Here is a 57,030-nt window from a genome sequence, read left to right as displayed (position 1 = left end):
TTGCCCCCGGAGACAAGCTGAACATCGAGAAGCTCGATGCCGAGGTCGGCGCGAAGGTCGAACTCGAGGCCATCTGCATCGTCGACGGCGAGAAGGTCGAGGCCGATCCGGCCAAGGCCGCTGCCACGAAGGTCACGGCCATCGTGCTCGAGCAGTTCAAGGGCGAGAAGCAGCTCGTGTTCAAGTTCAAGAAGCGCAAGAACTACAAGAAGCTGCGCGGCCATCGTCAGCAGCTGACGCGCGTCGAGATCGAATCCGTCGGCTCGGCCAAGGCCGAGAAGAAGGCTGCCAAGAAGGCCGCCCCGAAGAAGGCCGAGAAGGCCGAAGAGCCCGCGTCCGTCGACGCCGAATAAAGCAAGGGAGGGAATACCATGGCACACAAGAAGGGTCTCGGTTCCAGCCGCAACGGCCGCGATTCCCACGCGCAGCGTCTCGGCGTGAAGTTGTTCGGCGGCCAGGAGGTGCACACGGGCAACGTCATCGTTCGCCAGCGCGGCACGCACATCCATCCGGGCGAGAACGTCGGCCGCGGCAAGGACGACACGCTGTTCGCCCTGTGCGACGGCAAGATCGAGTTCACGAAGGGTGCGAAGCACAAGGTGCACGTCCGCCCCGAGGCGTAGGGCGAGCCACCTGCTCCACGACTGCGTAACGTTATCTGTTTTCGCGTGCCCCCTGCTCGTCAGGGGGCACTTTTCATATACAATCCGAGTTGCGAGATCAGGGAATTCGTCCCCCTGTTCCCCTCGATGCGGAACCGGAACGGAGATAGAGGTGCCCAGGTGTTCATAGACAAAGTGCGCGTACACGTGAAGGGCGGCGACGGCGGCGCGGGCTGCATGTCGTTCCGCCGCGAGGCCCACGTCCCGAAGGGCGGGCCCGACGGCGGCGACGGCGGCCACGGCGGCAACGTGGTGGTGGAGGCCGATGCCGGCCTGTCCTCGCTCATCGAGTACCGCTTCAAGCACCACTTCAAGGCCGAGCGCGGCACGCACGGCAAGGGCAGCCGCATGCACGGCGCCACCGGCGAGGACCTCGTGCTCAAGGTGCCCGTGGGCACGGTGGTGCGCGAGTACTTCGAGGAGTCCAAGGAGACGGGCGAGCTCATAGCCGACCTCACGCACGACGGCGAGCGCGTCACCGTGGCCGAGGGCGGCATGGGCGGCCGCGGCAACATCCACTTCGTGACGCCGACCCGGCGCGCGCCCGCGTTCGCCGAGCTGGGCGAGCCGTCCCAGGAGGGCTGGATCGAGCTGGAGATGAAGCTCATGGCCGACGCGGCCCTCGTGGGCATGCCGAGCGCCGGCAAGTCGTCGCTCATCGCGAAGATGAGCGCGGCGCGCCCGAAGATCGCCGACTACCCGTTCACCACGCTCGTGCCGAACCTGGGCGTGGCTCGCTCGGGCGACTACAGCTTCGTCGTGGCCGACATCCCCGGCCTCATCGAGGGCGCGCACGAGGGGCGCGGCCTGGGACATGAGTTCCTGCGCCACATCGAGCGCACGGCGCTCATCGTGCATGTGGTGGACCTGACGGGCGACTACGAGGGACGCGACCCGCTGGAAGACTACGACATCATCAACCGCGAGCTCGCGCTCTACGCCGACGAGCTGGCAGCGCGCCCGCGCATCGTGGTGGCGAACAAGATAGACGTGCCCGGCACCGAGGAGGCGGCCGAGCGGCTGGCGGCGCGCGTGCGCGAGGACTCCATCGCGGCCGCGGGCGGCGACGAGTTCGCCCCGAGCCCCGTCGACCCGAAGCTCTACCGCATCAGCGCGCTCACTGGCGAGGGGGTCGACGGCCTCAAGGCCGCCATCGCCACGAAGGTGCACGAGCTGCGCGAGGCCGCGCGGGCCGACCTGGGCGCCGACGTGCAGTACGACCACGTGTGGGAGCACAAGCGCGAGATGCGCGACAAGCGCTTCGAGGTGTTGAACCTGGGCGGCGGCGTGTTCCGCGTCACAGGCCCGCAGGTTGAGCGCATGGTGGTGCAGACCGACTGGGAGAACGAGGAGGCCATCGCCTTCCTGCAGCACCGCTTGAAGCGCCTCGGCGTGGAGACGGCGCTCGAGCGCGCCGGCGCGGTGGACGGCGACGAGATTCGCATCGTCGGGCGCGCGTTCGGCTTCGAGTCGGCGCGCACGGCGGAGGATATGTTCAAGGAGCTCGACCTGTGATGAGGGCTGAAGAGGGCGGGCGCGGAAAGCGCCTGGTCATCAAGATAGGCTCGTCGACGCTCACCACGTCGGAGAGCAAGATCGACTACGGCTACCTGGCCGCGGTGGCCGCGCAGATAGCCGAGGCCAAGGAGGCGGGATGGCATCCGGTCGTGGTCACGTCGGCGGCCATCGCCTGCGGCCTCGAGCGCCTCGGCATAGAGAAGCGGCCGCATGACATGCCGAGCCTGCAGGCGGCCGCGTCGGTGGGGCAGAGCGCGCTCTCGACGGCCTACGCCGAGGCGTTCGCCGCCCACGGCATCGTGACCTCCACGGTGCTGCTCACGCGCCGCGACACGGCCGATCGCCAGGCGTACCTGCATGCGCGCGACACGTTCGACCGGCTGCTCGATTTGGGCGTCGTGCCCATTGTGAACGAGAACGACACCGTGTCGGTGGAGCAGATCCGCTTCGGCGACAACGACACGCTCGCGGCGCTCGTCGCGTGCCTGGTGGAGGCCGACCTCATGGTCATCCTCTCGGACATCGAAGGGCTTTTCGACGCGAACCCGCACTTCGATCCCGAGGCGAAGCTGATCGGTCGCGTGGAGGCCATCGGCCCGGAGATCATGGCCGTGGCGGGCGGGGCGGGCACCACCGTGGGCTCGGGCGGCATGATAACGAAGATCAAGGCCGCGCGCGTGCTCATGGTGGCGGGCATCCCCATGGTCGTGTGCAATGGGCGCCGCGCAGGTGCTATCGTGGCCGCCGCGCGCGGCGAGGACGTGGGCACCCGCTTCGTCGCCGCGAAGAAGCCCCACGAGATCACGCCGAAGAAGCTCTGGATCGCCCTCGGCGACGCGGCACGTGGCGCGCTCGTGGTCGATGACGGCGCGAAGGCGGCGCTCGTCGGCCGGGGGAGCTCGCTTCTGTCGGTGGGCGTGAGCGCGGTGGAAGGACGTTTCGGGGCGGGCGATGTCGTGGACATCAAGGACGCCTCGGGGCACCTGTTCGCCCGCGGCAAGGCGGCGTTCTCGTGCGACGAGGCCGCGCTCGCCATCGGCCGCACGCGCGCCGAGCTGCAGGGCAACCGGCTGCTCTCAAGCCTGGCCGACAAGCCGCTCGTCCACCGCGACGAGCTGATCGTGTTCGAGTGATGGTTCCGCCAGCCTGATGGCCGGCGGAACGTGCCGACGCTGCGGAACGTTCCGGCACCCGATCTTGGCGTGAATGCGAAGGCTCGCGTACTGAAGTACGCTTCGCCTCCGCCTTCCCGTGAATCTCGGGTACCGGAACGTCCCTCGCTGACGTTGGCGGACCGGCAAGGTGTTTTTCGCGCTGCGCGTGAAGCGCGGGAGCGCAAGGGAAAGGAGATCGCATGGGTGACGAAACCATGCGCGAGGAGGTGCGGCGCATCGCCGAGTCGGCGAGGGCCGCGAGCGGGGCGCTGGCGCAGACGAGCGCCGGGGAGCGCAACGCGGCGCTGGCGGCCATGGCGGCGGCCTTGCGCGCGCATGCGGCGGAGATCGTCGCGGCGAACGCGGAGGATGTGGCGGCCGCGCGCGCGGCGGGCACGAAGGAGAGCCTGGTGGACCGCCTTATGCTCGACGAGGGACGCATCGAGGGCATGGCGGCCGCGCTCGAGGACCTGGCCGTGCTGCCCGACCCGCTCGGCCGGGTGCAGGACGCGCGCACGCTCGAGAGCGGCATCGGGCTCGAGCGCGTGAGCGTGCCGCTCGGCGTGGTGGCCGTGGTGTACGAGGCGCGCCCCAACGTGACGGCCGACGCGGCGGGCATCTGCCTGAAGTCCGGCAATGCGGCGGTGCTGCGCGGCGGGAGCATGGCGGCCCGCTCGAACGAGGCGGTGGCCCGCGTGCTCGCCGACGCCGCCGAGGGAGCCGGCATGCCGCAGGGGTGCATCGGCCTCGTTGCCTCCACCGACCGCGCGGCGGCCGACGAGCTCATGGGGCTGCATGGGACGGTGGACGTGCTCATCCCGCGCGGCGGCGCGGGGCTCATCCGCCACTGCGTGGAGACGTCGAAGGTGCCGGTCATCGAAACGGGCACGGGCAACTGCCACGTGTACCTGCACGGGAGCGCCGACCTCGAGCGGGCCCGCGCCATCGTGGTGAACGCGAAGTGCCGCCGCTACGGGGTGTGCAACGCGGCCGAGACGCTGCTCGTGGACGAGGCGGCGGCCGAGGCGCTCCTGCCCGCCGTGCTGGCCGACCTGCGCGAGCAGGGCGTGGTCCTGCACGCCGACGAGCGCGCCCGCGCCGTGGCGGCGGCGCACGGCATCGAGGCCGAGCCGGCGACCGAGGACGACTGGGAGACCGAGTACCTGGCGCCCGAGCTGGCCGTGAGGTGCGTTTCCGGCGTGGACGAGGCCGTGGACCATGTGAACCGCTACGGCACGAAGCATTCCGAGGCCATCGTGGCCGACCCGGCCGACCCGGCGGGCGCCGCGGCCATCGAGGCGTTCCTCGCGCGTGTCGATGCGGCCGCCGTGTACGCGAACGCCTCCACGGCGTTCACCGACGGCGGCCAGTTCGGCCTGGGTGCCGAGATCGGCATCTCCACGCAGAAGCTCCACGCCCGCGGGCCGTTTGCGCTCGAGGCGCTCACGTCGTACAAGTACGTGCTGCGCGGCGACGGGCAGGTGCGCGCGTAGTGGCAGTTGTCTGCGAGCGGTTCGACGACCTGGGGGAGGACGGCGCTCCGGCCCGCCTCGGCATCATGGGTGGCACGTTCGACCCCATCCATATCGGGCATTTGGCCACGGCCGAGCAGGCGCGCGAGGCCTTCGGGCTGGACGCCGTCGTGTTCGTGCCGGCCGGCAACCCCGTGTTCAAGAAGGACCGCGCCGTCACGCCGGCGGCCGACCGCCTGGCCATGTGCCGCCTCGCCGTGGCGAGCAACCCGGCGTTCTGCGTGAGCGCGATGGAGATCGAGCGCGGCGGCGACACGTACACGGTGGACACGCTGCGCGAGCTGCGCGGCCACTACCCGGGAAACGTGGAGCTGTTCTTCATCACGGGGGCCGATGCCGTGGCGCACATCGTGCAGTGGCGGGAGAGCGCCGCCATCGCCGACTTGGCGCGCCTCATCGCCGTCACGCGGCCGGGCTACGCGCTCACGGCCGAGCGGAAGCGCGAGATCGAGGAGCACGGCCGCTTCGACGTGACGTACCTCGAGGTAACGGCGCTGGCCGTGTCGTCGAGCGACCTGCGCGCGCGGGTACGTGCAGGTCGCTCGATCCGCTACCTCGTGATGCAGCGCGTATTGGACTACATCGCCGCGCACGGCCTGTACGCCCCGGAGGCCGGGGAGGGGGTGTGCCGATGAGCGGGGAGGACGAGGCAGCCTGCTGCGCCGATGCGCTGTCGGACGCGTTCCTCGAGGCGCGCGAGCGCGACCTGCGCGAGCGCTTGGGGCGCCGCCGGTTCGAGCACACGCTCGGCGTGGCGGGCACGGCCGCGCGCCTGGCACGCACCTACGGCGTGGACGAGCGCAAGGCGCGGCTGGCGGGGCTTTTGCACGACTGGGACAAGGCTTACGACGATGCCGGCATCCGCGTCCGCGTGGAGGAGCTGGGCCTGGCGGTGGATCCCTACGTGTTCGAGGAGATGCCCTGGCTGCTGCACGGCCCCACGGCCGCGGCGGCGCTCGCCCGCGCATTCCCATGCCTTCCGCGCGATGTGGTGCAGGCCATCGCGCGGCACACGGCCGGCGCGGTGGGGATGACCGGCCTCGACATGGTGGTCTACGTGGCCGATGCCCTCGAGCCGGGGCGCGACTACGCGGGGCTCGACGATATCCGCGCGCTTGTAGGTCGGGTGCCGCTCGAGGAGTTGTACCTGGCAACGTTCAGGCACGTGTTCCTGAGCCTGGTGGAGCGGCGCAAGCGGATCCATCCGCAGAGCATCGAGATATGGAACTACTACCTCGCCCGCTCGCACGACGCGGCGGACGAACGAAAAGGGAGGAAAGGAACAGCGTGAGCGAACCGAAGAAGATGGAAGAGAAGACCTCGCGGGAGCGCGCCCTCATCGCGGCGCGCGCGGCCGACGAGAAGAAGGCCACCGACATCATGGTGCAGGAGGTGCGCGACCTCATCGGCGTGACGGACTACTTCGTCATCGCCACGGCGGCGAACAACCGCCAGGTGGAGGCCATCGTCGACGAGATCGAGGAGGCCGAGCGCGTGCAGGGCGGCTGCAAGCCGCTGCACCGCGAGGGCACGCAGGACGGCACGTGGTCGCTTCTGGACTACGGCGACATCGTGGTGCACGTGTTCCAGCCGGAGACCCGCGAGTACTACCGTCTGGAGGCCCTGTGGAACGACGCCCCGGTCATCGACCTGGCCGAGGAGGCGGGGCTCACCGAGCTCGAATACTCCGACCGCATCGCCAAGCTCCTGGGCAGGGAGTAGCGGGGCTGGTACCTTAAGCCCCGGACCGAGCCTCGCCGAGGGGCGGGGCCTTCCCCCTCTTGGAAGGAAGGCCCCGCAGCCTCTTAGGCGCTGCGGCGGGATGCTTCCTCGTCGAGGCGCTCGGCGATCCATGTCTTTATGACGGCCTGGCGGCCGATGCCGATGCGCCGCGCCTCGCGGTCGAGCGCCTCCACCACCCAGGCGGGGAAGTCCACGTTCACGCGCCGGGTCTCGGTTCCAGCTATCCGGGGATGCTCGGTATCGAAATACTGGAGGATGTCCTCCTTCCCCTCGTCGAACAGACGGTCGAGCTCTTCAGCGTCGATTCGCTTCGTCATAGCACGCAGCCTCCTTCTTCCTTGAGCGGCGGACCGAGATGATGCGCACCGCAGCCGACCGGTACGTCACGATCGCGGTCCAATGTTTGTCGCCGATCATTCCGATCACCAAGTAGCGGTCTTCCGAGCTGAACGGCGAGGCCAGCTCGATGCAGCGTTCGTCATCCCACAACCTCTGCGCCTCGCCGAAGCCTATTCCGTGCTTCGCGAGATTCCGCGCGCTTTTCTGCGGGTCATATTCGAATTCCATTATAACCCCTTATCGATATAATTTCTATACCATGAAAGCACCTTTCAATCCTTGTAACCATCCTGTTGTACAAGGGCGGTGCCGCGCGCGCATCAGTCCAGCGGCTCCTCCGTCTCGATGATGCTGCGGTAGAGCTCCATGGTGGCCAGCGACGGGTCGATACCCAACTCGGTGGTCAGGAAGCGGCGGCACTCGAAGTACGTCTCGAGGGCGGCCGTGCGCTGCCCGGCCGCGATCTGGGCGCGCATGAGGGCCGTGTACGCGTCCTCGCGAGTACGGTCGCGGCGCAGCGCGGCGCGGGCGAACCACAGCCCCTCCTGCGCGTCGTCCGCCGCGACGAGGCGCTCGGCGGCTGCCACCAGCGCGTCCACGAGCTGCATGCGGCGGTCCTTGCGCGCCTGCATGACGAACTCGTTGTCCTGCTCGCTCGGCATGAGGTCGTCGGCGAACGCCTCGTCGATCTCCGCATAGAGCTGGGCCCATCCGTCGGCTCCGGGCTGGCCGAACAGCAGCATGCGGCATACGGCGTCGAACCGCGCGACATCCGTGACGATCAGGCGCTCGTCCAACCGGCAGCCGTTCTGCTGGCGCACGAGGTAGGGGCAAGCGCCCGACGGTCCCGAGAGCGCGCGGCGCAGATGCGACCATACCGAGTAGAAGTTCTTGCGAGCCGAGTCCACCTCGCTCTCGGGCCACATGATGCCCACGAGGCGGTCGCGCGGGAACTCGCGGCCCCGGTTCAGCACGAGCAGCGCCAGCAGCGTCTTCACCTTCTGGCGGCGAAAGCGGCCCGGATCGACCGGGGTGTCGCCGATGCGCACGTCCAACCCGCCGAACAGGTTGACGGTGAGCAGGGGCACCAAGGTGGGCGCGCGGCCCTCCTCGGGCAGGTAGCGCCCGTCGAGGTACGCATCGGGATGCGTGGCCGCACGCTCCGCCCGGCGCTCGGCGCTCTCGCGGGCAGAGCGCTCGAAGGCGCGGCGCTGGGAGAACAGCTCCATCTCGGCGCGGTGCAGCGCGAGGGCCTCGGCGGCGCGCAGCGGAGGGGAGGAGGGGAGAAGGCCCCTCTCGCGGACGCGTTCGAGAGCGAGGCCGGCCGCAGCGGCGAAGAGGTCGCCCCCGGGCTCTTCCAGTTCGGCGAGGCGCATGCGGACGTACCGGTCGATGCGGCCCAAGGCCGCGGCACCCTGCTCGGCCCCCTCGGCGCCCACGCCCTCGCGGCCCTCGGCCACCTCCGCAAGCGCCCAGGCCGCCGCGATGGCGAGGGCGTCCCCGTCAGCCTCGAGAGCCCCGCTCCCGTCGACCGCGGCGGCACCGTGCACGAGCCAGGCGGGGTCGTCGAGCAGGGCAAGTTGCGCCTGCGCGAGCGGGCGCCAGAAAGCGGGGTCGGGCCGCGCCGCGCCGCCTCCGCCCGCCGCCACGACGTCGGGCGCATCGCCGGGACCGGCGAGCCGCGCGAGCTCCTCTCGGGCCCGCTTGCTCACGGGTCCCTTTCCCTCCCGCACGACCACGAGCGCCGCAAGGGCGCGGACGCCGGCGGGCGCCCCCAGGTCGAAGGCGATGCGCCGCGCAGGGGCAAGGGCTGCGGCACGGTCTCCGAGCACGACGAGCCGCAGGACCTCCCCCAGCTCGAGCAGGGAGTTCCCGGAGGGGGTCGACGGGCCGAGCGAAGCGTACAGCCGATGGGCCGGCAGCATGCACACCTGCCGCGCGAGCGCGCGCGATCGTTCCGCGAGCCACGCCGCCCGCGCACCGCGCGAGCACAGCGCCCCCACAAGGCCGCAGGCACGCTCTCCCTGGGCGCGGGACAGCAGCACGTCGGCCCAGCGCCCGGCGAGCGCATCGCGGTTGGCAAGGTGCGAGCGCGCGGCCAGGACGTCCAACCTGCTCCCGACCGCCCCCGCCACGGCCTCCACGGGGAAGCAAGGCGTCTCGAAACGGTCGCATCGCCGATCGATGCCCAGGTAGGGGTAGCCCGTCGCCATAAGCGCCGCCAGGTCCTCGCCGCACGGGCCGAACGCCTCGACGTCGGACAGGGAGCCCCGGCCCAGCACGAGCATGGTGGCCATGGCCAGCAGCATGTCGGCCGGCAGCTCCTCGCGCAAGGCGCCCTCCAGGAAGGAGCCCTCCCCGCCGAGAGGCCCCCACACCAAACCGGGCACGCGCTCGGCCGGCGGGACGGCTGCCGCCGGGCGGGAAGCCCGATCGTCGGCGGGGCGGGCGGCGTCCAGCTCGGCGTCGGAGAGCAGCAGGTCGGCGGCGGAGAGCTTCAAGCGGTCGTGCTGCAACGGCCCGTAGGCGTCGCATGAGGGCGCGCACGTGGCCAGCACCTCGCATCCGCGCCCCAGCAGCTCGTCGAACACGCCGGAGAGCGCGGCGGCCCGGGTCGCATCGAGGGGCGGCACGTCCTCCACCACCGCGAGGAACGATGAGGCGTCCGCCGCCGTCAGCGAGGACGAGATAATGCCCCGGTCGAGGTCGCGTAGGAAGCAGGGGCTCTTCCCGTTGATCCAGAACACGTGGTCGAACGAGAACACCACGTCGGCGTACTCCATGGCGAGCCCCGTCTTGCCGAAGCCCTCGGGCGCCACCAGGAAGCGCGCCACATGGCGCTCGCGCAGCAGGCGAGCGATGAGGTCGGGGCGCGGGTAATGGCGGCGCGATGCCAGATGGTTGGGCCGATGGCCCTTGCAGGACGATTGCTTCAGGAATCCGGTCATAGGGAAACGCTCCTCTCGCGGAGGCAGCGCATCGGCCCGGTTGGATTCGATCATCATAGCGGCGAGGTCAGCATTTAGCAAGACCGGACATTCGTTCGCCGCGTTACGCAAACGGCCTTTCGGGATGCGAACAACGCCCGACCGACCGTCCGCCGGGCGCGGCGGGCGGTGTACAATGGCTACAGCCTGCCCCTGCCGCCCGATCCGAGCAAGGAGAGAACCATGTTCCGAACCGCCTCCCTCGCCGACCTGCCCGCCTTCCTCTGCGGGCACGCCCAAAACCCCGAAGCCGCCACCGGATGCACGGTGGTCGTGGCGCCCGAGGGGGCGGTATGCGGCGTGGACGTGCGCGGCGGCGGCCCTGCCACCCGCGAGACCGACCTGTTGCGCCCCGAGAACATGATCGAGGCCGTGCACGCCGTGGTGCTCGCCGGCGGCAGCGCCTTCGGGCTGGCCGCCTCCACCGGCGTCATGGACGAGCTCGCGGCGCGCGGCATCGGCTTTCCCGTCGAGGGCGCGCGCGTGCCCATCGTGGTGGGGGCCTGCCTCTTCGACCTGCTAGTGGGGGAGAGCGCCCACCCGGATGCCGCCATGGGCGCCGAGGCCTGCGCCGCGGCGTTCGCGCGCACGGCGGAAGAGCCGCTGGCCGAGGGAAACGTGGGCGCCGGCTGCGGCGCCACGGTGGGGAAGCTCCTGGGTGGCGAGCGCGCCATGAAGTCGGGCCTGGGGACCTGCGGGCTCGCCCTCGGCGAGCTGGCGGTGGTGGCCATCGTGGCCGTGAACGCGCTCGGCAACGTGCGCGACGGGGACGGCGCGTGGATCGCCGGCTGCCGCGACGACGAGGGACGCGTCATGGACCCGCTCGCCGCGTTCGGGGCGATGGCGGCGGCCGGCGACGGGACGGCTCCCGCCGCCGGCGGGCCCTGCGCCAACACCACCATCGGCGTCGTGCTCACGAACGCGCGGCTCACGAAGGCCCAGGCGAGCAAGACCGCCTCGACCGTGCACGACGCCTACGCCCGCGCCATCAAGCCCGTGCACACCCTGAACGACGGCGATACCGTGTTCGCGTTCGCGTCCGGCGAGGTGGAGGCGCTGCCCGACGCGGTATCGGTGCTGGCCTGCGAGGCCATGCAGGGCGCCATCGTGAACGCCGTGCGCCAAGCCGAGGGCGCATGCGGCCTGCCGGCGGCCCGCGACCTGATCGCCGGCCGGTAGGGGGCGCGCATGAGGCTCGCCAAGCTCGCGAACCGCACGTTGTTCGTCCTCTCGGTCGTGGTGACCGGATCCGTGGCCGGCGCGTTCGTCTGGGCGCTCCTGTTCGTCATGAACCTGGGCATCTCGTTTGTCTGGGACAGCGTGGGGGCCCGCTTCGGCATCTACTTCCCCTTGGCCGCCTGCCTCGTAGGCGGCCTTGTCGTCGGCCTCTTCGCCAAGCGCTTCGGGCCCTACCCCGAGGACCTGGACACTGTCATGGCGAAGGTGAAGCGCGACGGACGCTACGACTACGACAAGCTGGGGGTCATGTCCATCGCCGCGCTGCTGCCGTTGTTCTTCGGCGGCTCCATCGGCCCCGAGGCGGGTCTCACCGGCGCCGTAGCGGGCATCTGCACCTGGGTGGGCGACCGCATGAAGCGCTTCGGCGCCGACTTCCAGCAGCTCACGTCCGTGGGCACCATGGCGGCGCTCTCGGCCATCTTCACCGCCCCCCTGTTCGGGTTCGCGGCGCCGCTCTACGGCGACGGGAAGGACGGCGGCGAGAACGGGGACGGTCCCAAGGGGGCGGCCACCATCACGCTGCCGAAGAACTCGAAGATCGTCGTGTACTTCTGCGCCATCGCGGGCGCGCTCGCCGCGTTCATGGGGCTGGGAGCGCTGTTCGGCGGCGGCATGTCGCTGCCGCGCTTCACCGACATCCACGTCGGCACGGCGGAGCTCGCCTGGCTTTTGCCGCTCGCGTTCGTGGGCGCGGCGGCGGGATGGCTCTTCTGCGTGTTCGACGGCCTGTTCGAGCGCGCGGCGGGAAAGATGGGCGACCGTCCCGTGGCGAAGGCGCTCATCGCCGGGCTCGTGCTGGCCGTGCTCGGCATCCTGCTGCCGTTCACCATGTTCGCCGGCGAGGTGCAGGCCGAGCAGCTGGGCGAGGTATGGGCCTCCATGGGCGCGCTCGCGCTTCTGGCCACCGGCTTCGCGAAGGTCATGGTAACGCCGCTGTGCATCCGCTTCGGCTGGCGCGGCGGGCATTTCTTCCCCGTCATCTTCGCGGGCGTGTCGATAGGCTACGGCATGGCCGCCCTCACCGGCACCGACCCGGTGTTCTGCCTCTGCGCCTGCACGGCCGCCCTCGTGGGCGCCGTCATGCGCCAGCCCCTCATGGCCGTGCTGCTGCTGTTCCTGTGCTTCCCCGTCAAGGGCGTCGTGGTCATGTTCCTGGCCGCCGCCCTGGGCGCCGCCATCCCGCTCCCGAGGTCCCTGCGGAAGGACAAGGGCGGAAACGGCGGCGGCCAGGCGGAAGGCGCCATGCCCGATGCCGGGCAGGGGACCGAGGGCTAGGGAGCGCCGATCACCGCTGAGCTTGCGGGGTCCGTGCCGCTTCTCTTCGAGGCGGCAGGCCGCACGGGGGGCGTCGCCCGTGCGGCCGCCGCTTAGGCGGTCGACCGCCGGCAGCGCCTTGCGGCCACTGTGGATTTCCTTTGAGGCCAGGCGCGTTATGCTAGAGTAGCAGGTACTGTTCAAAGCCAAGAAAAGGACGGCGCATCACATGGCAGGATTCCTATCCAGGCTGCTGACGCTCGGCGAGGGCAAGCAGTTGAAGAACTACGAGGCGCTCGCGCAGAAGGTCAACGCCCTCGAAGGCGGGATGCAGGCGAAGTCCGACGCCGAGCTTGCCGCCCTCACCGCCGCCTTCCGCGAGCGCGCCGACAACGGCGAGGACCTGAAGAGCCTGCTGCCCGAGGCGTTCGCCGCCGTGCGCGAGGCGTCCGTGCGCACGCTCGGCCTGCGCCACTTCGACGTGCAGCTCATCGGCGGCATGGCGCTCAACGACGGGCAGATCGCCGAGATGAAGACCGGCGAGGGCAAGACGCTCGTGTCCACGCTGGCCGGCTACCTGAACGCGCTCAACGGCACCAACGTGCACATCGTCACCGTGAACGACTACCTGGCCCGCCGCGACAGCGAGTGGATGGGCCAGATCTACCGCTTCCTGGGCATGGACGTGGGCCTCATCCAGAACGGCATGCGCCCCGACAAGAAGATCCCCGCCTACCGGGCCGAGGTCACCTACGGCACCAACTCCGAGTTCGGCTTCGACTACCTGCGCGACAACATGGTCACGCGCGCGGAGGCCCGCGTGCAGCGCGGCCACCACTTCGCCATCGTCGACGAGGTGGACTCCATCCTCATCGACGAGGCCCGCACCCCGCTCATCATCTCGGGCGCCGGCACGCAGGCGGCCGAGACGTACAACAAGTTCGCGCGCGTCATGCCCGGCCTCGTCCCCGAGGTGGACTTCGACATGGACGAGGCGAAGAAGACCATCAACGCCACCGAGGGCGGCCTGGAGAAGATCGAGGCCATGCTCGGCATCGACGACATCTACGCCGACCCGTCGGGCCAGCTGGCGAACCACCTGCAGCAGGCGCTCAAGGCGCAGTTCCTGTTCCACCGCGACGTGGACTACGTGGTGGTGGACGGCGAGGTGAAGATCGTCGACGAGTTCACCGGCCGCATCATGGAGGGCCGCCGCTGGTCGGAGGGCCTGCACCAGGCCGTGGAGGCCAAGGAGCGCGTGCTCGTGCGCGAGGAGAACCAGACGCTGGCCACCATCACGCTGCAGAACTACTTCCGCCTCTACGAGAAGCTCTCCGGCATGACCGGCACGGCCATGACCGAGGACGCCGAGTTCCGCGAGATCTACAAGCTGCCGGTCGTGGCCATCCCGCCGAACCGCCCCGTCGCGCGAAAGGACGAGGACGACCTCATCTACCGCACGGTGGAGGCGAAGTTCAACGCCGTGGCCGACGACGTGGCCGCGCGCAACGCCAAGGGCCAGCCCTGCCTCATCGGCACGGTGTCCATCGAGAGCTCCGAGAAGCTCTCGCGCCTCTTGGACAAGCGCGGCATCAAGCACGAGACGCTCAACGCGAAGAACCACGAGCGCGAGGCGCACATCATCGCGCAGGCCGGCCGCGTGGGCGCCGTGACCATCGCCACGAACATGGCCGGCCGCGGCACCGACATCCTGCTCGGCGGCAACCCCGACGTCATGGCCGAGGACGCCCTGCGCGCGCAGGGGCTCGACCCCGACCGCAGCCCGGAGGACGTGGCGGCCGAGGGCGACGAGGCTGCGGCCCCCGCGCCCACCGAGGAGCAGCGCGCCGCGGCGCTCGCCGAGGCGAAGCGCGTGTGCGCCGCCGAGCACGACCAGGTCATAGCCGCCGGCGGCCTCACCGTCATCGGCACCGAGCGCCACGAGTCGCGCCGTATCGACAACCAGCTGCGCGGCCGCGCCGGACGCCAGGGAGACCCGGGCACCACGCAGTTCTACCTGTCGCTCGAGGACGACCTCATGCGCCTGTTCGGCGGCAACCGCATGGACTCCATCGGGCGCATGATGGAGAAGACCGACATGCCCGACGACATGCCCATCCAGGCCGGCATGGTGTCGAAGGCCATCGAGAGCGCGCAGCGCCAGGTGGAGAGCATGCACTTCTCAGCCCGCAAGAACGTGCTCGAGTACGACGACGTCATGAACCTGCAGCGCGCCGCCATCTACGGCGAGCGCAACGCCATCTTGGACGGCAAGGACCTCTCCGAGCGCATCCCCGAGATCGTGCGCGACGCGGCCGAGGCCGTGGTCGCGGAGAACTGCCCCGACAAGGCGCCTTCCGACGACTGGGATGTGAGGCCCGTGGAGACGTGGGCCGCCAACATGACGGGCCGCGACGACTTCAAGGTGGCCGACGTCGACCACGAGGACGATCCCGGCCTTCTGGCCGACGCGCTCGTGGAGTACCTGGACGGCGTGTACGCCGAGAAGGCCGAGCAGCTGGGCGAGCCGGTCATGAAGATGCTTGAGAGCCAGGTCATGCTCCGCATCATCGACACGCGCTGGATGGCCCACCTCCAGGAGATGGACTACCTCAAGTCCGGCATCGGGCTGCGCGCGTTCGGCCAGCGCGACCCGCTCGTCGAGTACAAGAACGAGGCCTACAACGCCTTCCAGAACCTCACGTCGTCCATGTACGAGGACTACCTGCGCACGCTGCTGCGCCTGCAGGTTGCCGTGCAGCAGGCCCCGCAGCTCGCCGAGGAGAAGAGCCCGCTCGACGGCAAGGTGAGCTACTCGTCGCCCGAGCAGGCGCTCGAGCAGACGGGCGTGGCCGCCGCACGCCGCCAGGCGCCCGCCGCCGCGCCTGGCGGCCAGTCCGCGCCGCCACCGAAGCCGGCGGCCGCGAAGCCGCAGACGTTCGAGAAGGACAAGGACGACCCCTTCGCGAACGTGGGCCGCAACGACCCGTGCCCCTGCGGCTCGGGCAAGAAGTTCAAGAAGTGCCACGGCGCGAACCAGTAGGACGAACATGGCAGACAGCGAACACGATATCGAGCAGATGGCGGCGCGCGTGGCCGACGCGCGCGGCTTCCTGCACATCGACGACAAGACGGCCGAGCTGGCAAGGCTCGACGAGGAGATAGCCGCGCCCGGGTTCTGGGACGATGCGGCGCATGCGCAGGGCGTCTCGAAGCAGGCCTCGAACCTGCGCGAGACCATCCGCGAGTACGACGAGGCCGCGGCGCTGCTGGACGACGCCCGCGCGGCGCTCGAGCTGGCGGGGGAGGACGAGGCCTTCGCCGCGGAGGCCGACGACGCCCTCGCGCGCCTGTCCGGCCTGCTCGACGCGCTGGAGATCACCTCGTGGTTCTCGGAGCGCTTCGACGGCGGCGACGCCATCCTCACGGTGAACCCCGGATCCGGCGGCCTCGAGGCGCAGGACTGGACCGACATGCTCTACCGCATGTACGTGCGCTATGCCGAGAAGAAGGACTGGAAGGTCACTATCCTCGACGTGGTGCCCGGCGAGGGCATAGGCCTCGACAAGGCCACCATCCAGATCGAGGGCCGCAACGCGTTCGGCATGCTGAAGAGCGAGAACGGCGTGCACCGCCTCGTGCGCATCAGCCCCACCGACGACAAGAAGCGCCGCCACACCACGTTCGCGGGAGTGGAGGTGCTGCCGGTGCTGCCCGACGACATCGAGGTGGACCTCAACCCCGCCGACGTGCGCGTGGACGTGTACCGCTCGAGCGGCCCCGGCGGCCAGTGCGTGAACACCACCGACTCGGCCGTGCGCCTCACGCACCTCCCCACGAACATCGTGGTGACGTGCCAGAACGAGAAGTCCCAGCTCCAGAACAAGGAGGCGGCGTTCCGCGTGCTCAAGGCGAAGCTCTACGAGCGCGAGGAGCAGAAGCGCCAGGAGGAGCTGGCCGAGCTGCGCGGCGACCGCATGGACAACACGTTCGGCAGCCAGATCCGCAACTACGTGCTCTATCCCTACCAGATGGTGAAGGACGTGCGCAGCGGCGTGGAGACCGGCAACGTGGATGCCGTCCTCGACGGCGACCTGGAGGAGTTCGTGATAGGCTACCATAAATGGAGGGTGTCCCAATAATGGAAGGAACCGGTATGACCGAGCTTGAACGGCGTGCTAACGACATGCGCGCCGACATCGTGCGCATGATCGCGGAGGCGGGGAGCGGGCATCCCGGCGGGTCGTTATCATGCGCCGACATACTCGCGGCGCTGTACTTCGGCGGCGTGCTGGAGCACGACCCGCTCAACCCGCAGTGGGAGGGGCGCGACCGCTTCATCCTGGCCAAGGGGCACGCGGCACCGGCGCTTTACGCCGTGCTCGCCCAGGCGGGCTACTTCCCGCGCGAGGAGCTGGCCACGCTGCGCAAGCTGGGCAGCCGGCTGCAAGGACATCCGGACTCGAACCAGGTGCCCGGCGTGGAGGTGTCCACGGGCTCGCTCGGACAGGGGCTGTCCGTCGCGGCGGGGGCCGCGGCCGGCCTGAAGCTGGACGGCGCCCCCCAGACGGTGTTCGCGCTGCTGGGCGACGGCGAGTGCCAGGAGGGCCAGGTGTGGGAGGCCGCCATGTTCGCGGCGCACCGGCAGCTGGACAACCTCGTGGCCGTCGTCGACCGCAACGGCCTGCAGATCGACGGGCGCACCTGCGACGTGTGCGACCCCGGCGACCTGGGCGCGAAGTTCGCGGCGTTCGGCTGGGACGTGGCGGAGGTCGACGGCCACGACCTGGACGCCCTCGTAGCGGTGCTCGGGGCTGCGAAGGCCGGTCGCGACGGCAGGCCGCATGCGGTCATCGCCCGCACCGTCAAGGGCAAGGGCGTGCCGTTCATGGAAAACGAGGCGGGTTGGCACGGGAAGGCCCCGAATGCCGAACAGGCCGCCGAGGCGCTCGCCGCGCTCGAGGGCGGCGTGGGGAAGGAGTCGATCCGTGGTTAAGCTTGCAGACGGGGCCCAGGCCCAGCAGAAGAAGGCCACGCGCGCGGCCTACGGGGCGACGCTCGCCGAGCTCGCGTCCGAGGGCGTGCCCGTCGTGGCGGTGGATGCCGACCTCACGGGGTCCACGACCACGAAGAAGCTGGCCGACGCCGGTTTCGCCGACCGCCTGTTCAACTGCGGCATCGCCGAGCAGAACATGGTGGACGTGGCGGCGGGCCTGGCCATCACGGGGCACGTGGCCTTCACCGGCTCCTTCGCCGTGTTCGGCACGGGGCGCGCCTACGACCAGATCCGCAACACGGTGTGCTACAGCAACCTGGACGTGAAGATCGCCCCCACGCACGCCGGCATCTCGGTGGGCCCCGACGGCGGCAGCCACCAGATGCTCGAGGACGTGTCGCTCATGCGGGGCCTGCCGAACATGCGCGTGCTCGTGCCGGCCGACTACGCCGCCGCCCGCGCCGCGCTGCGCCTGGCCGCCGCCACGCCCGGCCCGGTGTACGTGCGCATGGGCCGCGCGAGCGTGCCGTGCGTCTACGCCGACGACGTGGAGCTGGAGCTCGGCCGCGCCTACGTGCTGCGCGAGGGCGCCGACGCCACGATCGTCGCCTGCGGCGTGGAGGTGGAGCAGGCGCTCAAGGCGGCCGAGCTGCTGGCCGCGGAGGGTATCGAAGCCGAAGTCATCGACGCGTTCTCCGTGAAGCCGCTCGACGAGGAGACGATCCTCGCCTCCGTGGGCAAGACGGGCTGCGCCGTGGTTGCCGAGGAGCACAGCGTGATGGGGGGCCTCGGCTCGGCCGTGGCCGAGACGCTGGCGCGCACCCGTCCGGCACCGGCGGAGTTCGTGGGCATGCGCGACGCCTTCGGCAAATCGGGCGAGTTCGACGAGCTGATGGCGTACTTCAACCTGGACGCGAGGGCGATTGTCGAAGCTGTGAAGAAGGTTATGGCCCGAAAGCAAGTCTGATAGAATCGAGCCGTCTCAGTACATCACTATTCGAACGGAGCATTCTGTGACGAACGATACCAGCCAAGGGGTTCCTGCGCGCCAAGCCCGGCGCGGCGGCGCCCATGCGGCGCCGGCGCCTGCGCGCCAGACGGCATCGCAGCTCTCGGCGTCGCTGCCCGTCTTGGAGGTCGACGACATTCCCCAGCAGACGGGCACGCCGGTCATCACCTTCGACCACGTGACGAAAGTCTACCCCGCGCAGCCCAACAAGCCGGCGCTCAACGACATATCCCTGCAGATCTACGCGGGCGAGTTCATCTTCCTCGTGGGCCATTCCGGCTCCGGCAAGTCCACGTTCATCCGCATGCTCATCCGCGAGGTGAAGCCGACGCAGGGCCATATCTACGTGGCCGACGAGGACCTGACCACCATGCGCAACTGGCGCGTGCCGTATTTGCGCCGCAACATCGGGTGCGTGTTCCAGGACTTCAAGCTCCTGCCGAACAAGACCGTGTTCGAGAACGTGGCGTTCGCGCTCGAGGTCATCGGCAAGAGCCGCCACGTCATCAAGACGCAGGTGCCCGAGGTGCTGCGCCTGGTGGGTTTGCAGGACAAGCTCAACAAGCGCCCCGACCAGCTCTCCGGCGGCGAGCAGCAGCGCGTGTCCATCGCGCGCGCCATCGTGAACCGCCCGCCGCTGCTCGTGTGCGACGAGCCCACCGGCAACCTCGACCCGCAGACGTCGCGCGGCATCATGGACCTGCTCGAGCGCATCAACCGCACGGGCACCACGGTGCTCGTGGCCACGCACGACCGCGAGATGGTGGACAACATGCGCCGGCGCGTCATCGCGCTCGACCGCGGGCACCTCACCCGCGACCAGGACCGGGGGGTGTACGGCTTCGATGTCTAGTTTCGCTTACTTCATACGCGAGTCGCTCAAGGGCTTCACGCGCAACCTCTCGACGACGCTCGGCTCTATCGTCACCATCTTCCTGTCGCTTATGATCATCGGCGTGTTCCTCGTGGGCGGCCTCGTCATAGAGAACGTGGTGTCGGGCGTGGAGAACGAGGTGTCCATCGCGGCGTACGTTGCCGACGACGCCTCGCAGGCCGATATCGACAAGGTGGAGGACTACGTCCGCGGCCTCGAGGGCGTGGCGTCGGTGACCTTCACGGACAAGGAACAGGCGCTCGAGAACTTCCGCTCCTCGAACACCACCGACATCATCGACGCGCTCGACGGCCAGAACCCGCTGCCCGCGTCCATCGACGTGGAGCTGTCCGACCCGCAGCTGGTCGAGCAGGTGGCCGGCTCGATCTGGGACAACCCCACCTACCAGCAGATCCGGGACGGCGAGACGAAGTCCGAGTCGCTCAAGTACGGCCAGCAGACGGTGGAGAAGCTGTTCACGCTCACCAACTACGTGCGCTACATCGGCATCGCGCTCATCGCCCTGCTCATCTTCATCGCCATGGTGTTCATCAACAACACCATCCGCCTGGCCATCCTGGCGCGACGCAAGGAGATCGCCATCATGCGGCTCGTGGGCGCGTCGAACGGGTTCATCCGCGGGCCCTTCCTCATGGAGGGCGCGCTGCATGCGCTCATCGGCTCGCTTCTGGCAGTGGGCGTGCTGGAGCTCTTGCGCAACACGGCGCTGCCGAAGCTGCAGGGCGCGCTGCCGTTCCTGTCGTTCGACGTGAGCCTTAACATGTTCCTGCTCATCTATGCCGCGCTCGTCGTCGCGGGCCTGCTCATAGGCCTGCTGGGCTCGGCTCTGGCCATGCGCCGCTACCTGAAGGTGTAGCGGGCGCTCGGGGCGGCCCCTTATGGCCAAGCATGGCGACAACAAGCAGGTTGCGGCGTCCGCGCGCAAGGCGCGGCTCCGCAACCTGCGCCTCATGCGGGCGTTCGCGTTCGTCGTGATACTGTGCACGGCCTTCGTGGCCGGCTTCGCCGTGCGCAGCAACGACGCGCTGCTCGAGTCGCTCGGCTTCACGGCGCTGCTCGAGAGCGGCGACTCCACGGCCGGCACGGCGGCCTCGAAGGACAAGAACACCTACAATGCGCTGTCGGCGCGCGTTGCCGAGGTGGAGGACGCGCTCGCCAACGACTCGTTGGACTCCTACGACTTGGACGCGGCCACCATGAGCGTGCTCGATGCGTTCGCCGACACGACCGAGGACGCCTACCTGCGCTACTACGATCCGGCGCGCTACTCCTCGCTCATGCACGACAGCTCGGGCAGCTATGCGGGCGTGGGCGTGCTGTTCTCGGAGTACAACGGGCTGGCGTACGTCGTGGACGTGTTCGACGGCTCCGTGGCCCAGGCGGCAGGCGTGCGCCAGGGCGACTTCGTGGTGGCCATCGACGGCGACCGCGGCCAAGAGTGGTCGATGAACGAGGTCACGGCCTCGCTCGACCGTGCCGAGGGCGACACCGTCGTGGTCACGTGGCGGCGTCCGGCCACGCTCGAGGCCGAGGGCGGGGAGGAGTTCACCACGACGCTGGCCTGCTCGAAGTACGATGTGAAGAACGTCACGACGAGCCTCGAGGGCACCGTGGGCTACCTCAAGGTGCGGCAGCTGACGCAGACGTCGGCCGACCTCGTGAAGCAGGCGCTCGCGGACCTGGGCTCCCAAGGGGCGCTCTCGTTCGTGCTCGACATCCGCGACAACCCGGGCGGCTACCTCACGCAGGCCGTGGACCTGGCCAGCCTGTTCGTGAAGAGCGGCTCCATCGTGCAAATCGAGACGAAGGACGGCAAGAGCGTGAAGTCCGCCACGGGCAACGTGGCGACGGACAAGCCGCTCGTGGTGCTGGTGAACGAGAACACGGCTGCCGCGGCCGAGGTGCTGGCGGCGGCGCTGCAGGAGAACCAGCGCGCCACGCTCGTGGGCGCTTCCACGCTGGGCAAAGGCTCCGTGCAGGTGGTGCGCGACCTGAGCTTCGGCGGCGCGCTGCGCTACACGGCGGCCTACTACCTCACCCCCCAGGGGCGGACCATCAACGACGTGGGCGTGACGCCCGACGTGTCGGTGGGCCTCGGCGGCGAGGCCGGCAGCGACAACCAGAGAAGCCTGGCCCTGGAAACCGCCCAGTCGCTCGCGCGGGAGTAGCGCCATGGCGCGCAAGCGGTCGCATACGCGACGCAGCCCCCGCAGCAACCCGCGCGGCGTGCTGACCGTCCACGGCGGCGGCTTCGGCTTCGTGCAGACGGCCGAGGGCGCCTACTTCATTCCCGCGTCGAAGATGGCCGGCGCCTTCGACGGCGACCTGGTGGAGGTGGCGCCGCTGCCGCCCACGGGCGGCAAGGGCGTCGCGCGCCAGCCGCATCAGGGTGCTGCCCGCCCTGGCGACCAGCCGGCCGCGCGGGTGCTGCGCGTCGTCGACCGCGCGCACGACACGCTTGTGGGCCGCTACGAGGTGGCCGAGCCCTTCGGCGTGGTGGTGCCCGAGGATGCGCGCATACCCTACGACATCTTCACCATGCGCTCCGACCATCCGGACGTGCCGGACGGCTCGCTCGTGCGCGTTCGCATCACCGCGTTCCCCACGCGCCACACCGCAGCAACCGGCGTGGTGGAGGAGGTCATCGGGCGGACGGGCGACGAGGGGGTGGGCGTGGACCTCATCGTGGCGCGCCACAAGCTGGAGACGGCGTTCTCGGACGGCGCGCTCGCCGAGGCGCGTGCCGCCGTGCTGGACGAGGCGGGCGCGCTCGCCGAGGGCTACCGCGACCTGCGGGAGCGCTTCACGCTCACCATCGACCCCGCCGACGCCCGCGACTTCGATGACGCCTTGTCGTTGCATCCCGTCGTTCTGGCGAACGACGGGATGCCCCGCAGCGTGCGGGCAGTGGATGGGCGCGCGCTAGCGGCGGCGCGCTGGCGGCTGGGGGTTCATATCGCGGACGTGTCGCATTACGTGCCGTGGAACTCGTCGATCGACTTGGATGCGCGACGGCGGGCGACGAGCGTGTACTTGGCCGACCGCGTGATACCCATGCTGCCCGAAGAGCTGTCGGGCGATCTGTGCTCGCTCAAGCCCGGCGAGGTGCGCCGCACGATGACGGCCGACCTGTACCTGGACAACGACGCGCGACTCGTGGGCTACGAGCTGTATCCGGCGCTCATCCGCTCGGATGCACGGTTGACCTACGACGAGGCGCAGGCCTTGCTGGAGGAGGCGGCGGGCCGCGACGTCGACGCGTCGGGGGACGATGCCCTCACAAGCCGGCTCGCGAGGCTCTCGTGCTTGGCGAGGAGGCGCGCGGCGGCTCGCGAGGCGGCCGGCGGGTTGGACTTCGCCACGGTGGAGGCGAAGGTGCGCTTGGATGCGGAAGGGCATCCTGTGGGCATCGACCTGCGCCGCAAGACGGATGCGACGTCGCTTGTGGAGGAGGCCATGATCCTGGCGAACGAGACGGTGGCGCGCCACCTGCGCGATGCCCGGTTCCCCGGCATCTTCCGCGTGCACGACAAGCCCTCTCCCGACAGCCTGGCCGCGCTTGTGCCGGTGTTCCAGGAGTTCGCCTGGTTCGGCGGCATCGACCAGAACCGGCTCGTGGCCGGCGACCCGCATGTGCTCGGCCAGGTGCTCGAGGCGAGCGCGGGGCGCCCCGAGGGCGAGCTCGTGTCAACGCTCGTGCTGCGCTCCATGAAGCGCGCCGTGTACCGCCCCGCCTGCGAGCCGCACTACGGGCTGGCCAGCGGGGCGTACACGCACTTCACGAGCCCCATCAGGCGCTATCCCGACCTCGTGGTGCATCGCATGCTCAAGGCGCAGCTGACGCGCCGCCCCGAGCGCTTCGACCAGGAGGTGGCGGCGCTGCCGTGGATAGCCGAGCACTCCTCGAACATGGAGCGCGTGGCCGAGAAGGCGGCGCGCGAGTCGCAGGAGCTCAAGATCGTGGAGTATATGGAACGTTCGGTGGGCCAGGCGTTCCCGGCCGTCGTGTCGGGCGTGACGAGCTACGGCGTGTACGTGCGGCTGGAGAACACGGCGGAGGGCCTTGTGCCGATGAAGAGCCTGGGCCGCGAGTACTTCGCGTTCGACCCGGTGCTGCACCGCCTGACGGGGGAGGACACGGGCACGGTCTACCGGCTGGGGCAGCGCCTGCCCGTCATCCTTGCGGCGGCCGACCCGCGCGCCGGCCGGCTCGACTTCCGCCCGGCGCGCGAAGGCGGGCGCTGAGCGCGGCGCCAGGGGGGCAAAGGAGGAAGATGGGGCGGGTACGCGAGAAGGCGCAGGCCATGGGGCGCGTCATGCGCCGCAGCAAGAAGGCGCTCGCGCTCTTCGTCGTGCTGCGCCTCATCGTGCTGGCCTGCGCAGTGGGCGCGCTCGTGTTCGGCAACTACGAGGCGTTCTTCCTGTGCCTGCTCACGCTCGTGTTGTTCCTGGTGCCCCCGTTCATCGAGGCGAGCTTCAGCATCACCATCCCCGAGACGCTCGAGGTGGTCATCGCGCTGTTCATCTTCGCGGCCGAGATACTGGGCGAGCTGTTCCACTTCTACACCCTCTTCCCCTTTTGGGACACGCTGCTGCACACGTTCAACGGATTTCTGGCGGCGGCCATCGGGCTGGCGCTCGTGTCCATCTTGAACCGCTCCGACCGCATCGCGTTCTCGTTGTCGCCGTTCTTCTGCGCCGTGGTGGCGTTCTGCTTCTCCATGACCATCGGCGTGCTGTGGGAGTTTTTCGAGTTCGGCATGGACTGGGTGTTCGGGCTGGACATGCAGAAGGACACCGTGCTGGACGGGATCGCGAGCGTGCTGCTGGACCCCGAGGGGCTGCAGCGGCCGTTTAGCATCGACGGTATCCAGACCGTGGTGGTGAACGGGCAGGACCTGGGCTTGGGCGGGTACCTGGACGTGGGGCTGGTCGACACGATGGAGGACCTGCTGGTGAACTTCGTCGGCGCGTTGTCGTTCTCCGTCATCGGGTACCGCTACCTGAAGAGCAAGGGCGCCGGAACGTTCGCACGTCGCTTCGTGCCGGTGCTGGACGCGCCGGGGAAGGGCGGCTGGACCGACGACGCCGGCGGTCCTGCCGACGTGGCAGGATGCGGTGATGCTTTGGACGACGAGGCGGATGATGCGGGTGCGGCATGAGGCAGGCGTGTGGGCGGCAAGGCCTGGAGGCGCCTCGGCTTCCGGTGGCGGGCACGAATACTTTGATCATCTAACCAATTGCGGTATGATGCTGGGAACGGAAACGACAATTGGGAAGGAAGGAGGGGCAATGGACGGTTCCTCCGGGGATGCCGATGCCGTGTCCAAGCGGCGCGAGGAGATCGACGATCTGCTGTCCGGCACGTTCAACTCCATCCTGCGGATCGAGGAGCAGTCGCTCGACAACCGCCTGACGCACGGGCTCACCATCACCGAGGTGCACACCATCGTGGCCATCGGCCTGCACGAGCGCAATCCGATGAACGTGGTCGCGGCTCGCCTGAACGTGACGCTGGCCACGCTGACCACGGCGGTGGGCAAGCTGGCGAGCAAGGGCTTCGTGGAGCGCACGCGCGCCGAGGACGACCGGCGCAAGGTGCTCGTGTCGCTCACCAAGAAGGGCCGGCAGGTGCTGCGCGCCCACAACCTGTTCCACCACCAGATGATCGACGAGGCGCTGGCCGATCTTTCCGAGGAGGAGGAACGCGTGTTCGCCGAGGCGCTTTGCAAGGTGAAGGCGTTTTTCGACTCCCAGGCGTAGGGCAGGGGCGGTGAGGCGTGTGGGCATCGGGCGAGGGCGCGCGCGATGCGGGCGCATGCGGTGCGCGGAGCAATGAAAGATCCATCGCGGAAAAGAACCCCCGAGGTCACCGTCTTGGCCGCTGTGAAGCGTTTTCGCGGCCGCGGGAGGTGCTTTCGCGGTTCGGGCGGTCTCGGTAGCTGCGTTTGCGCAGGTCGATGATCGCGCCGCGTTCCGACAATCTGTCGTAGGGCTTCACCGGGGCCAAAACGGTGACCTCGAGCCCGTCGTTTCGCGAACCTCCCTTTTCCCGAGCGGGGACGTCGGCCGCACGACGCCTGCGACGCGCAGAAATCGTGGAGGGCTTGCCGCGGGGCTTGCCGCGGGGCGAGCGGGTCCGTATCATTACCTCTGCGGAAATACTTTGATTATCAAACTAATCTGAACGCGAAAGGATACCCCATGGCTACCATCGACACCGTCAAGGAAGTGCTCGTGGAGAACCTCGATCTCGAGGCCGACAAGATCACCGAGGAGGCCACGCTCGAGTCGCTCGGCATTGACTCGCTCGACATGGTCGAGCTCATCTGCGACCTCGAGGAGAAGTGCGACGTCGAGTTCGGCGAGCCCGAGGGCATCGAGACGGTGGGCCAGCTGGTCGCGCACATCGACTCGCTGTAAAGGCGCGTTGACCGGGCCCCATCACGGGGCCCGCTTGCTTGACGGGCCCTGCGCAATGCGGCTCGTTCGCAATGTTCGCCCGGCGGGCTCGGGCGGTTCGAGGAAAGGGAGCATGGGCATGAAAACGAGGATTACGGAACTGCTGGGCATCGAGGTGCCCGTCGTGCAGGGCGCGATGGCGCGCATCGCCGACGCGAGCCTGGCTGGCGCGGTGAGCGAGGCCGGCGGCCTCGGCATCATCGCGTGCGGCGGCGCGCCGCTTGAGTGGGTGGAAGAGCAGGTGCGCATCGCCCGCTCGATGACCGACAAGCCCATCGGCGCGAACGTCATGCTCATGGATCCGAACGCGGGCGAGACGGCCGAGCTTCTGGCGAAGCTGCGCGTCGACGTCATCACGACGGGCGCGGGCAGCCCGGCGAACTACCTGCAGCTGTGGAAGGACGCCGGCATCAAGGTGGTGCCCGTGGTTGCCTCGAGCGCGCTGGCCGCGCGCATGGAGCGCCTCGGCGCCGACGCCGTGGTGGCCGAGGGCACCGAGGCCGGCGGCCATATCGGCGAGCTCACCACGATGGCGCTCATCCCCGCGGTGCGCGACGCCGTGTCCATCCCCGTGATCGCCGCCGGCGGCATCGCCGACGGGCGCGGCATGGCCGCAGCCTTCGCGCTGGGCGCCGAGGGCGTGCAGGTGGGCACCCGCTTCCTCACGGTGGACGAGTGCACCATCGCCGACGCGTACAAGGAGCGCGTGATCGCGGCGAAGGACGCAGACACCATCGTCACGGGTCGCGGCAGCGGGCATCCCGTGCGCTGCCTCAAGAACAAGTTCGCCCGCACCGTTCGCAAGCTCGAGGGCGACGTGGCGGCCAACGGCGACGAGCTGGAGGCGATGTACGTGGGCTCGCTCAAGCGCGCGGTCGAGGGCGACGTGGACAACGGCACGATGATGGCGGGCCAGTCGGCGGCGCTCGTGCGAGAGCGCGCGACGGCGGCCGAAGCGGTCGCTCGGATGATCGATGAGGCCGAGGCCCTCGGCAGACTCGACCTGGAGGCCCTGGCGGAATCGAATGCTCGCCGTGGGCGCGTTCGCTAAGGGGGGGCAACGTGACCGAACTTCAACCTGCGGGAGGGCCGATCGGCGGCGCCCAGTCGCTCGGACAGTCCTCGCTTCGCACGGGTGCGGCGACGCGAAGCGAAGCGAAGCTAGTCCCCGAAGGGGGAACTCGCTTGGTGGACGCCGCCGATCGGCCCGGCTCCACGTCGAATGCGAAACCGGTTTCCGCTATCGCTTCCGGGGCTCCTGTGTTCATGTTCTCGGGTCAGGGCTCGCAGAAACCGGGGATGGGGGCCGATCTCTTCGCTGTGGAAGAGGTGCGCGCGACGTTCGCCTGCGCCTCCGACGTGCTGGGCTTCGACGTGGCCGACCTCGTGCTCAACGCCGAACCCGAAAAGCTCAACGACACGCGCAACGCCCAGCCGGCGCTGTGCGCGCTGTCGGTGGCCGTCGCCCGCGCGCTCATGGCGCGCGGCGTTGAGCCGGCGGCGGTGCTGGGCTTCTCGCTCGGCCAGGTGAGCGCGCTCGCCGTGTCGGGCATGCTCGCCGACGAGGCCACGTTCGCGCTCGTGAAGGCGCGCTCGGAGCTCATGGCCGAGGCCGCTGCGGCGCATCCCGGCGCGATGAGCGCGCTGCTGAAGGCCGACGAGGATGCCGTGCAGGCCCTCTGCGACGAGTGCGCCGAAGGCGACGTGCTCGTGCCGGCGAACTTCAACTGCCCGGGGCAGATCGTCGTGGCGGGCACGCCGGAGGCCGTCGAGCGCGCCGAGGCGGCGTGGGCTGCGGCGGGGAAGCGCTCGTCGCGCCTGGCCACGTCGGGCGCGTTCCACAGCCCGCTCATGGCCTCGGCTGCCGAGGGGATGGCCGCCTATCTGGAGAACGTCGAGTTCTCGGAGCCGCGCGTGCCCCTCATCTGCAACGTCACCGCCGCGCCGCTGTCCGCCGCCGACGCGCGCGAGAGCCTCGTGCGCCATCTCACGAGCCCCGTGCGCTTCGACGCGAGCGTGGCCGCGCTCGCAGCAGCCGGCGCCGACACGTTCGTCGAAGTGGGCTTCGGCGGCGTGCTGGCCAACCTCGTGAAGCGCATCGACAAAACCGCGACGCGCGCCTGCGTCCAGGACCGCGCGAGCTTCGACGCGCTCCTCGCCGCCCAGGCCGCGCCCGATTCCGAATAGGAGCCCCTTCTCCCATGACCAACGAAACCGAAACCCCGCGCCGAAGCGCGGTCGTCACCGGCTCGAACCGCGGCATCGGCCGCGCCGTGGCCGAGGAGCTCGCGCGCGCGGGCTTCGACGTGTGCGTGAACTGCTCGAGCGAGCGCGGCCTCGACGAGGCCCGCGCCTTCGCCGCCGCCCTCGAGGCCGACTGCGGCGTGCGCGCCATCGCGGTGGCCGCCAACGTGGCCGACGCCGCGGAAGCCGCCGCGCTCGTCGATGCCGCCCACGAAGCGTTCGGCCGCGTCGACGTGCTCGTGAACAACGCGGGGATCACGCGCGACGGCCTTCTGGCCCGCATGAAGGAAGAGGATTTCGACGCGGTGATCGACGTGAACCTCAAGGGCACGTTCAACTGCTGCAAGGCCGCGGCGCAACGCATGATGAAGCAGCGCTACGGGCGCATCGTCAACCTGTCAAGCGTCGTGGGCGTGGCGGGCAACGCGGGCCAGGCGAACTACGCCGCCTCGAAGGCCGGCGTGATCGGCCTCACGAAGTCCATCGCCCGCGAATTGGCCGCGCGCAACGTCACGGCGAACGCGGTGGCCCCCGGCTTCATCGCCACGGACATGACCGACGCGCTGTCGGAGAAGCAGCGCGAGGCCATCCTCGGCCGCATCGCCTCGAAGCGCCTCGGGGAGCCGGAGGACGTGGCGAAGCTCGTGCGCTTTTTGGCGAGCGAGGAGGCCGGCTACATCACCGGACAGGTTATCTGCATCGACGGAGGTATGTCGCTATGAGCGAGAACAGCATGAGCACGGGCGCCACGCGCCGCGCAGACGGCACGCATCGCGTGGTCATCACCGGCATGGGCGCGGTATCGCCGGCCGGCGTGGGCGTGGGGGCGCTATGGGACGCGGTCATGGGCCGCGCGTGCTGCATCGGTCCGGTGACGCGCTTCGATACGGCCGACTTCGACGTGCACATCGCCGCCGAGGTGCGCGATTTCGACCCGTGCGAGCACGGCATCTCGAAGAAGGAGGCGCGCCGGTTCGAGCGCTTCGTGCAGTACGCCATCGTCGCGTCCGACGAGGCGCTGGCGCAGTCGGGCCTCGACCTCGAGGCCGAGGACACCACGCGCATCGCCTGCGTGTTCGGCACGGGCATCGGCGGCATCGACGAGCTGCAGAGCGGCTTCCGCGCGTTGGCCGAGAAGGGGCCGAAGCGCGTGAGCCCGCTGTTCATCCCCACGATGATCGGCAACATCGCCGCCGGCAACCTCTCCATCCGCTACGGCTTGCGCGGCGAGTGCCTGAACGTCGTGACCGCATGCGCCACCGGAGCGCACTCCATCGGCGCGGCCGTGCGCGACATCCGCCACGGCTACATCGACGCGGCGCTGGCCGGTGGCTCGGAGGAGTCCGTGTCGCCCATCTGCCTGGCCGGGTTCTCGAACCTCGGCGCGCTGTCGAAGGCCGACGACCCCTCCCAGGCCTCGCTGCCGTTCGACGCGCGCCGCGCCGGCTTCGTGGCGGGCGAGGGCGCGGGCGCCGTGGTCGTCGAGTCGCTCGAGCATGCGCTCGGCCGGGGCGCCGAGGTGCTCGCCGAGATCACGGGCTTCGGCTCCACCGGCGACGCCTACCACATGACGGCCCCCGAGCCCAGCGGCGAGGGCGTGGTGCGCGCCATGCGCCAGGCGCTCGAGGAGGGCGGCTTCTCGCCGGAGGACCTGGGACACCTGAACGCCCACGGCACCGGCACGCCCGCCAACGACGCCACCGAGTCCAAGGCGCTGCTGGCCCTCGTCGGCGAAGAGGCCGGGCGCGCCGTGCCGGTGACGTCCGTGAAGGGCACGACGGGCCACACGCTGGGCGCCGCCGGCGCCATCGAGGCCATCGTCTGCGCCCTGTCCGTGATGAACGACTGCGTGCCGCCCACGGCCGGCTTCGCCGAGGCCGACCCGGAGTGCCCGGTCAACGTCGTCACGGAGGCGAAGACGAACTACCCGCAGAAGGTGGCGCTGTCGAACAGCCTCGGCTTCGGGGGGCATAACGCCTCTTTGGCGCTATCGCCGTATCGCGGCTAGCGACCTGCGGGACGCGCGAGGAGGACGGTGCCGCCCAGTCGCTCGAACAGTCCTCGCTTCGCTGCGGAACTCGCTTGGTGGGCGGCACCGTCCTCCTCGCGCTCGTCGGGATTGCCGACATTGCGGGAAAGCGCATCCGTTCGGTTGCAGAAGAAGCCGAGTGTGCGTCGATTGAAGAAGGAGTCAACATGGATATCGAATATCCTTGTGGGAGGGACGTCGTCGAGGCGGTGCTGCCGCATCGCGAACCGTTTAGCTGGGTGAGCCGCGTCGTCGCGTGCGAGCCGGGCGTCGAGGTGACGGCCGAGTTGGACGTCGACCCCGCGCTCCCGCTGTTCGCGGGCCACTTTCCGGGCCACCCCGTGCTGCCGGGCGTCATCATCATGGAGGCGCTCGCGCAGGCCGCCTCGTTCTGCATCCTCGTGGAGCGCGGCGCCGAGAGGTCCATCGGCTTCCTCACCGGCATCGACGGCGCGAAGTTCCGCCGCCAGGTGAGCCCGGGCGAGACGCTCACCCTCAAGGGGCGCATCGTGAAGTCCTCGTCGCGTTTGTGCGTGGCCGAGGTGGAGGCGAGCGTCGACGGCCAGCTGTGCGCGTCGGCCACGCAGAAGTACGTGCTGGCGAAAGCGGAAGCACAGGCATGAGGCGCAGGCGCCCCGAGGCAAGAGGCAAGGAGCATCCGATGAGGCAACGCAAGCAGAACTACATCACGCTCTCCTGCGACGGCGAGGTCGTCCCGCAGCGCGGTGCGACAGCCCCTGCGCCGGAGTCGGCCGACGTCGCCTACCGCCTGTCGCGCATGGTGGAGGAGGCCGCGGCCGCTCTGCCGCTCGCCCCGAACGCGCTCGAGGCGGCCGACGCGTCCGAGTACACGGCGGTCGCCCCGGGCGAGGCCCAGGCCAGCTCGCGGGTGCGTGCCGCGGTCGACGCGCAGGTTGGTACGTCTGTCCCGGCCGCCAAGCCCGTAGCGCTCGTGATGGCGCGCTCCAAAGCGGCCAAGCGCCTGCTGCAGGCCGTGGCCGATGCGGGCTTCTGCGCCTGCGCCGTGTACACGCAGGACCGTCGCGGGGAAGGGTACCTCAAGGCGGCGCAGCGTGCGGTGTGCTTGGGCGAGCGCTACTCCGACGCGCTCTTCTGCAACGGCCATGCCGTGTTGCAGGCGGCGGACGAATGCGGCGCCGCGGTGGTGCTGCTCTCCGACGAGGCGCTTCCGCTGGCCGAGGTGGACAGCTTCCTTGCCCGCGCCGCCGCGCGAGGCGTGCGCGTGTTCCGCGCGATGAGCCCGGACGCGTCGGCCCTCGGCTGGATACTCTGCTCCACCGACAAGCCGCCGCTCGATGACGGCACGTGGCGCACCTGCCCGCGCTGCGGCCTCTCGTTCGACGAGGCGAGCCTGGCGTCGGGACACTGCACGTGCCCGTCGTGCGGCGGCTACTTCCGCATGTCGTCTGCCGAGCGCATCGACGACACGCTCGACGCGGGCAGCTTCGCGGAGTGGAACCGCTCCGTGCCCGAGACCGACCCGCTGGGCTTCCCGGGCTACGGCGGCAAGCTGGCGGCGCAGCGCGCCAAGACGGGGCTCGAGGAAGCCGTGCGCACGGGCGAGGGCCGCATCGCGGGTTTGCGCGTGGCCGTGGGCATCATGGAGTCGCAGTTCTTCATGGGCTCCATGGGCTCGGTGGTGGGCGAGAAGCTGTGCCGGCTGGTGGAACGCGCCACCGATGAGCGCCTGCCCGTCGTTATCTTCACGGCCTCGGGCGGCGCGCGCATGCAAGAGGGCCTTGTTTCGCTCATGCAGATGGCGAAGGTTTCGTGCGCGCTCGCACGCCATGCCGAGGCGGGGTTGCCGTACCTCTCGGTGCTCACCGACCCAACCACGGGCGGCGTGACCGCGTCGTTCGCCATGCAGGGCGATGTGATCCTGGCCGAGCCGGGTGCCCTCATCGGCTTCGCGGGCCAGCGCGTCATCAGGGACACCATCAAGCAGGAGCTGCCCGAGGGCTTCCAGACGGCCGAGTTCGCGCTCGAGCACGGCCTGATCGACGCCATCGTGGAGCGCTCCGAGATGCGCGCGACCCTCGCGCACCTGCTGGCCATCCACCTGGCCACCGCGAGGTCGAACCGCGGCGCGCACGAGCCGGGCGACCGCGCCATCCTCGTGGACTTCCAGACGGTGCGCGACAACCTGGAGCATGGCACCGACACGTACAACACGGTGACGTACGGCCTGCTCGAACCCGAGGGCGGCCTGCCGTTCGGCGAGTCGTCTCCCTGGCGCCCGCGGCGCGCCCAGCAGCTGCTGGGCGGCCTGGCGGGGCGCCTGGAGCGGAAGGCCCCCGGCGCCGTGTCGCCGAAGCGCCTGGGGAAGGTCCTCGCTCGCGGCGGCTTCGACGCCGAGGGCGGCGCGTCGCTCGAGGTGAACGGGATATCTGCCGACATCTCCGCCGCTGCGGCCGCCGACTCCGGCAACCGCGCCTGGCAGAGCGTGCAGCTGGCGCGCAACGTGCACCGGCCCACGGCGCGCACGTACATCGACGCGCTGGTGGACGGCTTCATCGAGCTGCACGGCGACCGCTCCTTCGGCGACGATGCGGCCGTGGTGGCGGGCGTCGGCTGGATCGGCGGGCGGGCCGTGACGGTGATAGCGCAGGAGAAGGGGGCCGACCTGAAGGAGCGCATCCGCCGCAACTTCGGCTGCCCGCAGCCGGAAGGGTACCGCAAGTCCCTGCGTCTCATGCGTCAGGCCGAGAAGTTCGGCCGCCCCGTCGTGTGCCTCGTTGACACGCAGGGCGCGTTCTGCGGCATGGAGGCCGAGGAGCGCGGGCAGGGCAACGCCATCGCCGACAACCTGCTGGCGCTCGCAGGCCTGCGCGTGCCCGTGGTGAGCGTGCTGGTGGGCGAGGGCGGAAGCGGCGGTGCGCTCGCGCTCGCCCTGGCCGATCGCGTGGCCATGCAGGAGCACGCCGTGTACTCGGTGCTGTCGCCGGAGGGCTTCGCGTCCATCCTCTGGAAGGACCGCACCCGCGCCCCCGAGGCGGCCGCGGTCATGAAGATGAGCGCGGCGGAGGCGTGCCAGATGGGCATTGTGGACGCCGTGCTCTCGGAGGGTCCCGCCCCCGCCCACGAGAATCCCGAGGCCGCCGCCGAGCAGGTGCGCGCCTACGTGAGCACCGCCCTGGCCGAGCTCGCCGAGCAGCCGACGGATGCCTTGCTGCAAGCCCGCTACGAGCGCTTCGCGAAGTTCTAGCGGCCGCCCGGCCGGGGGACGTGACAGGGGGACGGGGATAATGTCTCACGCTCTCCGGTGCGACAGGGCTACGCGAGACGTTCGAGAGCGTGAGACATTATCCCCGTCCCCCTGTCACGTCCGGACGCGGCTGGATCCACGCTATCCCTGCAGGAGGTCGATCAGGTCCTCGCGGGTGAGGCTGGCCAGCGAGACGCCGCCTGCGCCGACTATCTGCTCGGCCAGATCGCTCTTCGCCTCTTGGAGGCGCATGATGCGCTCCTCGATGGTGCCTTTGGCGATGACCTTCTGCACGCTCACCACCTTATCCTGCCCGATGCGATGCGCGCGGTCGGTGGCCTGGTTCTGCGCGGCGGCGTTCCACCAGGGGTCGGCGTGCACGACCACGGAGGCGCCCGTGAGGTTGAGCCCGGTGCCGCCCGCCTTGAGCGATACGAGGAACACGGGCGTGTCGTCGGCGTTGAAGGCGTTCACCAGCGCGAGGCGGCGCTTCTTCGGCGTGGCCCCCGTGATGGTGAAGTAGCCCACCCCCGCGGCGTCGAGCCGTTCCGCAATGCGGTCGAGGAAGCTGGTGAACTGGGAGAACACGAGCGTTTTCTCGCCGGCGTCCCGGGCGGAGGACACGAGCTCCATGATGGCATCGAGCTTGGCCGCGCCCCTCTCGTAGTTCTCGTAGAGCAGGCGAGGGTCGCAGCACAGCTGTCGCAGCTTCGTGAGCTCGGCGAGCACCTCAACCTTGCGCTGGTCGAAGCTGCGGTCGTTCCTGTTCTTGCGCTGCGCGGTCAGCTCCTCGCGCAGCCGCTGCTCGTGCGCGGCGTACAGGCGCAGCTGCTCGCCTTCGAGCGGCGCGTACACGATGGATTCAAGCTTGTCGGGCAGCTCGCGCAGCACGTCGGTCTTCAGGCGGCGCAGCATGAACGGCCCCGCGACGGCCTGCAGGCGCCGTGCCGTCTCCTCGTCGCCGCCCACGATGGGCAGCTCGAAGCGCTCGCGGAAGCGGTTGTACGGTCCCAGAAGGCCCGGCATGAGGAAGTCGAAGATGCTCCAGAGCTCGCTAAGGCGGTTCTCCACGGGCGTGCCGGTGAGCGCGAAGCGGTGTTGCGCCTGCACCCGCTTGACGGCGCGCGTGGTGAGGGTCGCCGGGTTCTTGATGTACTGCGCCTCGTCGAGCACGCAGCAGAACAGCCCGCGTTCCGCCCATGCGGCCGCATCGATGCGCAGGAGGTCGTACGAGGTCACGAGCACGTCGCACCCGTCGCCCTCGAAGGCCTCGCGCCGCAACTGCACGCGTTCGCGTTTCGTGCCCGCCACGGCGCGCACGTCGAGCTCGGGCGCGAACCGCTCGAATTCCGCGAGCCAGTTGTACACGAGCGAGGCGGGGCATACGACAAGGGAGGGGCCGACCGTGCGCGCTTGCTCTCGCCGGGCGAGCAGCAGGGTTATGATCTGCACCGATTTGCCGAGGCCCATCTCGTCGGCCAGCACGCCGCCGAAACCCGCGTCGCAGCGCGCCGAGAGCCAGCGGAAACCCTCGGCCTGGTAGGGACGCAGGACGTCTGCGAGCGCCGGTGGCACGTCGTAGGCGCGCTCGTCGGTTGTGCGGAAGCCTTCCACGTAACGCGTGAACGAGCGGTCGCGCGCAAGGTCGGCCTCCTCGTCGAGGTAGAACGCGCGGTAGGCGGGCAGCTCCGCCGAGCCTGCGGCCAGCTCCTTGGCCGTGAGCCCCAAGTCGGCTGCCAGGCGGTCGAGCTGCGAGAGGTCGAAGTCCTGCAAATCGAGGAACATGCCGTCTCGCAGCCGGTGGAACCGCTTGCGCTTGCGGTAGCTTGCCAGAAGCGACGCGAGCTCGCGGGCGGGCAGGTCGCCCGAATCCAACGTGAGGTTGATGAGGTTGCCGGCGAGCGACACGCCCAGCGACACGCGCGGCTTCTTGTCGCGGATGAGGCGGTCGAACGCAGGCGTGGTGAACACCGTGCCCAGCGCGCGGAACTCCGTGAGGCCGCCGAACAAAAGCGCGCCCACGGCCTCGTCGTCGGCGAGGGAGAGCGAGGCGTCTGCCGCATCGAGGTACCTTGCCGCCAGCTCGCCCGCACGCGCCTCCAGGCGCTCGTCGCGCAGCGGGCCGGAGAGCTTCGGCGGTGTTTCCGCCTTCTTCGCCGCCGCTTCCGTTTCCGAGGCTGCGTCCGGCGCGCCTTCCTCTTCCTGTACCTCGCCGCCGAACAACAGATGGCGTGCCTCGCCATAGGCCGCCCAGGCTTCGCAGGTCACGCGTGCGTCGTCGCGGTCGAAGAAGAATTCCAGCTGGCAGGGCACCGGCTTGTAGGCAGCGATCTGGGCGGGCATGTCCACGTGCAGGTGCTGCTCGATAGTCGGCAGCGCCGCCGCGCAGAAGAGCGGCATGTCGGCCTCCGCCACGTAAAGGTCGCTCTCGCTGCTGTCGTAGACATTGCGCAGGAAGTCGGCGCATTGGGCGAACTCGGGCGAGCAGTTGTGGAAGAGGCCGTCCTTCCACACGTAGAGGCGCTCTCCCTGCGCGGCCAGGGCCAGGAGGTCGGTGCGCTCGATACGGTAGCCGCCCCGATCGGCGGGGCGCAGGGCAACGGCTATGCGCGGGTCTTCTTCCACGACATGCGTGCGCACGGTCCGCCGTGCGCCGGCCTCGTCTTCCTCCATGGCGAACTCCCGTCCGGCCAGGAGGTCGAGCAGCTCGACGGCCTCGGCATCCGAGAGCTCCAGGTCGCGTCCCACCACGCTCGAGGAGCGGTAGCGCCAGTACGCCGCCGCGCTCGTCTGCTCGCGCAGGGCCACGGCGCGGTCGAGGAAGAGCGCGACGCGCCGGGCGTGCTCGGTGAGCTGGGCCGGCACATGGAGGAACGCGAGCTTCTTGCCGTAGGAGAAGAACTCGCCCGCGCGCATGCGCTCGACGAAGTCGGAGACGCCCTTCATCGCATAGGAGCCCTGCGGCCCTGAAAGGCGGAAGTGCGCCGACCACGAGCGGTAGCCGAAAACGAGCGTGGTCTCGATATCGACGTTTCCGGTCGCCTTCTGCGTGCCAGACGCCCGCGCCGCGCGCTTCATGTAGTCCTCGATGCAGGCCGAGGTCGTGCGCGTGCGCTGCGCCTGATAGCCGAGGAACCGCTGGGGTGCGCGACGGTAGGAGAGCATCAGCGCCGCGCAGTGCTTGCACATGCCGTCATGCTCGCGGTAGGCCGGGCAGGTGCAGGAATAGTCCAGCACGATGCCGCTGTCATCCTCGAAGCACACCGACGTGCGGTAGCGGTCGTCCCAGCCGCTGCTCGATGCTACGAATGCCGAGAGCGTGACCTCGTCGCCATCGTAGCGCACCTGCTTTGTGAGGATGTTGCGGTCGGAGGCGGCTATCTGCTCCGCGCGTGCCAGGGTGCGCGCGGAGCAGATAGCCGCGAGGGCGTTCTCCGGGATCATCGGTGCTTTCCCCACCTTCCTCTCCGAACGGGTGTACTAGTTCATCATACTACAGCACCGCCTGCGCGGGGCCTGCGGCCGGAGCCCGACGCGAAAACGGCATCGGGCCCGTCGCGGCCGGGTTGGATCGCGCGACTGCGCCGCCGCACCGCTGCGCCGCTGCGCCACGCAGTTGTGCTGCCTTGGCTGCGTTTCGGGCGCGCTTCCCTCAAACCTTCATTGAATGCCCTGGGTCTGGGCCGGCCCGATGTGCGAAAGCGTCATACTTTTCTCCAGGAGGGAAGCGCGGGCAGTTTGCTTGCGCAAAGAACGAAGGAGAAGCGAGACGATGAAGATGATGAGAACCGCGAAGCTCATGCTCGGCGGCCTGGCCGCGGCGGTGATGCTGACGACGGCTGTGGCCGTGCCGTGCGCGTTCGCCGAGGAGGGCGTCACCACCATGGCCACTACGGCTCCGCTCAACCTGCGCGAGGGCGCCAACATCAACTCGAACATCATGGACACCATGCCCCAGGGCACGTCGGTGCAGGTGTTCGGCATGACGCAGGACGGCTGGTACGACGTTGAGTACAACGGTGTGCGCGGGCACTGCTGGTACCAGTACCTCGACTTCGAGGGTACGGCCGAGGGCACCGTACACGACGGGCACGTCACCGACATGTACGCCACGGCGCCGCTCAACGTGCGCGCGCAGCCCAACACGGGCACCTCGATCATCGGCTCGCTGGCCGAGGGCCAGTACGTGCCCGTGATCAGCAAGCACGACGGCTGGTTCAAGGTGAGCTTCAACGGCCAGGAGGCGTACTGCTACGGCGAGTACCTGGGCTTCGGCCAGACGGGCGCCGACAAGTGCCAGGCCGCCGCGCCCGAGGACATCTCGAACAGCCAGATGAACAAGCTCACCACGACGGCACCCCTGAACGTGCGCGCCGAGCCGGGCACCGACGCCCGCATCCTGGGCTCGTTCGCGGCTGGCGAGTCGGTGAGCACTATCTCGGTGGAGGGCGACTGGTACAAGGTGAAGTACGGCGACCAGACAGGCTACTGCTACGGCGACTACCTGGAGTGAGGGCTGGCTGAAACCTGAATCCCTGCATGGGGGAGGTGCTGCGCATGCGGCGCCTTCCTCCGTTTATCTGGAGGAACCCTCCATCCCCTTAAAGCGCGACGCCTGCCAGCTTCTCGATGAGCTTGCGGTAGATGCGGTCCGCGATCCACGGTTCGGTGGACACGGCGCAGACGTCGTCCAGATCGACCCACCGCACACCGCTGTTCTCGTCGGGCTTGACGCGCAGCGGCTCCTCCGGCGAGGCCACGGCCAGGTACGTGACGTTCAAATGGAGGTGCGAACCCACGTAGCGCCCGCGCTTCTCGTGGCCGTCCACGGTGAGCACCTCGAGCGAGAAGATGCCGCCCGGTCCGCACGGCACGAGCCGAGCGCCGGCCACGCCTGTCTCCTCCTCGAGCTCGCGGAGGGCCACGCGTGCCAGGTCGCGCTCGCCGTCCGCATGCCCGCCGATCCAGCTCCACGAGTCGTAGAGGTTGTGGTACACCATGAGCGTGCGCTGCTTGTCGGGGTCGACCGTCCAAATCGAGCAGGCCATATGCGCCGGCGCCGAGCGGTCGAACACGTGCGGGTCGTCCGCGAGCGCGCGCAGGATGGCCAGCCGGTCGACGGCTTCCTGCTCGTTGAAGGGCTCGTAGGCGCGTATGTCGTCGATGAGGGCCATGGGGGCATTGTACGCGTGCGATGCGGGCGGTGCAACGGAGCTGGGCATATACAGCTCCCAACGTGATCAACCCGGTTTCTCGTCGGGAGAGTATCCCAAGATGTCCCCTGGCTCGCATTCGAGTTCTCGGCAGAGCGCGTTCAGCGTCGAGAACCGGATCGACCTCACCCTGCCCGTCTTGATGCGGGAGAGGTTGACCGGGGTGATCCCGACCCTCGCCGCGAGCTCGATGGTGCCTGTGCCGCGCTCTTCCATCATGCGGCCGAGTTTGGAGATGACGGCCATGAGTCCCTCCTTTCCGATTCGGGACAACGGGTGCTCGACGATACCGGTCCGAGTGTCAAATAGACCCCTAAAGTGGACTATTGGAGCAGTAGCGATGCGCAAACATGGGCGAATGCGCACATCATCCGAAACGCAGAGGAGGCTCGGCCTCAGGATCAAGGACCTACGCGAGGAGCGGGGCCTGTCGCAGTACGCCTGCGCCCCCTGGCTCGGGGTGTCGCGGACCTATCTGGCCGACGTCGAATGCGGCAGGCGCAACGTGAGCCTGGCCACGCTCGATTCGATCGCCCGCGGGTTGGATGTCTCCCTGGAAGAGCTTCTGAGGGGCGTCTAGCGAGCAGGTCCGCCGCCTCTCCGAGGCGCGCCGCGGCCGATCCCGGAACCTCCCTTGCCATCGTGTTGACGCCGATAGCGTCGAACGTGTCGAGCCCCTCGTTCTCCAACCCCTCGCCATACAGCTTCAAGTGCACGGCGAGTTCTCCAGCGCAGCCTTCGCCTCGTCGACGGCCCTCTCGGCATCTGCCGCCCCCTCCAGCTCGATCATGCCCCCCTCTGCCGGACAGGGCGGAAACGATTTCGTCAAGGTCACTCACATGTGACTATGACGAATAGTCTAGCGCATACCCTTGGCACATGGGAGTGACACAGGACAACAAATACGAGCGACTTGGGAAGTCGATCCGCGAGCAGCGCTTGGCGCAGGGCCTCTCGCAGCGCAAGCTCGCGGGCATGATCGGACAGCCCAACTCCCACACCTACATCACCCGTGTCGAGCAGGGCAAGATCAAGATCGGGCTCGAGCAGCTGGGAAGGATCGCGGACGCGCTCGGCGTGGAGGTGCGCGACCTCATCGATTTCTGACTGCGTTCCGGCTCGGTGCCGGAAACTGCTCGGAAGCGTTGGGATGGAGAGCATCTCGCCTGCCTCCGGCGCTTCGGGCATGCATCGGGGCTATCCCGCCGCCTCGTAGGCAGGCTCATGGGCTAGGTTGCCGCGCTGATCTTCCAAGAGTCCGCGTCGATTCGACGTGATTCCTCCTCCATCTCGTGCGCGTACCGGTCAATCTTCGGCTTGAGCCGCCGGGCTCGCCTTCACGCCGGCGAAGTTGTGTCTGACCTTCAGGCTCGGAAGCCCCGCCATGCAGGTCATCTTAACGGCCGTCATCGCTGTCGCGACTTCGCCGGAAGGGGCGCTTTTCGGCATCAGATGCTCTTTCTGTCGGGTTCCGGTCTGAGGCTATGCAGTCCGTCGTGCGCTTTCGATGGGTCGTCGTAGCAAGACGCTCGCCCTCATCGGCTCCGGGAGCCCCGTTCGCCGCACTGCCACGTGTTAGAATGGCGTTCGCAGCCGTATCCCGCCGACGAAAGGCGCAGACGTTGAAGATTGCCATCAGTTCCTGCCTGCTGGGAGAGCCCTGCCGCTACGACGGGAGGTCGTGCCCGTCCGAGGCCGCCCGGCTCCTGCAGGGCTTGGACGGCGTCGAGCTCGTGCCCGTGTGCCCGGAGGTCTTGGGCGGTCTGCCGGTGCCGCGGTCGCCGAGCGAGATCGATGCCGCCGAGCGTGTTCTGCGCGTGACGAGCGCGGAGGGCGCGGACGTCACGGCCGCTTTCATGGCCGGCGCGCAGGCGGCGCTCGAGGCCGTGGGGGAGGGCGGCTGCAAGCTGGCCGTGCTGAAGGCGAAGAGCCCGTCGTGCGGATGCGGCCTGGTGTACGACGGCACGTTCTCCGGCGCGCTCGTTCCCGGCTACGGCGCCGCGGCGCGCCTGCTGCGGACGGAGGGCGTGCGCGTGGTCGACGAGGAGCAGCTGGCGGCCGTGCTCGCCTCCTCTGCCGCGCGGCATCCCGATGCCCTTCCAGCCCTGTTCGCCGAGACGTCTGCCGCCTGCCCCGTGCTCGAGACTGAGCGGCTCGTGCTGCGCGCCATCGGGCCGGAGGATGCCGAGGACGTGTTCGCCTACTGCTCCGATCCCGATGTGGGCGCCGACGCCGGCTGGCCCGTGCACCGCACGCTCGATGACTCGCGCGCGTTCATCGAGGCCGTGGCCTGCGAGCCGCACGTGTTCGGCGTGTTCGAGAAGCTTTCCGCTGCCGACGGGGCTGACGGTTCCGACGGCGCCGTATCGGAACCGTGCACGGGTCCCTGCATCGGCTCGGTCGGGCTCATCCCTGACCCGCAGCGGCGCAACGTCGATGCCCTCATGTTGGGGTACTCCCTGGCGAAGCCCGCCTGGGGCCGGGGCTACATGACGGAGGCGTCGCGCGAGGTTATCCGCTACGGTTTCGAGGAGCTGGCCCTCGGCCTGATCTCCTGCACGCATTACCTGTTCAACGATCGCTCTCGACGCGTTATCGAGAAGTGCGGCTTCGAACGCGAGGGCATCATCCACGCCGCCGAGCCCGCCCCCGACGGCACCATGCAGGACCTGGAGACGTACTATCTGACGCGCGTGTCATGGGAGGAGGCCTCGCGCGAGAGCGCGCCGCTCTGCGCGAACCCGAAGCTCTGGCAGTCCACTCAAGAGGTTCGCGCAGAATGACACGTCCAGAGGGGTAGCTTGCTGGTTGCGCAAGGTGCTACGCATCTTGAAAAATGAATACTATAAGTGAAAAATGCACTATCCTGCATAAACTGCCAGTCGCGCCCCATAGGGGCGCGTGGGTTGAAACATCGACGAATGCACGGCCGACGCCAAGAAGGCCGTGGTCGCGCCCCATAGGGGCGCGTGGGTTGAAACACGGCTGTTCCGTCTGCTATGAGCAGCGTTGGAGTCGCGCCCCATAGGGGCGCGTGGGTTGAAACCGGCCACGACCTTGCCGGTGGCGTCTACGACGGTGTCGCGCCCCATAGGGGCGCGTGGGTTGAAACAAGATGCCTCCAGAAATCATCAGGAGCGGAGGAACCGGTCGCGCCCCATAGGGGCGCGTGGGTTGAAACATCATGCCGTCCCACGTGTACCCCATGTCTACGCAGTCGCGCCCCATAGGGGCGCGTGGGTTGAAACCTGCTCGAATACCTATTGGCCCACATCCCCGTCGTCGCGCCCCATAGGGGCGCGTGGGTTGAAACCTGGAAGCCGGACACCTCGCCACGGCGGAACCCCGTGGTCGCGCCCCATAGGGGCGCGTGGGTTGAAACTCGCAGCAGGGCGGGGGAGTGAGGTGCATGCGCTCGTCGCGCCCCATAGGGGCGCGTGGGTTGAAACGGCGTAGTCTGCGAAGCCTTGGCGTGACCGTAGAGGTCGCGCCCCATAGGGGCGCGTGGGTTGAAACGAGTTTGGACGCATTGACGCTCCCGTTGGCGAGCGTCGCGCCCCATAGGGGCGCGTGAGTTGAAACGACTGGGAATCGGACGCGCCGCGCATACAGGCGTGTCGCGCCCCATAGGGGCGTGTGAGTTGAAACGCGCTGGCTGGCGAGCCGGCGTGGGTCCTCTGCGGTCGCGCCCCATAGGGGCGCGTGGGTTGAAACCAACGACTACCACGGCCCGTACGTAACCGACACGTCGCGCCCCATAGGGGCGCGTGGGTTGAAACTGCGAGCCGCCCAAGGCCCCGGGGCAGCTGGTCGCCGTCGCGCCCCATAGGGGCGCGTGGGTTGAAACCGCTGAAGGTCGCCTCGGGAAGCGGTTCGTCGTTGTCGCGCCCCACAGGGGCGCGCGGGTTGAATCATTCGAATCGTGCTCGCTAAATGGACGGCTAAACAACCCGAGAGGCATCCTCGTGCGAACTGGGTTGACGCCTCGCTCGCCGGTTCTTGGGCCGCATTGTCCCAGCTTGCCGCACTACCCGGCAGGCTCGCCTGTCTTGCCCGGCTTCCCCGGCTCGTCCGATCCCGCTGTTGCGTGCGTCTCGTTCGCCCCATACTTCTTTATCGTGCTCGCCATCATGTCAGAAGGGCGATACAGGAACGTGAAGCACTTCGGGCAGCTCACGGCGTTGTCGGGCACCGGCTCGCCGCATTCGGGGCAGCGGCCGTCGTCGATGCGCTCGCCGCTTCCGTCGGCCATGCATGCGCCGCACATCACGCAGGGGATGCACATGGGAAGCCTCCTTCCGCTTGCGGTTTCGCTATCTCCCCCGGCATGCCACCGATCTCGCTCGCGGCCTTCTCGACCTCCTGCCGTATGAGCGCGGCCAGGGAGTCATGCACCACGTTCTCGAAGGGGAGGATGTCGCGCGCCGTGCGTCGCGCCGACGTGTAGTTCAAACGCTCCACGAAGCGCGACAGGAACGCGCCGGTGTAAAACTCGGCCAGGAAGTCGACGCCCGCGTTGCCGGTCAGGCGCTCGCGCACGGCCTGCCGGACAAGCGGGGCCTGCTCCTCCACCCTGCGGTCGATCAGGAACAGGATGTCCTCCCTGATGACGGGGAAGAACAGCTGGTGCAGGTAGAAGTCGAGCGTACCCGGGCCGCGCGTGGAGAACATGCGGCGGTAGTACGTCCGCCGACGCTCCAGCGAGTAGGAGAGCGCGGCGAAGAAGGGGGCGTTGTAGATGCGTCCCGAGTCCTCGATCTTGCGCGCGTAGAACGGGAACGCAGCGAGCGTGCTTTCAGGGCTGCCTGTCTCCCACACCAGCAGGTCCTCGGGGAACTTGTCCAGCAGGCCGCACGCCAGGTCATAGCGGAAGAGCCACACGACAAGCTGCTCCTTGTCGCCGAAATGGTAGTAGAACGTCTTGCGGTGCTTGCCTGCCTGCTCGGCGATCATGTTGACGGTTATGCGCTCGGCGGGCATGGTTTCCACGAGGCGCACGAACGCCTCGGCCAGGCGGAGCTTCGCATCAGGGCGCTTCGGGCTCATGGCTACCTCGTTGGGACGTGGCTGCGGTGTTGCCGGGCTGCATCGCGTGGGCGGCTGCGGACTCCATGATAGCGCGGAAGTTCCCGCAGCGGTGCGGCATGCTGCGGGAACTTCCGCTCTTGCGGGGAAGGGCGCCCGGCTAGGCGCCCGGGCTCGGGGTTCCCGGTGCCTTCGGCGGCGCGGGGGATGTCGGCGCCCCGGGTGTAGCGCCGCCAGGGGCGCTCGGCGGCGCTACAGGTTCCGGCTTCCTCATCACCGCCCCGCACTCGGGGCAGGTTCCGTCGGGGTTCGGCTCGGCGACGATGTAGCAGCTGGGGCATACCACCTCGCCCGCCTCCGCCGTGGGTGGTCTGAAGCACACGGCTGGGCCTCCTTTACCATTCGCAGTTCGACATGAGTATGAAGTTGCCGGCGGTCGAGGACCATTCCTCCAGCTTGAAGGGGTCGACGCCGGTCTTCTCCGAGAGCTCCGCACGCGAGTCCGCGTACTTGGCCACGTCGTAGAACTCCTCGATGGTGGCTATGCCCAGCTCCTTGAGCTTTGCCACGGCGTCGGGGTCGATTCCGAAAAGCTTGTCGAGATCGGCAGCCATTGCGATCATCCGCCTTCCTGTTGGTTCGCGCGCCCCCTCGGCAGTGCTGCCGAGGGGGGCGTCTCGTGCGCCGGGTCGCGCGCGTCGCAGCCCGGCGCCTTCCGGTTTCCGCGGCGCTCGTGCGCCGGGCGCCGCGGGGCTTGGCGTGCGGGAAGCGGGCCTACCGGTCCTGCTCCTCGCACTTGTACACCTTTGCGGCCACGCCGGTTTGCTGCCAGGCGCCGATGAGCTGGTCGAGCGAGTCGGGGTCGTCGTCCAAGAGCACGTTCGCGTTCGACTCGAACGCACCGAACAGGCTCGGCAGGGCCTGGTCCTTCTCCGGGAACCACCAGTCGTGCTGCACGCTGATGACGCGCGGGTCCACGATGGACGTCTTGCGGGCGCGCTGCTTGATGCGGCCCATGTGCGTCTCGATCCAGCACCAGTCGCCGTCGCGGATGTCCAGATCGATGGCCGTGTCGGGGTGGATGTCGAAAATCGGGTCGGGATGCAGGTTGCGGTACGGCCCGGGCTGCCGGTGCTCGGAGTGGTAGAACGGCAGGAAGCGAGCGCCCGTGATCATGACGAGCGGGTAGACGCCCTCCCATTCGGGATGCTTCTCCACGCTCGACGCCGGGTACTCGAACGCCGGCAGCGGGTCGAAGGGCAGCCCGGTCTCGCGCGCCAGGTCCTCGATGACCGAGGAGTACAGCTCCACCTTACCCGACGGCGTGAGGAACTTGTAGCCGGGCTCCTTGTACTTCTCGAACTTCTTCTGGCCGGCCATGTACTTCACGTCATGGTAGAACTTCTCGTGCGTGAGCCCCATGGGCGCCAGCTGGAAATCCAGCATGTCCTCGGCCTTCGGGCCCCACCACTTGTCCTCCTGGCCCAGGCGGATGGCCAGGCCGTAGAAGAACTCGTAGTCGTCGCGGAAGTCCACGTCGGCGCCGCCCTCGAAGCGCTCCAGCACGCGCGCCTGCGCGCCGAAGTACATGGGGCGGTGGTTCATGACGGCATAGCAGTTGTCCGGGCGTTCGAGCCATGTGGCGGCTGGAAGCGCGTAGTCGGCAAGCGCCGCGGTGGGCGTCATGAAGTAGTCGTGCACCACCAAGAGGTCTAGGTTCATGAGGGCCTCTACCACGAGCTTCGTGTTCGAGAACGCCATGACCGGGTTGTCGGCCTGCACGATGAGGGCCTTCACCGGATAGGGGTCGCCGTCGCGCATGGCGCGGAACAGCAGCGGCGCGTTGGAGTACGGATAGAACGACGGGTAGGCCTGCGAGATGACGTCCCAGCCCTTGAACGTGAGGCCGGGGAAGCGGTCGTTGCCGATCATCTTGTCGCGCTGCTCCTGCGAGAGCGCGTAGTGCTCGTAGAACGCCGGGGGGAAGCGCGACGGGGGCGCCAGCTGGTCGCCGCCCTTCTTGTCGATGTTGCCCGTGATGGCGCGCAGGATGGCCTTGCCGCGGATGGCGCTGGAGGCGTTGATGCCGCTCGCGTCGCCGCCCTTCTGGCCCCACGGCAGGCAGGCCGGCTTCGTGGTGGCGTACATCCGGGCCGACTCGCGAATCTTGTCGGCGGGTATCCAGGTGATCTCGGCCACCTTCTCGGGCGGGTAGTCCTTGGCGCGCTCGCGCAGCTCGTCGAAGCCCACGCACCACTCGTCCACGAACTCGTGGTCGTAGAGATCCTCCTCGATGATCACGTTGATCCAGCCGAGCGCGAGCGCTGCGTCGGTGCCGGGGCGGATCTGCAGGAACAGGTCGGCCTGCTGGGCCACCTCGCTGAAGCGCGGGTCGATGACCATGAGCTTGGCGCCGCGCTCCTTGCGGTTCGTGTTCACCCAGTCCCACAAAAGCGGCTCCGACGCGATGGTGTTACGGCCCCACAGCACCACGAGGCCGGCGTTCACCCAGTCCGACTTGTCGGAGCAGAACCCGCCGTAGGTGCAGGGCTCGAGCCACATGTCGCTGGAGTAGCAGATGGTGCCGTTGCCGCCCGTGTTCGGGCTGCCGAACAGGTTCGTGAACTTGTAGTGCAGCCAGCTCCACGTGCGCGCCGTGCCCTCGGTGAAGGCAAGCGTCTCGGGGCCGTACTCGTCGCGCAGCTCGGCCAGCTTCTCGGCTATCTCGTCGAACGCCTGGTCCCAGGAGATCTCCTCCCACTGGCCGCCGCCGCGCTCGCCCACGCGCTTGAGCGGCTTCTTCAGGCGGTTCGGGTTGTACACGAACCCCTCCAGGTAGCGCTGCTTGTCCAGGCGCGAGCACGTGTAGCCCTTGTTGTGCGGGCAGTCCGGGTCGCCCTCGATGTTCGTGATCCTGCCGTTCACCTTCGTCACCAGCACGCCGCAGCGCACGTGGCAGAAGAAGCAACCGGCGCGCAGTACCTCAACCTTGTCCTCAGCCATGAGCCCTCTTCCTCTCGTCTCTCCGATTGGCGGCCGTGCCCGGCCGTCGCAGCCCGATCCCGCTCCTTTCCGCAAACGAGGCCCGCCTTCATGTTGACCGCCCGCCTGCCGCCGCCTGCGAGCGCAAACCTTCGGAAACGCCGTGGAAGTGCAACTAGGAAGTGATGTTGAGTGCAGTATGGCCGGCGCGGCGCGGTGGCGCCATGTCCAAAAGGGCGCAGGGGGATAGGATTGGGAATTCCGTGCTGATAGGGTAAGCGGTGGGCAGGAGAGGCTTCCTTTTGGGTGATGCGAACTCGTACGTTCTTGCTTGTTCTATAATGAGCTTGAGTGAATTCGAGGTTGACGATGAGTCTGGGTGCCCTCGATCCGCTAGTGCGCGAACCCTAAGCTATGGGGATTCACACGTGAGGTTCGCGCATGAATCGAGTCATTTCGGGTCGATGGTTGCTAGGAGGGTTCTGAGGCAGCTTGAAAATTGCATATTTCATTCAATTTTATTCAGAATTATGCATGAATTGACAGTCGCGCCCCTCGCGGGGCGCGTGGGTTGAAACTCTCGCGGGTGTGGAATCAGGTTGCAGAAGAGACCGTCGCGCCCCTCGCGGGGCGCGTGGGTTGAAACCACACTTCCGTGTACGGCACGACGCGCTCCATCAGCGTCGCGCCCCTCGCGGGGCGCGTGGGTTGAAACGGGTACTCGGCGATGACCCTCTCGTGCGTTCGCTGTCGCGCCCCTCGCGGGGCGCGTGGGTTGAAACTCCAAGAGGCGCGGCCTCCAACGGGAGGGGAGCGGGTCGCGCCCCTCGCGGGGCGCGTGGGTTGAAACTCGAGCACGCCCAAACGAGCGATTGAAGCCATAGTCGCGCCCCTCGCGGGGCGCGTGGGTTGAAACAAGGTCTCAAAAAGGCTCACACGAGCTCTTCTAACGTCGCGCCCCTCGCGGGGCGCGTGGGTTGAAACTGCCCTTAGTCCAGCAGCTCGGGTCGCTCATGCAGGGGTCGCGCCCCATAGGGGCGCGTGGGTTGAAATGCCGCCGCGCTAGCTTCCGATAAAACGAGTGATAGGCCTCGGCCTCTGCGAAGCTACCTGATTTGTCACTGCTGCAGTTGCGAAAGGGGTGTGAATTGGGTGCGCACCGTCGCCGTATCGTGCTCTTAGCACCGGTTTCGACAGACATTTGCGCCCCCATGCTACAATGCGCTCATGATGCGCGAGAGCGACATATACGAGCTGCGGCTGTTCGATCGGATCCTGATCGTCTTTCGCATGTCGCGCGGCGAGTACGGCGATCTTTCAGTTGAGGTTGTCTCGGCAGACTCGTCGGCAAGCCGCCTTCTCCCGCTGTCGTTCGATGGAGAGACTACCGACGAGCGTCTCTTCGAATGGATTCGCCGACGGCGCATCCCGAAGAATCGCGCCTATGTTGACGAGATACTCAAGTCGTGCGGCATCGAGTCCGACGATGCGAAATCGATCATCGATGTGAGTAAGGGCCTTTCGCTCAACGATTCCTATTGGGTTGTTCCTCGAGGCTTCGAGGGTTCTTTTGCTGAATGGAACCTCTATGAGAATGAGATGAGCGCCGCTTTGCAGCTTGTCGCGTACACTGGCGTCGCTTCAGACGCGCTTGCCGACGGCGGCATCCCAAGCGAGCTCACCAACAGCGGCATGTTCCCCAAGGCATGGCGGGCGGAAGGATCTAAGCGCATCCTGTACAAGGCTGGTCATCTGTTCGAAGGCGCCAACGTTGGCAAGGAGCCCTACTCGGAATACCTTTCCTTCCAGATCGCGCACCGCATGGGGATCGACGCGGTTCCGTATGACCTGGCCCTATGGAAGGGGAAGCTCTGCTCCACCTGCGAGCTGTTCTGCTCGAAGGACGTCGCGTTCGTACCTTTCGGCTTTGCGGTACCCACCGAGCGTTTCAAGAACATGAACTTGCGCGAGGCTCTCGCGTATTTTGCAAGCCTCGGCGAAGAGGCGCTCGAAAGGTTCAAATCGATGCTCGTGTTTGACGCGCTCATAGGCAACGAGGATCGCCATATGGGGAACTACGGCGTGCTGCGCGATAGCGCCACAGGCGCCGTAAAGGGGATGGCTCCGCTGTTCGACCATAACGTGGGGCTGTTCGCGGGAGCGATGCCCGACGAGCTGAACGTGGATGCCATGATGCGGAAGGCGTCGATCGGCCGCGGCGCGTTCGCCCCCTCGCTCGACGAGCAGGCGGCTCTCGTGATCGGTCCGGTGCAGAAAGCGCAATTGGAGCGGCTTGCCGGATTCGTTTTTGAGCGTCATCCAGTCATGGACGAGTTCGACGAAAGCGATACCCGCAACTATTTCAGCGACGAGCGGTTGAAGTGTCTGAACGGCTACGTGGCACGCCGGGCAGAGGTCCTCCTTGAGCTCCCGACGGTTGATCCCGGGAAGATCAGACAGGATGTTGGATAAACGGAGCCGATCGCTCTTGTTTTTTGAACTAACGTCAAAACTCAAATTATATTTCATCCCATAATTTGACCTGTACCATTATGAGGATAATCAAAATCCGATAAACGTGTACAATGAAATAATCTATTATGATTTAGATTATTGATCGGAAGCCTCATGCCAGAATACTACGCTCATACTGGTTCCGACCTCGACGATGTTTCAACGTGGCAGACCCTTTCGGAGCATGCGAACGAGGTGGCGCGGCTGGCCGAGGCGTTTGCGGAGAAGTTCGGCATGGGGGTATGGGGGCGCACGCTCGGATTGCTGCACGATGCGGGCAAGGCGAGTGTCGGCTTCCGGAGGCGCTTGGAAGGCGGCAAGCCGGTCGATCATTCGACGGCGGGAGCGAAGGTCGCTGTCGGTCGGTATGGAGTCTGCGGGCAATTCATGGCATACGCCCTTTGCGGACATCACGGCGGAATGCCCAACGGTAAAATTTGGTCAAATCCCCCCAGTTCAAATAGCAAATTGCTGCGGTCGCCGCTCAAAGATCGCCTTGGCGGCGAGATCGAATCCTACAATGCTTTCTTCGAGCTGGTCGAGGCAGGGCAAATCAACCTTCCCGATGCTGCCCGGCTTGGAGCCCCTATGCACCCCGGTCGAACGTTCGAAAGCACAGCGAGAAAAGCGTTCTCGATGTTCGTGCTCGAGCACTTCCTGTATTCCAGCTTGGTCGATGGCGATTACCTCGATACCGAACGCTTCATGACGCCTGAAGCCTCGGAAGCGCGCGAGGCGCGCGAGCTCGCCAACATGGAAGAGCTGCTCGCGAAGCTCGAGAGCCACATGGCCGAGCTTATGGAAAAGGCGGGCGACACGTCAGTCAACCGTGCGCGGCGCTCGGTGTACGAAGACTGCCTCGCGACCGCCGTGCAGCCTTCCGGGCTCTACACCATGACGGTGCCGACCGGCGGCGGCAAGACGCTCAGCTCGATGGCTTTCGGGTTGCGGCATGCGGTTGAGCAGGGGATGGAGCGTGTCATCGTGGCTATCCCCTATACCAGCATCGTCGAGCAGACAGCCGCCACGCTCAAAGCCATATTCGGCGCCGAGAACGTGCTGGAGCACCACTCCAACTACGACTTCCGCGACCTCGATGACGAGGAGAAGGCCAGGCAGCGTCTCGCCATCCAAAATTGGGACGCGCCCATTGTGGTGACGACGAACGTGCAGCTGTTCGAATCGCTCTTCTCGAACAAGCCGGGCAAGAGCCGCAAGGTGCACAACATGGCGCGAAGCGTCATCATCCTCGACGAGGCGCAGACGCTCCCCGACGAACTGCTGAAGCCTTCGCTCGCCATGCTCGAGGAGCTTGCGGCGGGCTACGGCTCGAGCATGGTGCTGTGCACGGCCACGCAGCCGGCGCTGGAGGGGCTGTGGCCCTTCGGCGCCGAGCCGCGCGAGATCGTGCAGCATCGCGACTTGTTCGACGAGGCGTTCGGCGGGCGGGTTGCCTACGAGTCGCTCGGCACGATCGAGCAGGCGGATCTCGTCGAGCGCATCGCGGCTGGTCGTGAGGTGCTCTGCGTGGTGGGCACGCGCGGCCTCGCCCGTGCCATATACGACAATGTGGTGGCGCGAGCGGTGGAGCGCGGCGACCTATCGGACGTCAAGCGCGCGTTCGACGAGGGGTACTTCCATTTGAGCGCCTTCATGATTCCGGGCCATCGCAGCGCCATGCTCGAGCGCATTCGCGAGCGCCTTGACCGCAAAGAGCGCTGCGTCGTGGTGTCGACGCAGCTCGTGGAGGCGGGCGTGGACGTCGATTTCCCCGAGGTGTACCGCGAGCTCGCAGGGCTCGACTCCGTCGTGCAGGCCGCCGGCCGTTGCAACCGCGAGGGGCGCTTGCCGGGAGCGGGCACGGTGCGCGTGTTCGAGCTGTCCGTCGACGGCGAGCGGCAGAAGACGGAAACGTGGCTCGAGAAGATGAAGGGCATTGCCCGCGACGTGGTCCGTGAAAACGGCGGACGGGTCGACGAGGGGCTGATTCCCGCGTTCTTCCAAACGCGCTATGGTTCCGAATGCCTCGATGCCAAGGGCATCTTCCAGAAAACGGCCACGAAAAACCTGATTTCGGACAGATTCGAAACCATGCCGTTCGAGCAGTGCGCCTTGGACTACCGGATCATCCAAGACGACTCCGTTCCCGTGTTCGTGCCTTGGGGCGCCGAAGGCCGCGCGCTTCTCAAGGAGCTGCTCGCGAGCGAGAACCCGGCGGGCATGGCCATGCGCTTGCAGCGGTTCAGCGTGGGGGTGCCTATCTGGAGCATCGAGGGGTACAAGCAGGCGGACGCCGTCGAAGAGCTTGAGCCGTTCCTCATATTGAAAGAGGACGGTTGCCGGTCCTTCTACCGGGAGGATGTGGGGTTGGTTGCGGCGGGAGAGGAGGTTCTCGAGCTGCTGAGCTGCTGATACGGAGGCTGCGCTTGCGAGCGCGGTTACGACGAGAGGGAAAGGAGGTTCGACATGGGGTATGGCATCAAAGTGCTCGCGCGAGGCCCTCGGGCGTGTTTCACGAGACCTGAGATGAAGGCCGAGCGCGTCAGCTACGACGTCATCACGCCGTCGGCGGCGCGCGGGCTCATCGAGGCCGTGTACTGGAAGCCGGCCATCCGGTGGCACATCGATCGCATCGAGGTGCTCAACGAGATCCGCTTCGACACGTTCAGGCGCAACGAGCTGGGCGGCAAGTTGAGCTACCGCAACGCCAAGGCCGCCATGGAGCGCGGCGAGGAGGTATGGACGGCGGCCAACGACGACCGCCAGCAGCGCGCGACCATGTATTTGAAGGACGTCGCGTACCTGATCGACGCGCATTTCACGCTGACGGAGCAGGCGGGGGAGGACGACACGGTGGAGAAGCACTACAACATCGCCCTGCGCCGCCTGCGCAAGGGGCAGTGCTTCAACCAGCCCTACTTCGGCTGCCGCGAGTTTCCTGCGGACGTATCGATCATGGAGGAGCCTGGCGATAGGCCCAAGTCGTTCTACGCCGGTTCCGGCGGGCAGGATCTGGGGTTCATGCTCTTCGACATCGACTTCGACCACGACATGGAGCCGCAGTTCTTCCGCGCCTCGATGCGCGACGGCGTGATCGACGTCGCCCGCGCGCGCGAGGCGGTGGTCAGATGATCCTGCAAGAGCTCAACAGGTATTACGAGCGCCTTTTGGCCGATCCCGAGCGCGACGTTCCCGCCCGTCATTGGAGCGTGGAGAAGGCGGCGTGGGAGCTCAAGCTCTCCCGCGATGGCAGGCTGCTGGGCGCGTATCAACTCACGGCGGGCACGGGCAAGGAGCTGCGGAGGTTCGTCTCGCTGCGCGTGCCCGAGCATACGACGCGCAGCGGAACCGGCATGCTGCCGTTCTTCCTGTGCGACAATGCAGCCTACCTGCTCGGCTACGACGAGAAGCGCGGTCCCGATAAGCTGGCGAGCGCGCATGCGCTGCACGAGGCCGTGCTGGGCGAGTGCGACGACGAGGGTGCGCAAGCCGTCCTGCGCTTCTTCGAGCGCGAGGATCGCGACGCCGACCTCGATGAGGGTGTGCGCTCGGAGCTGGCCGAAGGCGGCGGCTTCGCGGTGTTCCGGCTGGACGGAGACCGGGGGCGATTGCACGAGCGGCCCGCGGTGGCTGCCGCATGGGCTTCCTATTGCGATGGCCAAGCGGCAGGCGAGGTGGTTGGCCAATGCGCCGTCACGGGCGAAGAGGGCCCGCTCGCTCGCTTGTTTCCTCAGGTGACCGGCGTTCCCGGAGCGCAGTCGGCCGGAGCGTCGCTCGTATCGTTCAACCTGCAGTCGTTCGAGTCGTATGGCAAGTCGCAGGCTTACAACGCGTCGGTTTCGGAGGCGGCGGCTTTCAACGCGGGCTCCGCGCTACGGCAGCTCTGCGCCGATCGCGAGCATCGGGTGCGCATCGGAGAGACGACGGTGGTGTTCTGGGCCGATCGTCCGGCTCCGGCGGAGGACCTGGTCATGCTGGGGATACTCGACCCCGACGAGCTCGACAGGGCCGAGGACCAGAACGCCGTGCAGGAAGTGCGCGCGGCGCTCGAGAGCATGGAGCGCGGTCTTCCCCTGGCCGGCGTCGACACCGAGACGCGCTACTTCGTGCTCGGCCTCGCGCCGAATGCGGCGCGCTTGGCCGTGAGGTTCTTCGAGACGAGCACGCTCGGGCGCATGGCCGAGAACTTCGGAGCGTACCTTCGCGACGTGAGCATGGCCGACGTGCGCGCCCGCTCGCTTCGCACGCTGCTGCTGCAGACCGCGCCCATGGGGTCGGCCGACCAGCTGCCTTCGACGCTGGTGAACGGCTGCATAGAGGCCATGCTCACTGGCCGTGCGTTTCCACAGGCCCTCTACTACGCGGTGCTTTCACGGATGCGCTCCGACCATGCGCGGCGCAACTCGTGGGACATGGGCCAACGCGCGGCGCTGCTCAAGGCGTGCCTTGTGCGCAGAGCGCGGCTCGGCGCTGAAAACTCGAATGGAGAGGACGGCGCCGCACGCGCCGATGAGGAAAGGAGTCTGGACGTGGATCTGGACAAGAAAAGGGCGAACCGCGGCTACGTGCTGGGAAGGCTGTTCGCCGTCATGGAGCACGCGCAGCGAAGCGCGCTCGGCGAGGTGAACGCGACCATCCGCGACCGCTACATCGGGGCCGCCTCCACGACGCCGGCACGCGTGTTCCCGCACCTGCTGCACAACACGCAGAACCATCTGTCTAAGCTTCGCAAGTTCAACCCGGGGCTTTGCGTGAAGTTCGAGAAGGCGAACGACGAGATCATGGCGATGCTCGACGGACCGGCCCTGTTCCCCAAGACGCTCGACGCGGAAGACCAGGGCGAGTTCTTCGTGGGGTACCACCAGCAGCGCGTCGACCTGTGGAAGAAGCACGACGACGAGGCCGATGCGGCAGCGGATGCCGAAGACGCTGACGACGAGACCGAAACCAACTAGGAGGACATCATGGCAGAGCCCATCAAGAACCGCTACGACTTCGTCTTCTTCTTCGATGTGAAGAACGGCAATCCCAACGGCGATCCGGATGCCGGCAACATGCCCCGCATCGACCCCGACACGAGCCGCGGCATCGTGTCCGACGTGTGCCTGAAGCGCAAGATCCGCAACTACGTCGACCTGGTGAAGGGCGAGGAGATCGATGACCCCGACGTGGCCGAGGGCGAGCTCGGGTACAAGATCTACGTGCAGGAGGCGGCCGTGCTCAACGACCGCAACCGCAAGGCGTACGTGCACTACGATATGAAGCCCGCGTCGAAGAAGCTGCCGAAGGCCAAGGAGGACCAGCTCAAAGTCACGAAGTTCATGTGCGACAACTTCTTCGACATCCGCGCGTTCGGCGCGGTCATGACCACCGACGTGAACTGCGGGCAGGTGCGCGGCCCCATCCAGTTGTGCTTCGCCGAGTCCGTCGACCCGGTGCTGCCGCTCGAGATGAGCATCACGCGCATGGCGGTGACCAACGAGAAGGACGCCGAGAAGGAGAAGACCATGGGCCGCAAGCAGTACGTGCCCTACGGGCTGTACCGGGCCGAGGGGTTCATCTCCGCGGCGCTGGCCGAGAAGACGGGTTTCTCCCAGGACGACCTCGACCTGTTCTTCGAGGCGCTCATGAACATGTTCGAGAACGACCGCAGCGCCGCGCGCGGGCTGATGGCCTCGCGCAAGCTGTTCGCGTTCAAGCATGAGAGCAAGCTGGGGAACGCGCCGGCCCATAAGCTGTTCGATACGGTGTCGGTGAAGCGGCTTATCGAGGACGGCGCCGAGGCCCGTGCGTTCTCGGACTACGAGATCGTCGTCGACCGCGCGGCGATTCCCGAGGGGGTCGAGCTGCTGGAGCTTCCGGTCGAGTAGGCCATGTACGCCGATGACGAGCTTTTGCCGCTTTCGGGGCTGCAGCACATCGCGTACTGCGAGCGGCAATGGGCGCTCATCCATCTCGAGCAGATATGGGACGAGAGTTACGACACGGTGCGGGGCTCGCTGTTCCACGAACGGGTGCACTTGGAGGGATACTCCGCCGCGAAGGGCGTCAGATCCGAACGAGGGTATCGGCTCGTGAGCCGCAGCCTCGGTATAGCGGGCATCGCCGATGTCGTTGAGTTCGCTGCCGACGGCGATGCTGCCAAGGCTGTGGTGCGCCCCGTGGAGTACAAGGTGGGGAAGCCGAAGATAGAGGAATGGGATCGCATCCAGGTGTGCGCGCAGGCGCTGTGCCTGGAGGAGATGCTCGGATGCGCCGTAGGGCAGGGCGACCTGTTCTACGGCGCCACCCGTCGTCGGGAGCGCGTCGTGCTCGACGATGCCTTGCGCGAGCGTGTCGCGGGGTTGGCGCTTCGCATGCATGAACTGTTCGAGCGCGGCGAGACACCTCGGGCCGTGCGCGGCTCGAAGTGCAGACGGTGCTCGTTGGCCGACTCCTGTCTCCCCGAGGCGTTCGACCACGATGCCGTGGCGTATTGGAAGGAGGCGGGATTTGAAAAAGCTTCTCAACACGCTCTATGTGACGAACTCTGAGGCGTACGTGTGCAAGGGCGACGACGCTCTCGTGGTGCGGGTGGACGGCGAGAAGGCGCTGCAGGTGCCGTTCCACTTGCTCGAGGGCATCGTGATGTTCGGGTACCTCGGCTGTTCCCCTGCCGTCTTGGGGGCGTGCGCCGAACGGGGGATAACGCTCTCGTTTTTGGATGAGGCCGGCCGGTTTCTCGCGCGGGTCGAGGGGCCGGTTTCCGGGAACGTGCTGCTCCGACGCGCTCAGTACCGGGTGTCGGACGATCCTGACGCTGCCCTCCATCTCGCGCAGCGATTCGTCGCGGCCAAGGTGCGCAACGCACGGACCGTTCTGCAGCGTTACAGGCGCGATTATCCCGATGAGGCGGACAGCGCCTTGGACGAGGCCATCGAAGGGCTCAAGCTTCGTGAAGCTGGTGCGTTCTCGGCAGTCGACGCCGACGAGCTGAGGGGAATCGAAGGCGACGCGGCGCACCGGTACTTCGGCGTGTTCGACCGCTTGCTCCGGGCGGGGGACGGTTTCGCCTTCTCGGGACGCACGAGGAGGCCGCCGAGGGATCCGGTGAACGCCATGCTTTCGTTCTTCTACTCGCTGTTGGCGCGCGAGGTGGCGAGCGCGTGCGAGACCGTCGGGCTCGACCCCCAGGTCGGGTTCTTCCATCGAGATCGGCCGGGGCGGGCGAGCCTCGCGTTGGATGTCATGGAGGAGTTGCGAGCGTGGTACGTCGATCGTTTCGTGGTGTCCCTTATCAATCGTCGGCAGGTGGGCGGGGCCGATTTCTCGTCGAGCGAAGCATCGGGCGTCGTTTTGACTGACGCAGCCCGCAAGAATGCGCTTGGGCTATGGCAGCAGCGCAAACAGGAGCAGGTGATGCATCCGTTCTTGAAGGAGAAGGTGCCGGTGGGTCTCGTGCCGTTCTTGCAGGTACAGCTGCTGGCGCGGCACCTGCGCGGAGATTTGGACGATTATCCGGCGTTCATTTGGAGGTAGCGATGTACGTGCTGGTGACATACGATGTGGAAACGGCGAGCCCGCAGGGAACCTGCCGGTTGCGTCGGGTTGCGAAGATCTGCGTGAAGTACGGCCAGCGCGTGCAGAACTCGGTGTTCGAGTGCTCGCTCGATCCGGCGCAGTTCGAGACAATGAAGAGCGAGCTGATGAAGGCGGCCGACCTGACGCGTGACAGCCTACGGTTCTACAATCTCGGGAAGAACTGGAAGCGGAAAGTCGAGCATGTGGGGGCGAAGGAGGCTTACGACCCGGAAGGGTTCCTGTGCGTGTGAGAGGAAATGCGCACCTTGACAATGTAGAAGCTCTATTGCGTGCTGCGCGAACCCCAAGCGATGGCGCGCCATTCGGGAGGTTCGCGCAGGTTTTAGGCTTCACAAGCCCGCTGATAGCTGTTCATGGGGCAGACTGATTGTCTAATATGAATATAATAATCAGAATATGCGTATATATGCATATTCTGACAGTCGA

The 57,030-nt window shown here is 67.9% G+C and carries 50 protein-coding genes and 3 CRISPR repeat arrays (2 of these 53 cut by a window edge); of the genes, 39 read left to right on the top strand and 11 right to left on the bottom strand.

Going from position 1 to position 57,030, the window contains the following annotated elements:
• The 8 genes from rplU to rsfS all read left to right on the top strand — a co-directional run.
• A protein-coding gene (gene rplU / locus BN3560_RS02045) for a 50S ribosomal protein L21 (protein WP_087190802.1) crosses the window boundary here: on the top strand, positions 1-353 show its 3' portion. 40 nt of this gene lie to the left of the window's left edge; 353 of the gene's 393 nt are visible here — the last part of the coding sequence; its start codon lies beyond the left edge, outside the window; it ends in the stop codon at positions 351-353.
• An 18-nt stretch (positions 354-371) separates the two neighbouring features.
• Positions 372-623, top strand: coding sequence for a 50S ribosomal protein L27 (gene rpmA, locus BN3560_RS02040; protein WP_015538608.1), 252 nt, complete (start codon positions 372-374; stop codon positions 621-623).
• A gap of 159 nt (positions 624-782) precedes the next feature.
• On the top strand, positions 783-2,177 hold the full coding sequence (gene obgE / locus BN3560_RS02035; protein WP_096226846.1) for a GTPase ObgE: 1,395 nt from the start codon (positions 783-785) through the stop codon (positions 2,175-2,177).
• Entirely contained in the window at positions 2,177-3,313 is a 1,137-nt protein-coding gene (gene proB / locus BN3560_RS02030) for a glutamate 5-kinase (RefSeq protein WP_096226845.1), read from the top strand. The genes obgE and proB overlap by 1 nt, the downstream gene beginning before the upstream one ends.
• A 221-nt stretch (positions 3,314-3,534) precedes the next feature.
• The gene (locus tag BN3560_RS02025; protein ID WP_096226844.1) at positions 3,535-4,827 is read left to right on the top strand and encodes a glutamate-5-semialdehyde dehydrogenase; all 1,293 of its coding nucleotides are present in this window, start codon (positions 3,535-3,537) and stop codon (positions 4,825-4,827) included.
• Positions 4,827-5,501 carry a nicotinate-nucleotide adenylyltransferase gene (gene nadD / locus BN3560_RS02020; protein WP_096226843.1) on the top strand — a complete coding sequence of 225 codons (675 nt, stop codon included), beginning with the start codon at positions 4,827-4,829 and terminating at the stop codon, positions 5,499-5,501. The genes BN3560_RS02025 and nadD overlap by 1 nt, the downstream gene beginning before the upstream one ends.
• Positions 5,498-6,157 carry a bis(5'-nucleosyl)-tetraphosphatase (symmetrical) YqeK gene (yqeK, locus tag BN3560_RS02015; protein WP_096226842.1) on the top strand — a complete coding sequence of 220 codons (660 nt, stop codon included), beginning with the start codon at positions 5,498-5,500 and terminating at the stop codon, positions 6,155-6,157. The genes nadD and yqeK overlap by 4 nt, the downstream gene beginning before the upstream one ends.
• Before the next feature lie 14 nt (positions 6,158-6,171).
• Complete coding sequence (gene rsfS / locus BN3560_RS02010; protein ID WP_096228551.1) at positions 6,172-6,588, top strand: ribosome silencing factor; 417 nt, start codon at positions 6,172-6,174, stop codon at positions 6,586-6,588.
• Positions 6,589-6,671: 83 nt separating this feature from the next.
• On the opposite strand, the gene brnA is transcribed toward rsfS, so the two are convergent.
• The 3 genes from brnA to BN3560_RS01995 all read right to left on the bottom strand — a co-directional run bounded on the left by brnA (position 6,672) and on the right by BN3560_RS01995 (position 9,896).
• Positions 6,672-6,926 (bottom strand): type II toxin-antitoxin system BrnA family antitoxin, encoded by a 255-nt coding sequence (gene brnA, locus BN3560_RS02005; RefSeq protein ID WP_087190808.1) that lies wholly within the window; start codon positions 6,924-6,926, stop codon positions 6,672-6,674.
• Positions 6,904-7,176 (bottom strand): BrnT family toxin, encoded by a 273-nt coding sequence (locus tag BN3560_RS02000; RefSeq protein ID WP_096226841.1) that lies wholly within the window; start codon positions 7,174-7,176, stop codon positions 6,904-6,906. Before BN3560_RS02000 ends, brnA begins: the two co-directional genes overlap by 23 nt.
• Positions 7,177-7,268: 92 nt before the next feature.
• Positions 7,269-9,896, bottom strand: coding sequence for an AfsR/SARP family transcriptional regulator (locus BN3560_RS01995; protein ID WP_096226840.1), 2,628 nt, complete (start codon positions 9,894-9,896; stop codon positions 7,269-7,271).
• A 222-nt stretch (positions 9,897-10,118) separates the two neighbouring features.
• On the opposite strand from BN3560_RS01995, the gene BN3560_RS01990 reads away from it, so the two are divergent.
• The 19 genes from BN3560_RS01990 to BN3560_RS01900 all read left to right on the top strand — a co-directional run bounded on the left by BN3560_RS01990 (position 10,119) and on the right by BN3560_RS01900 (position 33,289).
• On the top strand, positions 10,119-11,114 hold the full coding sequence (locus BN3560_RS01990) for a P1 family peptidase (protein WP_096226839.1): 996 nt from the start codon (positions 10,119-10,121) through the stop codon (positions 11,112-11,114).
• Positions 11,115-11,123: 9 nt separating this feature from the next.
• Positions 11,124-12,449, top strand: coding sequence for a chloride channel protein (locus tag BN3560_RS01985; protein WP_096226838.1), 1,326 nt, complete (start codon positions 11,124-11,126; stop codon positions 12,447-12,449).
• A gap of 208 nt (positions 12,450-12,657) precedes the next feature.
• Complete coding sequence (secA, locus tag BN3560_RS01980; RefSeq protein ID WP_096226837.1) at positions 12,658-15,471, top strand: preprotein translocase subunit SecA; 2,814 nt, start codon at positions 12,658-12,660, stop codon at positions 15,469-15,471.
• Between the two features lie 7 nt (positions 15,472-15,478).
• On the top strand, positions 15,479-16,570 hold the full coding sequence (gene prfB, locus BN3560_RS01975; RefSeq protein ID WP_087190814.1) for a peptide chain release factor 2: 1,092 nt from the start codon (positions 15,479-15,481) through the stop codon (positions 16,568-16,570).
• Between the two features lie 14 nt (positions 16,571-16,584).
• Entirely contained in the window at positions 16,585-17,424 is an 840-nt protein-coding gene (locus BN3560_RS01970; protein WP_096226836.1) for a transketolase, read from the top strand.
• Positions 17,417-18,391 carry a transketolase family protein gene (locus BN3560_RS01965; protein ID WP_096226835.1) on the top strand — a complete coding sequence of 325 codons (975 nt, stop codon included), beginning with the start codon at positions 17,417-17,419 and terminating at the stop codon, positions 18,389-18,391. The genes BN3560_RS01970 and BN3560_RS01965 overlap by 8 nt, the downstream gene beginning before the upstream one ends.
• A 46-nt stretch (positions 18,392-18,437) precedes the next feature.
• Positions 18,438-19,286, top strand: a complete 849-nt coding sequence (gene ftsE / locus BN3560_RS01960; protein ID WP_087190817.1) for a cell division ATP-binding protein FtsE — start codon at positions 18,438-18,440, stop codon at positions 19,284-19,286.
• Positions 19,279-20,184 (top strand): permease-like cell division protein FtsX, encoded by a 906-nt coding sequence (gene ftsX / locus BN3560_RS01955; protein WP_096226834.1) that lies wholly within the window; start codon positions 19,279-19,281, stop codon positions 20,182-20,184. The genes ftsE and ftsX overlap by 8 nt, the downstream gene beginning before the upstream one ends.
• A 22-nt stretch (positions 20,185-20,206) precedes the next feature.
• Positions 20,207-21,496, top strand: a complete 1,290-nt coding sequence (locus tag BN3560_RS01950) for a S41 family peptidase (protein ID WP_096226833.1) — start codon at positions 20,207-20,209, stop codon at positions 21,494-21,496.
• A gap of 4 nt (positions 21,497-21,500) precedes the next feature.
• Positions 21,501-23,573 (top strand): ribonuclease R, encoded by a 2,073-nt coding sequence (rnr, locus tag BN3560_RS01945; protein ID WP_096226832.1) that lies wholly within the window; start codon positions 21,501-21,503, stop codon positions 23,571-23,573.
• A 29-nt stretch (positions 23,574-23,602) separates the two neighbouring features.
• Entirely contained in the window at positions 23,603-24,490 is an 888-nt protein-coding gene (locus BN3560_RS01940; RefSeq protein WP_227115296.1) for a hypothetical protein, read from the top strand.
• A gap of 130 nt (positions 24,491-24,620) precedes the next feature.
• A complete protein-coding gene (locus tag BN3560_RS01935; protein ID WP_096226831.1) occupies positions 24,621-25,091 on the top strand; it encodes a MarR family winged helix-turn-helix transcriptional regulator in 471 nt (156 codons plus the stop codon).
• A 441-nt stretch (positions 25,092-25,532) separates the two neighbouring features.
• Entirely contained in the window at positions 25,533-25,751 is a 219-nt protein-coding gene (locus BN3560_RS01930; protein WP_015539843.1) for an acyl carrier protein, read from the top strand.
• Positions 25,752-25,863: 112 nt separating this feature from the next.
• Complete coding sequence (locus BN3560_RS01925) at positions 25,864-26,841, top strand: nitronate monooxygenase (protein WP_096226830.1); 978 nt, start codon at positions 25,864-25,866, stop codon at positions 26,839-26,841.
• Positions 26,842-27,056: 215 nt separating this feature from the next.
• Positions 27,057-27,977, top strand: coding sequence for an ACP S-malonyltransferase (gene fabD, locus BN3560_RS01920; protein ID WP_096228550.1), 921 nt, complete (start codon positions 27,057-27,059; stop codon positions 27,975-27,977).
• A gap of 14 nt (positions 27,978-27,991) precedes the next feature.
• On the top strand, positions 27,992-28,756 hold the full coding sequence (fabG, locus tag BN3560_RS01915; RefSeq protein WP_096226829.1) for a 3-oxoacyl-[acyl-carrier-protein] reductase: 765 nt from the start codon (positions 27,992-27,994) through the stop codon (positions 28,754-28,756).
• Entirely contained in the window at positions 28,753-30,042 is a 1,290-nt protein-coding gene (gene fabF / locus BN3560_RS01910) for a beta-ketoacyl-ACP synthase II (protein WP_096226828.1), read from the top strand. Before fabG ends, fabF begins: the two co-directional genes overlap by 4 nt.
• A 188-nt stretch (positions 30,043-30,230) precedes the next feature.
• Complete coding sequence (fabZ, locus tag BN3560_RS01905; protein ID WP_096226827.1) at positions 30,231-30,686, top strand: 3-hydroxyacyl-ACP dehydratase FabZ; 456 nt, start codon at positions 30,231-30,233, stop codon at positions 30,684-30,686.
• 38 nt (positions 30,687-30,724) lie between these two features.
• A complete protein-coding gene (locus BN3560_RS01900; RefSeq protein WP_096226826.1) occupies positions 30,725-33,289 on the top strand; it encodes an acetyl-CoA carboxylase carboxyltransferase subunit alpha in 2,565 nt (854 codons plus the stop codon).
• Between the two features lie 141 nt (positions 33,290-33,430).
• Here BN3560_RS01900 and BN3560_RS01895 read toward each other — a convergent pair whose 3' ends face one another.
• Positions 33,431-36,733: a DEAD/DEAH box helicase gene (locus BN3560_RS01895; RefSeq protein WP_096226825.1), complete on the bottom strand. Its 3,303-nt coding sequence runs from the start codon at positions 36,731-36,733 to the stop codon at positions 33,431-33,433.
• Positions 36,734-37,061: 328 nt separating this feature from the next.
• On the opposite strand from BN3560_RS01895, the gene BN3560_RS01890 reads away from it, so the two are divergent.
• A complete protein-coding gene (locus BN3560_RS01890; RefSeq protein ID WP_096226824.1) occupies positions 37,062-37,802 on the top strand; it encodes an SH3 domain-containing protein in 741 nt (246 codons plus the stop codon).
• 88 nt (positions 37,803-37,890) lie between these two features.
• Here BN3560_RS01890 and BN3560_RS01885 read toward each other — a convergent pair whose 3' ends face one another.
• Positions 37,891-38,511: an NUDIX hydrolase gene (locus tag BN3560_RS01885; RefSeq protein ID WP_227115297.1), complete on the bottom strand. Its 621-nt coding sequence runs from the start codon at positions 38,509-38,511 to the stop codon at positions 37,891-37,893.
• 18 nt (positions 38,512-38,529) lie between these two features.
• Complete coding sequence (locus tag BN3560_RS01880) at positions 38,530-38,748, bottom strand: helix-turn-helix domain-containing protein (RefSeq protein ID WP_096226823.1); 219 nt, start codon at positions 38,746-38,748, stop codon at positions 38,530-38,532.
• Positions 38,749-38,860: 112 nt separating this feature from the next.
• On the opposite strand from BN3560_RS01880, the gene BN3560_RS01875 reads away from it, so the two are divergent.
• Positions 38,861-39,082, top strand: coding sequence for a helix-turn-helix domain-containing protein (locus BN3560_RS01875; protein ID WP_096226822.1), 222 nt, complete (start codon positions 38,861-38,863; stop codon positions 39,080-39,082).
• A gap of 299 nt (positions 39,083-39,381) precedes the next feature.
• Entirely contained in the window at positions 39,382-39,609 is a 228-nt protein-coding gene (locus tag BN3560_RS01870) for a helix-turn-helix domain-containing protein (RefSeq protein ID WP_087190831.1), read from the top strand.
• Positions 39,610-39,807: 198 nt separating this feature from the next.
• On the opposite strand, the gene BN3560_RS14220 is transcribed toward BN3560_RS01870, so the two are convergent.
• Positions 39,808-39,951, bottom strand: a complete 144-nt coding sequence (locus BN3560_RS14220; protein ID WP_154270023.1) for a hypothetical protein — start codon at positions 39,949-39,951, stop codon at positions 39,808-39,810.
• Between the two features lie 173 nt (positions 39,952-40,124).
• Between BN3560_RS14220 and BN3560_RS01865 the strand changes: the two genes are divergently transcribed.
• Positions 40,125-41,285 carry a GNAT family N-acetyltransferase gene (locus BN3560_RS01865; protein WP_096226821.1) on the top strand — a complete coding sequence of 387 codons (1,161 nt, stop codon included), beginning with the start codon at positions 40,125-40,127 and terminating at the stop codon, positions 41,283-41,285.
• Positions 41,286-41,383: 98 nt separating this feature from the next.
• Positions 41,384-42,415: a CRISPR direct-repeat array (repeat unit 32 nt; unit sequence GTCGCGCCCCATAGGGGCGCGTGGGTTGAAAC).
• Positions 42,416-42,529: 114 nt separating this feature from the next.
• Here the strand turns inward: BN3560_RS01865 and BN3560_RS01860 are convergent.
• From BN3560_RS01860 to BN3560_RS01845, 4 genes are all read right to left on the bottom strand, one after another.
• Positions 42,530-42,787 (bottom strand): zinc-ribbon domain-containing protein, encoded by a 258-nt coding sequence (locus BN3560_RS01860; protein ID WP_096226820.1) that lies wholly within the window; start codon positions 42,785-42,787, stop codon positions 42,530-42,532.
• Positions 42,769-43,548 (bottom strand): TetR family transcriptional regulator, encoded by a 780-nt coding sequence (locus BN3560_RS01855; RefSeq protein WP_096226819.1) that lies wholly within the window; start codon positions 43,546-43,548, stop codon positions 42,769-42,771. Before BN3560_RS01855 ends, BN3560_RS01860 begins: the two co-directional genes overlap by 19 nt.
• 374 nt (positions 43,549-43,922) lie before the next feature.
• The gene (locus tag BN3560_RS01850) at positions 43,923-44,141 is read right to left on the bottom strand and encodes a DUF4332 domain-containing protein (protein WP_123649863.1); all 219 of its coding nucleotides are present in this window, start codon (positions 44,139-44,141) and stop codon (positions 43,923-43,925) included.
• Between the two features lie 160 nt (positions 44,142-44,301).
• Complete coding sequence (locus tag BN3560_RS01845; protein ID WP_096226817.1) at positions 44,302-46,530, bottom strand: molybdopterin-containing oxidoreductase family protein; 2,229 nt, start codon at positions 46,528-46,530, stop codon at positions 44,302-44,304.
• Positions 46,531-47,054: 524 nt separating this feature from the next.
• A CRISPR array of direct repeats spans positions 47,055-47,493; the repeat unit is 33 nt; unit sequence GTCGCGCCCCTCGCGGGGCGCGTGGGTTGAAAC.
• Positions 47,494-47,736: 243 nt separating this feature from the next.
• On the opposite strand from BN3560_RS01845, the gene BN3560_RS01840 reads away from it, so the two are divergent.
• The 8 genes from BN3560_RS01840 (at position 47,737) to cas2 (ending at position 56,834) form a co-directional block, all read left to right on the top strand.
• On the top strand, positions 47,737-48,981 hold the full coding sequence (locus tag BN3560_RS01840) for a HipA domain-containing protein (protein ID WP_123649862.1): 1,245 nt from the start codon (positions 47,737-47,739) through the stop codon (positions 48,979-48,981).
• Between the two features lie 156 nt (positions 48,982-49,137).
• A complete protein-coding gene (cas3, locus tag BN3560_RS01835; protein WP_123649861.1) occupies positions 49,138-51,435 on the top strand; it encodes a CRISPR-associated helicase Cas3' in 2,298 nt (765 codons plus the stop codon).
• Between the two features lie 54 nt (positions 51,436-51,489).
• On the top strand, positions 51,490-52,155 hold the full coding sequence (gene cas5c / locus BN3560_RS01830) for a type I-C CRISPR-associated protein Cas5c (RefSeq protein WP_096226814.1): 666 nt from the start codon (positions 51,490-51,492) through the stop codon (positions 52,153-52,155).
• The gene (cas8c, locus tag BN3560_RS01825; RefSeq protein ID WP_096226813.1) at positions 52,152-53,978 is read left to right on the top strand and encodes a type I-C CRISPR-associated protein Cas8c/Csd1; all 1,827 of its coding nucleotides are present in this window, start codon (positions 52,152-52,154) and stop codon (positions 53,976-53,978) included. The genes cas5c and cas8c overlap by 4 nt, the downstream gene beginning before the upstream one ends.
• A 9-nt stretch (positions 53,979-53,987) precedes the next feature.
• A complete protein-coding gene (gene cas7c, locus BN3560_RS01820; protein WP_096226812.1) occupies positions 53,988-54,893 on the top strand; it encodes a type I-C CRISPR-associated protein Cas7/Csd2 in 906 nt (301 codons plus the stop codon).
• A 3-nt stretch (positions 54,894-54,896) separates the two neighbouring features.
• Entirely contained in the window at positions 54,897-55,556 is a 660-nt protein-coding gene (gene cas4, locus BN3560_RS01815; RefSeq protein ID WP_096226811.1) for a CRISPR-associated protein Cas4, read from the top strand.
• The gene (gene cas1c / locus BN3560_RS01810; RefSeq protein WP_096226810.1) at positions 55,516-56,541 is read left to right on the top strand and encodes a type I-C CRISPR-associated endonuclease Cas1c; all 1,026 of its coding nucleotides are present in this window, start codon (positions 55,516-55,518) and stop codon (positions 56,539-56,541) included. Before cas4 ends, cas1c begins: the two co-directional genes overlap by 41 nt.
• Before the next feature lie 2 nt (positions 56,542-56,543).
• Entirely contained in the window at positions 56,544-56,834 is a 291-nt protein-coding gene (gene cas2 / locus BN3560_RS01805; RefSeq protein ID WP_096226809.1) for a CRISPR-associated endonuclease Cas2, read from the top strand.
• 191 nt (positions 56,835-57,025) lie between these two features.
• Positions 57,026-57,030: direct repeats of the CRISPR family, unit length 31 nt; it runs 488 nt beyond the window's last position.

Origin of the sequence: Gordonibacter urolithinfaciens, from assembly GCF_900199375.1 — a bacterium.
In the GTDB taxonomy this organism is placed as follows: Bacteria; Actinomycetota; Coriobacteriia; order Coriobacteriales; family Eggerthellaceae; genus Gordonibacter; species Gordonibacter urolithinfaciens.
This window is presented reverse-complemented; position numbering and strand designations above follow the sequence as displayed.

Coding starts and splice junctions, on each gene's coding strand:
- rpmA (WP_015538608.1), top strand. CDS start 372: ATGGCACACAAGAAGGGTCTCGGTTCCAGCCGCAACGGCCGCGATTCC.
- proB (WP_096226845.1), top strand. CDS start 2,177: ATGAGGGCTGAAGAGGGCGGGCGCGGAAAGCGCCTGGTCATCAAGATA.
- BN3560_RS02025 (WP_096226844.1), top strand. CDS start 3,535: ATGGGTGACGAAACCATGCGCGAGGAGGTGCGGCGCATCGCCGAGTCG.
- yqeK (WP_096226842.1), top strand. CDS start 5,498: ATGAGCGGGGAGGACGAGGCAGCCTGCTGCGCCGATGCGCTGTCGGAC.
- rsfS (WP_096228551.1), top strand. CDS start 6,172: ATGGAAGAGAAGACCTCGCGGGAGCGCGCCCTCATCGCGGCGCGCGCG.
- brnA (WP_087190808.1), bottom strand. CDS start 6,926: ATGACGAAGCGAATCGACGCTGAAGAGCTCGACCGTCTGTTCGACGAG.
- BN3560_RS02000 (WP_096226841.1), bottom strand. CDS start 7,176: ATGGAATTCGAATATGACCCGCAGAAAAGCGCGCGGAATCTCGCGAAG.
- BN3560_RS01995 (WP_096226840.1), bottom strand. CDS start 9,896: ATGACCGGATTCCTGAAGCAATCGTCCTGCAAGGGCCATCGGCCCAAC.
- BN3560_RS01990 (WP_096226839.1), top strand. CDS start 10,119: ATGTTCCGAACCGCCTCCCTCGCCGACCTGCCCGCCTTCCTCTGCGGG.
- BN3560_RS01985 (WP_096226838.1), top strand. CDS start 11,124: ATGAGGCTCGCCAAGCTCGCGAACCGCACGTTGTTCGTCCTCTCGGTC.
- secA (WP_096226837.1), top strand. CDS start 12,658: ATGGCAGGATTCCTATCCAGGCTGCTGACGCTCGGCGAGGGCAAGCAG.
- prfB (WP_087190814.1), top strand. CDS start 15,479: ATGGCAGACAGCGAACACGATATCGAGCAGATGGCGGCGCGCGTGGCC.
- BN3560_RS01970 (WP_096226836.1), top strand. CDS start 16,585: ATGACCGAGCTTGAACGGCGTGCTAACGACATGCGCGCCGACATCGTG.
- ftsX (WP_096226834.1), top strand. CDS start 19,279: ATGTCTAGTTTCGCTTACTTCATACGCGAGTCGCTCAAGGGCTTCACG.
- BN3560_RS01950 (WP_096226833.1), top strand. CDS start 20,207: ATGGCCAAGCATGGCGACAACAAGCAGGTTGCGGCGTCCGCGCGCAAG.
- rnr (WP_096226832.1), top strand. CDS start 21,501: ATGGCGCGCAAGCGGTCGCATACGCGACGCAGCCCCCGCAGCAACCCG.
- BN3560_RS01940 (WP_227115296.1), top strand. CDS start 23,603: ATGGGGCGGGTACGCGAGAAGGCGCAGGCCATGGGGCGCGTCATGCGC.
- BN3560_RS01935 (WP_096226831.1), top strand. CDS start 24,621: ATGGACGGTTCCTCCGGGGATGCCGATGCCGTGTCCAAGCGGCGCGAG.
- BN3560_RS01930 (WP_015539843.1), top strand. CDS start 25,533: ATGGCTACCATCGACACCGTCAAGGAAGTGCTCGTGGAGAACCTCGAT.
- BN3560_RS01925 (WP_096226830.1), top strand. CDS start 25,864: ATGGGCATGAAAACGAGGATTACGGAACTGCTGGGCATCGAGGTGCCC.
- fabD (WP_096228550.1), top strand. CDS start 27,057: ATGTTCTCGGGTCAGGGCTCGCAGAAACCGGGGATGGGGGCCGATCTC.
- fabG (WP_096226829.1), top strand. CDS start 27,992: ATGACCAACGAAACCGAAACCCCGCGCCGAAGCGCGGTCGTCACCGGC.
- fabF (WP_096226828.1), top strand. CDS start 28,753: ATGAGCGAGAACAGCATGAGCACGGGCGCCACGCGCCGCGCAGACGGC.
- fabZ (WP_096226827.1), top strand. CDS start 30,231: ATGGATATCGAATATCCTTGTGGGAGGGACGTCGTCGAGGCGGTGCTG.
- BN3560_RS01900 (WP_096226826.1), top strand. CDS start 30,725: ATGAGGCAACGCAAGCAGAACTACATCACGCTCTCCTGCGACGGCGAG.
- BN3560_RS01895 (WP_096226825.1), bottom strand. CDS start 36,733: ATGATCCCGGAGAACGCCCTCGCGGCTATCTGCTCCGCGCGCACCCTG.
- BN3560_RS01890 (WP_096226824.1), top strand. CDS start 37,062: ATGAAGATGATGAGAACCGCGAAGCTCATGCTCGGCGGCCTGGCCGCG.
- BN3560_RS01885 (WP_227115297.1), bottom strand. CDS start 38,511: ATGCCCAGCTCCGTTGCACCGCCCGCATCGCACGCGTACAATGCCCCC.
- BN3560_RS01880 (WP_096226823.1), bottom strand. CDS start 38,748: ATGGCCGTCATCTCCAAACTCGGCCGCATGATGGAAGAGCGCGGCACA.
- BN3560_RS01875 (WP_096226822.1), top strand. CDS start 38,861: ATGCGCACATCATCCGAAACGCAGAGGAGGCTCGGCCTCAGGATCAAG.
- BN3560_RS01870 (WP_087190831.1), top strand. CDS start 39,382: ATGGGAGTGACACAGGACAACAAATACGAGCGACTTGGGAAGTCGATC.
- BN3560_RS14220 (WP_154270023.1), bottom strand. CDS start 39,951: ATGCCGAAAAGCGCCCCTTCCGGCGAAGTCGCGACAGCGATGACGGCC.
- BN3560_RS01860 (WP_096226820.1), bottom strand. CDS start 42,787: ATGTGCATCCCCTGCGTGATGTGCGGCGCATGCATGGCCGACGGAAGC.
- BN3560_RS01855 (WP_096226819.1), bottom strand. CDS start 43,548: ATGAGCCCGAAGCGCCCTGATGCGAAGCTCCGCCTGGCCGAGGCGTTC.
- BN3560_RS01850 (WP_123649863.1), bottom strand. CDS start 44,141: ATGGCTGCCGATCTCGACAAGCTTTTCGGAATCGACCCCGACGCCGTG.
- BN3560_RS01845 (WP_096226817.1), bottom strand. CDS start 46,530: ATGGCTGAGGACAAGGTTGAGGTACTGCGCGCCGGTTGCTTCTTCTGC.
- BN3560_RS01840 (WP_123649862.1), top strand. CDS start 47,737: ATGATGCGCGAGAGCGACATATACGAGCTGCGGCTGTTCGATCGGATC.
- cas3 (WP_123649861.1), top strand. CDS start 49,138: ATGCCAGAATACTACGCTCATACTGGTTCCGACCTCGACGATGTTTCA.
- cas5c (WP_096226814.1), top strand. CDS start 51,490: ATGGGGTATGGCATCAAAGTGCTCGCGCGAGGCCCTCGGGCGTGTTTC.
- cas8c (WP_096226813.1), top strand. CDS start 52,152: ATGATCCTGCAAGAGCTCAACAGGTATTACGAGCGCCTTTTGGCCGAT.
- cas7c (WP_096226812.1), top strand. CDS start 53,988: ATGGCAGAGCCCATCAAGAACCGCTACGACTTCGTCTTCTTCTTCGAT.
- cas4 (WP_096226811.1), top strand. CDS start 54,897: ATGTACGCCGATGACGAGCTTTTGCCGCTTTCGGGGCTGCAGCACATC.
- cas2 (WP_096226809.1), top strand. CDS start 56,544: ATGTACGTGCTGGTGACATACGATGTGGAAACGGCGAGCCCGCAGGGA.